Here is a 56,904-nt window from a genome sequence, read left to right as displayed (position 1 = left end):
TCGTCCTGTTCGCCGGCGGCAGTTACTTCGACTGGTTCCCGCTACGCGGACTGACCTCGAACAACTTCGACGAGCTGTCCACCACCGGCAAGATCCTCGATTACTTCTGGCATCTGGTGCTGCCGATTACCGCGCTGGTGATCGGCAACTTCGCCACCATGACCCTGCTGACCAAAAACAGCTTCCTCGACGAGATCAACAAGCAGTATGTGGTCACCGCCAAGGCCAAAGGCCTGAGCCGGCCGCGGGTGCTGTACGGGCATGTGTTCCGTAACGCCATGCTGCTGGTGATCGCCGGCTTCCCTTCGGCATTCATCGGCATCTTCTTCACAGGCTCCCTGCTGATCGAAGTGATCTTCTCCCTCGACGGCCTTGGCCTGATGAGTTTCGAAGCGGCGATCAACCGCGATTACCCGGTGGTCTTCGGCACCCTGTTCATCTTCACCCTGCTCGGGCTGGTGGTGAAACTGATCGGCGACCTGACCTACACCCTGGTCGATCCGCGCATCGACTTCGCCAGCCGGGAGAATTGACCAATGGCCCTGTCCCCGCTCAATCGACGGCGCTTCGAGCGCTTCAAGGCCAACCGCCGTGGCTGGTGGTCGCTGTGGCTGTTCCTGATCCTGTTTGGCCTGAGCCTTGGCGCCGAGCTGATCGCCAACGACAAACCGATTGCCGTGCGCTACGACGGCGAGTGGTACTTCCCGGCGTTCAAGCGCTACGCCGAGACCACCTTTGGTGGTGAGTTCCCGCTCGAAGCCAACTACAAGAGCCCGTACATCCGCGACCTACTGGAGAAGAAAGACAGCTTTGTGCTGTGGGCGCCAATCCCGTTCAGCTACCAGAGCATCAACTACGACTTGAAGGTGCCGGCGCCCGCGCCGCCCTCGGCAGACAACTGGCTGGGCACCGATGACCAGGGCCGCGATGTCATGGCGCGGGTGATCTACGGTTTCCGCGTTTCGGTATTGTTTGCCCTGACCCTGACCATCCTCAGCTCGATCATCGGCGTCATTGCCGGGGCTCTGCAGGGCTTTTATGGTGGCTGGGTCGACCTTGCCGGCCAGCGTTTCCTGGAAATCTGGTCAGGTTTGCCGGTGCTGTACCTGCTGATCATTCTCGCCAGCTTCGTCCAGCCCAATTTCTGGTGGCTGCTGGGGATCATGTTGCTGTTCTCATGGATGAGCCTGGTCGACGTGGTCCGTGCCGAGTTCCTCCGTGGGCGTAACCTCGAATATGTGCGCGCTGCCCGCGCGCTGGGCATGCGCAACGGCGCGATCATGTACCGGCACATTCTGCCCAACGCAATGATCTCGACCATGACCTTCATGCCGTTCATCCTCACCGGCGCCATCGGTACCCTGACCGCGCTGGACTTCCTTGGCTTTGGCCTGCCCGCTGGCTCACCGTCGTTGGGCGAGCTGGTCGCCCAGGGCAAATCCAACCTGCAGGCGCCATGGCTGGGCATCAGTGCCTTCGCCGTGCTGGCCGTGATGCTCAGCCTGTTGGTGTTTATCGGCGAATCCGCCCGCGACGCCTTCGACCCGAGGAAATGACATGAGCGAACCTAACCTGATCGAAGTCCGTGATCTTGCGGTCGAGTTCCTCAGCGGTGACCAGGTCAACCGCGTGGTCGATGGCATCAGTTTCGACATCCGCAAGGGCGAGACCCTGGCCCTGGTCGGCGAGAGCGGCTCGGGCAAGTCGGTCACTGCCCACTCGATCCTGCGCCTGCTGCCCTACCCGCTTGCCCGCCACCCCAGTGGCAGCATCGAGTACGACGGCAAGGACATGCTCAAGCTTGGCGAAAAGCCGATGCAGCGAATCCGTGGCAACCGCATCGCAATGATCTTCCAGGAACCGATGACCTCGCTCAACCCGCTGCACTGCATCGAGAAGCAGATCAACGAGATCCTTCTCCTGCACAAGGGTTTGACCGGCAAGCAGGCGACGGCGCGCACCCTGGAGTTGCTCGACCTGGTCGGCATCCCCGAGCCGCACAAGCGCCTCAAGGCGCTGCCGCATGAGTTGTCCGGCGGCCAGCGCCAGCGGGTGATGATTGCCATGGCCCTGGCCAATGAGCCAGAACTGCTGATTGCCGACGAGCCGACCACCGCGCTCGACGTCACCGTGCAGTTGAAAATTCTCGACCTGCTCAAGGAGCTGCAGGCACGCCTGGGCATGGCCCTGTTGCTGATCAGCCATGACCTCAACCTGGTACGGCGCATCGCCCACCGCGTGTGCGTGATGCAGCAAGGCAAGATCGTCGAGCAGGCCGAATGCACGACGCTGTTCACCGCCCCACAGCACCCCTACACGCAGATGCTGATCAACGCCGAACCCAGCGGCCAGCCTGCGGCCAACCCGCTCGGCGCGCCGCTGCTGGAGGTGGACGACCTGCGCGTCTGGTTCCCGATCAAGAAAGGCCTGCTGCGGCGCACGGTAGACCACGTCAAGGCAGTCGACGGGATCAATTTCAGCCTGCCCCAAGGGCAGACCCTGGGCATCGTTGGCGAAAGCGGCTCGGGCAAATCGACCTTGGGCCTGGCGATCCTGCGGCTGATCTCGAGCCAGGGCGACATCCGTTTTCACGGGCAGAACCTGCAGGGCATGAACCAGCAGGAGGTACGGCCGCTGCGGCGGGAAATGCAGGTGGTGTTCCAGGACCCGTTCGGCAGCCTCAGCCCGCGCATGAGTGTTGCCGATATCGTCGGCGAAGGCCTGCGCATTCACCGCATCGGCACCGCCCAGGAGCAAGAGGCAGCAATCATTGCCGCACTGCAGGAGGTGGGGCTCGACCCGGCCACCCGCCACCGCTACCCCCATGAGTTCTCCGGTGGTCAGCGCCAGCGTATCGCCATCGCTCGCGCGCTGGTGCTCAAACCGGCGTTGATCCTGCTCGACGAGCCGACCTCGGCGCTCGACCGCACCGTGCAGCGCCAGGTGGTGGAGCTGTTGCGTTCGTTGCAGCTCAAATACAACCTGACCTACCTGTTCATCAGTCATGATCTGGCGGTGGTCAAGGCGCTGAGTCATCAGCTGATGGTGATCAAACACGGGCAGGTGGTGGAACAAGGTGACGCGCGGGAGATCTTCCATGCGCCGCAGCATCCCTACACCCGGCAGCTGCTGGAAGCGGCGTTTCTTGAGGTAGAGCCGGTCGCCTGATGGCGTGCCGGCGCTACCGGTCACACCTTCACGGGTGGGACTGCCCGGCAATCTGCGATGAGAATCGACCGACCGCTGTCACCACTTCCTGCGCACCCGACTGAATTTCAGTGATGACATGGCCGGCCTGGCTGGCCAGCGCCAGGCCGATTTCAGCCTGATGCGTGCTTTCACCCATGCTGATCACTGCGGCCTCCACAAGGGCGTTGTTTTTCTGCACCACTTCCACGATTTCCTGAGTAGCGGCACTGGTGCGTCCGGCCAGCTTCCTCACTTCATCGGCCACCACGGCAAAGCCTCGGCCCTGTTCGCCCGCGCGCGCTGCCTCAATAGCCGCGTTCAGCGCCAGCAGGTTGGTCTGCTGGGCAATGCCGCCGATGGTGGAAACAATCGATGTGATCAACTGCGACTGCTGCCCCAGCGCCTCGACCCCGGCAGAGGCCGTGCAGACCTGCGCGACGATACGGTTCATGGTCTCGACAGTATCCTTGACGGCCACCGCCCCCCTTTTCGCCGAGTCATCAGTTTTGCGCGAAACGTCATAGGCAACCCCGGCGGCCGAGCTGACCTCCTGCTCATGCCTGACCTGCTCCGTGATGTCGATGGCGAATTTGACGATCTTGTATAGCTGGCCACGGGTGTCGCGCACCGGGTTGTAGGATGCCTCCAGCCAGAGTTCGCGCCCTGACTTGTCAAAGCGCAGGAAGCGCTCGGCGACGAACTGCCCCTCGTTGAGGCTGCGCCACAACTGTTGATAGGCAGGCGAATTGACATAGTTGGGCTCACAGAAAATACGGTGATGCTTGCCCACGATCTCTGCCAGCGAATAGTTCACCGTTCTCAAGAAGTTGTCGTTGGCTGCAACGATAGTACCGTCCAGCTCAAACTCGATGACCGCGGTCGAGCGGTACAGCGCCTCGATGAATTCATCGTTCTCACGCGCTTTATCGATGCTCGCGGTGACCTCGGTGCCGTAGGCCGACATATGGGTAACTGCACCCGCTGCTGACTTGACCGGGCACCAGGCCGCTCTCATCCAGACCATCCGACCATCGGCGGCGAGGTAGCGATACTCGTCACTGACGCCGCTGCCATTGCTCATGGCCTGCTGAAAGTTTTTGAAACAGGGCAGCTCTTTCACATAGCTGGGCGCGATGGTCCCCAGCGACTGGCCCAGCAACTGCGACGGGTCACGTCCAACCAACCGGGCGAAGTTGCGGTTGACCGCCGTGATCAGCATGTTTCGATCAACCGTGATTTCCAGCATCTGGTCGCTTCTGGCGGCCTGCGCGCGCTGCAGTGCGTCGAGTTCGTCTTGCAGGCGCTGCAGCTGATTTTTTAGCTTGGAGTTGAACATGGTGTTCTCGATGGAGTGAGCAACGCGGTCGATGGGGCAAAAATGTCGACGGTCCTCACGGCACAGCCATGAGCAAAACCGTCGTCCTTGTCAGGTCATCGGCACGCAGCAGCCCTTCTGCAGCCAGATTTCAAGTTCCGAAGGTGGCATCGGCTTTGCGTAAAAATAGCCCTGGCCTTGCTCACAGCCCCAGCCACGCAACAAATGGTGGTGCAGGTCGGTTTCGATACCTTCGGCCACCACCGTCAGGCGCAGGTCGCGCAACAGGCTGACCAGCCCGCGAATGATGTGCCACTCGTTATTGCCCGGCTGCAGGTTGGCCAGCAGCGAGCGATCAAGCTTGACGCTGGTGGCCGGAATTCTGCGCAGGTACACCCAGTTGCTGTAACCGCTGCCGAAGTCGTCAATGCCTATCGCTACCCCCAGCCTGCGGAACCGCTCAAGCTGTTCGTGGACCTGGTCAAAGTCAGTGACCAGGGCGCTCTCGGTGAACTCAAGCTCGATGCGACGTGGGTCCACGCCGAACTCGCCGAGCGTACGGCTCAGGTACTCGAACAGGTGGCCATCGGCGAGATCCAGCGCGGAGATGTTCAGTGACACGGTCATGTCCAGCCCTTCTTCACGCCAACGTGACACTTGTTGGCAAACGTGCCAGATCACCCACAGCGTAATCCCGCGAATGGAGGCCGTGGTTTCAGCCAGCGGAATGAATTCCGCAGGGCTGATCTCACCCATGGTCGGATGCTTCCAGCGCAATAAAGCCTCTACTGCCACACAGCGCCTACTGGCCAAGTCAACCCTAGGCTGGTAGACCAAACGCAATTGATCGGCCGCAGCCAGTGCCGGCTCCAGTGCATGGAGCAAAGCGGTACTGCGCCGCTGGCTGGTGTCGACCAGCGGATCGTAGACCAGCCAACGCTGCTCGCTAAGACGTGCCGCATCGGTCATGCTCGCCATTAACCGCAGGGTATCCAGCGATGCATCGGTCTCCACTCCCGGCTCCAGCACGCTCATGCCGACATCGGCGAACACCGGCACGTTGCCGCTGTGCAACGGCCCCCTCAGCGCCGCAACGATAGCGTCAAGCCTGGCCGGCAATGAGGCCATGTCATTGCATTCGATGAGGGTCAGAAAGCCCAGCGTGCTCGGGCGGTACAGGCGCGACCCCGGCGGCAGGGCTGCCAGCAAGGCCTCTTTCACGGCCAGCATGAACCTTGCGAAAAACTCGATGCCCAGTGCCTTCACCAGGCGGTCCATGCCGGCTGCTGAAATAGGCTCGATGAACACTGCGACCTGGCCAACGACGCTGGCGCAGTTGGCGAAGTCGGCTTCGAACCTGCGCCGGTTGGGCAAGCCGGTCATACTGTCGTAGAAATGCTGCTCATGGATCGACTGCAACCGCGATACGACAATCTGCGCCGCGCTGCGCAACAGCGCCTGGTCGCGCTCGGACAACGACGGACGTGCCGCCTGGTCAATGATGCACAGCCGCCCCAGATTCAACCCTGCCCTGATCTTCAGTGGTGCGCCCGCGTAGTAGCGAATGTAAGGATCACCCTGCACCAGCGGGTTATCGACAGTGCGCGCATCGGCCAGGGCGTCACAGATTTCCAGTACCGTGTCCTGCTCGAGTTCAAGAGCGCAAAACGACATCTCTCTGGGCGTGCGCTCGGCAGCCATGCCTACCCGCGCCTTGAATACCTGATAGTCGCGGTCGATGATGCTGACCAACGCGGTGGGCACACCGAAATGGGCACAGAGCATCACCACGACACTGTTCAGGACCGGGTCCGAGCCGCTGACCAAGCTGGACGTCAGCCGATCGACCTCGGCCAGACGCAACCGCTCATCGTGCATAATTGTCGAATCGCCCACGGTAACTCCTGTAGCACTATCCAAAACACTTACCTATGAGGCACATTGCCAGCTTAGTCAGCCCCAGCGCGTTAGGACAATCAAACCTCGCACCGACTGATCGCAAAAAAAACTATTGGACGGCCAGGAGCAACTAGCCTATCAGTCCGGGAAAGCGCCTAAAGCACTCCTTTAGCGCTATACACGCCCCGCTTCGCCGCCACTGTTCGGAGTAATTTTGACCCGTTTGCTGAGATGGACCGCCTACACGCTGCAGCGCTTGGAGCGCACGCAGATCTCCACCAGGACGCGCTACCTGGGTACCTTACTCGTGGTCGTGGCGTGCGCCTTAGCGCGAGCCCAACTGCCTGCTACAGCGTTGCCCTACCTGTTCTTCATCCCGGGACTGATGTTGATTGGCTTCTGGTTTGGCGCATGGCCAGCGGTACTGGGATGCATCCTCGCAGTGCTGACGGCACAGTACTTTTTCATCGGGCCAATCGGTTTCAGCGCTGACTGGAGCGACTGGGTCAACAGCCTGAGTTTTGGCCTGGTTACCTTGGGCATGGCAGTGGTGTGCGCATTGTTCAGGCGTAGCATCAGAGCGCTGGACCGTCTCAATCAAAACCTTGAGGACGAAGTCGAGCGGCGCACGGATGAACGCGATGACATCTGGAAACTGTCACCCGACCTGATCTGCACCTTGTCGGCGCAGGGTGAAGTGCTGGCGATGAACCCTGCCTGGCAGGCCGAGACCGGCTGGACCGAGCAGCAGCTCAAAGATGGCGCGTTCTACAGCTATATTTCGCCTGCGCAATTATCCGACGCCGTGCGCAACCTGCATGATCGGCAGATTGCCGAGCTGGACACGCAAAGCGTACGCAGCAAAGGTCAGCCTCTGCTGCTGAACTGGCGTATCACCGGCCGCCAGGGTCGGTTTTTTGCCGTGGCTCGCGACGTCACACTGTACCGCGAGCGCCAACTGGCCTTCGATCAAGTCCGTTCGCAACTGCAGCAGAGCCAGAAGATGGAGTCGCTGGGGCAATTGACCGGAGGCTTGGCCCATGACTTCAACAACCTGTTGACGATCATCACCGGCAGCCAGGACATGATCGAACAACGTATCGCTCAAGGCCGCCTGGCAGGCATCGAGCGCTATGTCACCCTCGCCCGGAACGCCACGCAACGAGCCAGTTCACTGACCCATCGGTTGTTGGCCTATGCCAGGAAACAGCCTTTGGTTGCTGCTAGCGTCGATCCGGCAGTGTTGATAAAGAACATGGAAGAGTTGATTGCGCGCACGTTGACGCCGCTGATCAACATCGAACTGCTCGCCCCTGGCGCACCCACGCTGTGCCACTGCGATGCCCACCAACTCGAGAACGCCCTGCTCAACCTGTGCATCAACGCGCGTGACGCAATGCCTCAAGGCGGCACGCTGCGGATCGAGGTCAGCACGCTGGCGGTGACCGACCCGGGCGCTCTGCATGTGCAAGCGGGTGACTATGTACGGATCTGCGTGGCAGACACCGGTATGGGCATGCCGGCGAGCATCGTCGAGCGCGCGCTGGAGCCGTTTTTCACCACCAAACCGCTCGGTTCCGGGACCGGTCTGGGGCTGTCGATGGTCGAGGACTTCGTACGCCAGGCCGGTGGGGCTGTTCGTATTGAGTCAGCGCTGGGCAAAGGCACCGCGGTGTGCCTGTTCCTGCCGGTTCACGAAGGCAGCGCTCCTGTAGCGAAAGACCAGCAGGCACTTCGGCAGCCAGCGGCAGCCAGCAGCAGTCGCGGTACGGCGATGGTCATCGACGATGAAGTTGCCATTCGTGAGCTGGTAGGTGAAGCCCTGCACGAGGCTGGTTTTGAAGTGGCTGAGATGCCCAGCGCTGATCAGGTCGTGCAGCGTATCGCCGAATTGCCTGATCTGAAACTGATCGTTACTGACCTGATCTTGCCCGGTGGCAGCAGTGGTCACAAAATCGCCGAAGCCGCCTGGGCAGTAAGGCCAACACTCAAGGTGCTGTTCATCTCAGGCTGCGTCGATACCGCGAACGGCAGCCCCGAGCGGCAGGAGCAGTCGCGGTTGCTGGCCAAACCGTTCACCATCGAGCAGCTCAGGGCCAGCGTTGAGCAGTTGCTCAACTCACCGGCTGGCGCTTAGCCTGTTCGCAGCTGTCGAGCCACTCGCTGCGGGTCAGCTCCCAGATCTCGGTCTGCATCGGCCCGCTCACATAGTCCCCATCGCGCGTGGCGACCAAGCGCATGCCCTCGTGTAGCGAAACCTTGCGTGAGGCGTGGTTGACGGCGGCCTTGGGCACTTGCATAAGCGGCCGTTTCAGGGTTTCGAACCAGTAGGCGTTGATCACCCTGCACGCTTCGCGCATGTAGCCGTGGCCCTGCCACTGCGGGGCAAGCCAGAAGCCGCGGTTGTTGCCAGGCTGGTCGTACAGGCTGATGCTGCCGATGCTGCTCGCAGGCTGACTGCGCGTGCGGATCATCCAGTGCCACTCCCGCCCCGCCGCTACGCCAGGCAGGGCGATATCGCGCACATAGACCAACCCGCCGTCATCGGGATACGGCCAAGGCACACGGCTGTCGAGGTAGCGCACTATTTCCCACTGGGCGAACAGCGTCTGTATATCGGCGGCATCCTCAAGGCGCAGGGGCGTGAGGATGAGGCGTTCGGTGTGTAGCGTTGGCGGGCAATCCATTACGTTTGCTCCAGGGCACAGCCGGTGCCGGCAGGCATGATTGTCTGCGCAGTGGTCGGCTGTGTCGAGCGATCGGCGCCTGGCTTTGCATGGGGCAGCCGGCACCAATCGCGCTCACCCGTGACAACATAGCGCATCAAGACACTTTTACAGGCCCAGCCAAATGCGGCTTAATGCGCGCCTACTTTTCTGGTAACGCCCATGCGTTCACGCCTGCACCCTTACCTCTTGCTACTCGCCTGTTGCGCAGTGTTGTTCAACCTGCTGGCGATGCCGCTCGACCGTGCCTTGCGTGAACCCGCTCTGGATGACTCGCTGATCTTCGCCAGCTTCTGCAGCCTGCATGGCGGGCAGAGTTTGCCTAAATCGGTTCTGGCGCAACTCAAGCTGGAGTTGCCAGACTTCTCCGGGCACGGCGAGATCAAGCCCCAGTCCGGTGATTGCTGCTGCGGCCATGCCGGTCAAGCGGCACTGCCAGGCACCTACTTCAAACACCTGTTCCCACGCTTCTGGCCAGATACCGTGCTGCTCGGCCAGCGCCCGGAGTTACCGCTGCCGCGCCAGCAGTGGCCGAATCTCACCCCACGCGCCCCGCCGCTGACCTGAATAGTCGCCAAGCAAATGATCGTGCGCGCGGACTGCGCTGCACGCTCGTCTCAGGCTTTTCTGTCAGGAACCTTTATTCATGCCTGCGTACCTTCGTACTGCACGTAGTGTCGTGCCCGTGCTTGCCGTTACCTGTGTCGCCACGCTCTGCCCACTGTCCCAAGCCATTGCTCAGGCTGTGCCTGCCGACAATTCCACCCTGACCCTCGGCGCCGTTACCGTCTCCGGCGCCAGCACCGGGCCGCTTGCGACCAGCAGTGTGCTCAGCTCAGTGGATATTCTTGGCGGCGACATTCTCGAGAAGATGCCCGTTGCCTACAGCTGGGAGCTGTTCAACCGTGCACCGGGCGTGATGCTCACCGGCTTCAACCAGGGCACCACCTCGGGCAAGCTGTCGTTTCGCGGCTTCAACGGTGAAGGTGAAGTCAACGCGGTAAAGCTGCTGATCGATGGCATCCCGAGCAATACCAATGACGGCAACATGCCTTTCATCGACTCGGTATTCCCGATGGACATCGACAGCATCGAGGTGGTGCGCGGCACCAGCGACCCGCGCTATGGCCTCAATAACATCGCCGGCAACGTCAATATCAACACCCGCAGCGGCGGCAACTACAACAAGGCGCGCCTGCGCTACGGCAGCTTCAACACCCGCGAAGTGCAGCTGGCCAAAGGCATCGAAACCAGTAACTGGACGCAGAACTACTTCTTCGCCCGCCAGCAGGTCGACGGTTACCGCGAGCATGCCGATACCGAGCGCTACAGCTTCAGCGGCAAGTGGTTCTATACCCCAGATGACGGCAGTTACCGCCTCGGCCTGAGCGCCCGCCACTACGAAGCCGACGCTCAGGAAGCAGGTTACTTGACTGAAGCCGATGCCCGCCAGCACCCGCGCATGAGCAACGACTTCAACGCCAGCGACAAAGGCACGCGGCGCATGAACCAGCTCAGCGTTCACTTCGACACCGACCTGACCGAGACCCTCGCCTGGTCGGCCAAGACCTACCTGAACACTTTCGATGATCGGCGCTGGACCCAGTACTGGCGCACCAGCGCGCAGCAAGAGCGCGATGCCTACGAAACCCAGTACGGCGCCCTCACCTCGCTGACCTGGCGGCCACAAGTAGACTGGCTGCACGGCTTTGCCCTGGAGGGCGGCAGTGACGTGCAAAAGCAGAACAACCGCAGCGAGCGCTATCGCACCGTACAGCGCGTACGCCAGTCACAGACCCGCGATCAAGACTTCGATTTCAACACGGTCGGCGCTTATGTGCAGGCCGAGATCGAACCGTTCGAGTCGCTGAAGATCGTGCCGGCGTATCGTGTCGACAAGATCAGCGGCGACTTCACCAACCAACTCACCGGACAAACCTCCGACATCAATGATTACGGGCTGATCAAGCAACCCAAGCTCAGTGTGGTCTATTCGCCCTGGCAGTACGCCAGCGTCTACGCCAACTGGGGCCGCACGTTCCAGGTCGGCAGCGGCGCTGCGGCCTACAAAGTGCCGCCGCGCAATGAAGACCTGCAACCGTCGATCAACGAAGGCTGGGAAACCGGCATCAAGTTCACCCCCGCCAGCTGGGTTGATGGCCGCGTCGCCTACTGGCGCCAGGACGCCACCGGCGAAGTCAGCCGCCGCCTCAACGACCCCAGCGGGGAGTCCGACAACGTCGGTGAAACCCGCCGCTGGGGTTACGACCTGCAGGTCAATCTGCACCCGGACGAGCGTACGGAGCTGTGGGCTTCGTATTCATGGCAATACTCGAAAATCCTCGAGCCGAGCAGCGCATTGCCACAGAGCAAAGGCAAGGAAATAGACCATGTTCCGCATCATTTGTGGAATACAGGTATCAGTTACCAGGCGACGCAGGCGTTGCAGTTGACGGCGTGGATGAATGGGCAGACCAACTACTATCTTGAGCGGGAAAATACTCAAGGTACGTATGGCGGTTATGTGTTGATGAATATCGGTGCGACTTACAAAGTCACGGAGACGTTGAGCGTTGACCTGCAGCTCAAAAACCTCACCGACCGTTATTACGAATATGCCTGGTATGACCCGGACGGGGCTAAAGACTCACTGCACTCGCCTGGTGATGGGCGGGCGTTGTATGCGGGGTTGACGGTCGATTTCTAGGCTGCACATCTGTGTCACCATTGAATCGGAGTGCTCGGGACCGCATGCAAATGCGGTTCACGAGTATCCACAACTCGCATTACTCAATCGCGATCAAGCGCCGAAGCGGTGTTGCAAGTACGAGCTTACGGCACCAACAACCGATACCCCACCCCAGGCTCAGTCACGATAAACCGTGGCGCAGTAGGGTCATCGCCCAGCTTCTGCCGCACATGCGCAACCACTATCCGCAGGTAGTGCGTATCGTCGACGTGGGTCGGCCCCCAGATATCCTTGAGCAGTTGCTGCTGGGTGATCACCCGACCGGGATGCCCAGCCAGTTGCGCCAACAATGCGTACTCTTTGCGGGTCAGCGCTATTTCGCTGCCATCGAGGGTCACGCGACGGTAGGCGAAGTCCACCCGCAGCGGCCCGAAGCTGGCGCTGGACTGGGCAGCGCCGCTCTGCGGTACCTGGCGCAACAGGGCGCGGATGCGGGCGAGGAACTCCTGAATGCCGAACGGTTTGGTGACGTAGTCGTTGGCGCCGCCATCCAGGGCATCGACTTTCTGCAACTCGCTGGCGCGCACCGACAGCACCATCACCGGCACGGAGCTCCACTCGCGCAATTCACGCAGCACCTGCTGGCCATCCATGTCCGGCAGGCCGAGGTCGAGCACGACCAAGTCGGGTTTTGCCAACGCCGCCTGGGCCAGGCCTTCGCTGCCGGTAGCGGCTTCGATGACCTTGTAGCCTTGCGAGCTCAGGCTGATACGCAGGAACTTGCGAATCTGCGGTTCGTCGTCGATGACCAGCAAGGTGGCGGTTTGGCTCATGAGTCCTGGCTTTCGGCGGTGGGCTGAGGGGGCAACGGCAAGCATAGAGTGATGCAGGTGCCGTGGCCATCGATGCCGTCAGCCACCTGGATGCTGCCGCCGTGGGCGCCGATCATGCCTTGGCAGATGGCAAGGCCGAGGCCGGTCCCCTGCCCACCACGGTCGCCGCGGGCGGCGGTGTAGAACATGTCGAAGATCTGCTCACGCTCGGCTTCGGGGATGCCGGGGCCCTGATCGCTGACGGCCAGGCACAGTTGCTCATCACGCACGTCGACCTGCAATTGCAGGCGGCCGTTGCTGGGCGAAAAGCGCGCGGCGTTTTCCAGTACGTTGACCAGCGCCTGTTCGATCAAGGCTGCATGCACGAACAGCAGCGGCAGCTCGCTCGGCACCTCGGTGCTGACCCGCAGCGGCGCCAGTACTACGCGCAGGCGCTGCAAGGCGCTGGCAACGATATCGGCGGGCGCCACCCAGTCACGCGCAAGCTTGAGACTGCCGTGACCGAGGCGGGTCATGTCGAGCAGGTTCTGGATGTAGCGGTCGAGGCGCTCGGCTTCGTCACGAGTACCCTCGAGCAATTCGCGGCGATCGTCGGGCGGGATGGCATCGCCCAGTGCGAGCAGGCTGTCGATGCTGCCGCGCATGGCGGTCAGCGGCGTGCGCAGATCGTGCGACACCGAGGCCAGCAAGGCGCTGCGCAGCTGTTCGGTTTCGCCGTGCAGGCGAGCAGCTTCGAGTTGTTCGCCAAGGCGCGCGCGGGCCAGGGCTTGCGCCAGCGGCTGGGCCAGCGCCATCAGCAGGCGTCGGCGCTGGGCAGTGAGGTTCGCGCCGTCGCGTGGGCGCACGCCGAGCAGCGCCAGCGGTTGCTCATCGACCACCAGCGGCCACCACCACCAGCGACCATTGGGCAAGGTGTCGCTGCCGTAGCCAGCGGCCTGGCCGTGCTGCCAGGCCCAGTCCGCGGCCGCGCGCTCGGTGTCGCTCAAACCTGGCAGCTGGCCGTTGGCGGCTTGTAGCAAGCCTTCGCCACCCCGCTCAAGCAGACACACGTGCAGGTCCTGCCAACCATCGAGGTGCTGGCTGGCGGCGCTGAATACCGCCTGGCGGTCGGTGGCGACGGTAAGCTTGCGTGACAGATCGAGCAGTTGGCTGGTCTGCGCCTGGGTCTCGCGCAGGGCCTGTAACTGGCGCCGCTGGCGCGCGGCGAGGTTGCCGGTGAGTGCGGCCATGAGCAGGAAGAACACCAGCGTCAGCACATCTTCTTCGCGCTGGATGCTCAGTGAAAAGTTGGGTGGGATGAACAGAAAGTCATAGCTGAGAAACGACAGCACCGCGCACGCCAGCGCCGGGCCGAGACTGCTGCGCACCGCTACCAGCAGCACGGCGGCGAGAAACACCAGCGAGATATTCGGCAACGCCAGCACGCTGGAGACCGCCCAGGCCAGGCCTGCGGCAAGCGCAGTGGCGAGCAGCGCCAGCAGATAGTGCCGCCAGACCCACACCCGTTTCGCCGCCGTGCGCGGTGCAGGTGGCTGCGCCTCGCGGTCGAGCACGTTGATCTCCAGGCCGTGGTTTTCGCGCAGCAGCCGTGCAGCGACACCGGCACCGAACAGACGCCGGTGCAGGCGGTCACGCGACTGCCCCACCAGCACCAGGCTGGCACGGCGCTCGGCGGCATGCTGAAGCAAGGTCCGCGCGACTTCGCCGGCGCGCAACAGCACCACCTCGCCGCCCAGCCGCTCAGCCAATTGCTGCGCGCTCTGTAGGCGCTGGCGGGCGGCTTCGTCGCGCAACCTGCCGTTGTCGACATGCACCAGGCTCCACGGCAGATGCCGGCGCTGGGCCACGCGGCAGGCATGGCGCACCAGCCGCTCGGCTTGCTGATCGCCGTCGACGCCGACCAGCAGGCGGCCGCGCAGCGCCGGTGCTTCCTGGCCAAGCTGACGGTAGCCATGAGCAAGGTCGGCATCCACCTGCGCGGCGGCGGTGTGCATGGCCAGCTCACGCAGGGCACTGAGGTTGGTCTGCGAGAAAAACGCATCGATGGCGGCGCGGGCCTGTTCGGGCACGTAGACCTTGCCTTCGCGCAGGCGCTGCAGCAGTTCGCGCGGTGGCAGGTCGATCAGCACCAGTTCGAAGGCTTCCTGCAGCACCCAGTCGGGCAGGGTTTCGCGGACCTGTACACCGGTGATGTCGCGAACCTTGTCGTTGAGGCTTTCCAGATGCTGCACGTTGACCGTGGTATAGACATCGATGCCGGCCGAGAGCAGCTCCTGCACGTCCTGCCAGCGCTTGGCATGGCGGCTGTTGGGGGCGTTGCTGTGGGCCAGTTCGTCGACCAGGGCCAGCTGGGGGCTGGCCTGCAGCAAGCCGTCGAGGTCCATTTCCTCAAGGGTGATGCCGTGGTATTGGCTGCGCAGCAGCGGCTGCTGGAGCAAGCCGCCGAGCAGCGCCTCGGTTTCGCTGCGGCCGTGGGTTTCGACCACCCCGGCCAGCACCTGCACGCCCTGGCGTTGCTGGGCGTGGGCGGCCTGGAGCATGGCGTAGGTCTTGCCCACGCCGGGCGCTGCACCGAGAAATACCTTGAGCCGGCCACGCCCGGCGCGCGGCAGGTTGGCCAACAGCGCGTCGGCGCGGGCAGAGTCACTCATGTTTCATCCTTCACAGTTGCGGTGATCGGCACAGCGGGCGAGGTGCTCCAGCGCCTGATTCAACGCCAGCACGTTGACCACCGGTGGGCCGATCAATGGCTGCAGGGTGGCCTCTTCGATCAGCCCTTGCAAGCGCTCGACCGGCAGTTTGCGCGCCGCCGCCACTCGGGGGATCTGATAGGCCAGCGCTTGCGGCGACAGATGCGGATCGAGGCCGCTGGCCGAGGTGGTCAGCAGGGCTTGCGGCACCGGCCCCAACTCGGCGCGATGTAGCGCGCCTGCCTCACCCTTGACCCGCTCGGCCAGGGCTGGATTGCTCGGCGCCAGATTGCTCGCGCCACTGGCCACGGTGGCATACGCCGCCGCCGAGGGACGTGAGTGGAACCAGCCATCGCCAGTGAACGGCTGGGCGATCAGCGCCGAGCCGCGCACCTGGCCCTGCTCGTCGCGCACCAGGCTGCCGTTGGCCTGCACGGGGAAGGCCACTTGCGCAACCGCCGTAACAGCCAGCGGATACAGCGTGCCGGTGATCACTGTCATCAATACAACCAGGCTCAGGGCCGGGCGAAGGTAAGTAGTCATGGCGGCCTCCTCAGACCAGATGCAGGGCATTGAGCAGCATGTCGATCAACTTGATCCCGGCAAACGGCACGATCAGGCCGCCGACACCGTAGATCAGCAAGTTGCGCCGTAGCAGGTGCGCGGCACTCGCCGCCTGCACCCTGACGCCACGCAGCGCCAAGGGGATCAATGCGACAATGATCAGCGCGTTGAACACGATCGCCGAAAGGATCGCGCTCTGCGGGCTGGCCAGTTGCATCAGGTTGAGCACGCCCAATTGCGGGTAGATCGCAGCAAACAGCGCCGGCAGGATGGCGAAGTACTTGGCGACGTCGTTGGCAATCGAGAAGGTGGTCAGCGCGCCACGGGTGACCAGCAGCTCCTTGCCAACCTGAACCACGTCGAGCAGCTTGGTCGGGTCGCTGTCGAGGTCGACCATGTTGGCCGCCTCACGCGCGGCTTGAGTACCGTCGTTCATGGCCATGCCGACATCGGCCTGGGCCAGCGCCGGCGCATCGTTGGCGCCGTCGCCGCACATGGCGACCAAACGGCCATCGTTCTGCTCCTGGCGAATGCGCGCCAGCTTCTTCTCCGGGGTGGCCTCGGCGAGTACATCATCGACACCGGCCTCGGCGGCGATGGCAGCCGCGGTCAGCGGGTTATCGCCCGTCACCATCACCGTGCGGATGCCGAGCTTGCGCAGTTCGGCGAAGCGCTCGCGGATACCCGGCTTGACCACGTCCTTGAGGTGGATCACGCCGAGCAGGCGCTGATCGACGCACACCAGCAGCGGCGTGCCGCCACTCTGGGCAATGCGCTCGACTTCCTTGGCCAGCGCCGATGGCATCTGCAAGCGCTCGATACCGACAAAGCCCAGCACCGCATCGACAGCGCCCTTGCGGTAGCGGCGCTGCTCGAAGTCGACACCCGACAGGCGCGTCTCGGCGCTGAACGCCACCGGGCTGAACTGATCGGCGGCCGGCTCGTTGAAGTCATGCAACTGGCGCAGGTACTCGACAATCGACTTGCCTTCGGCGGTGTCGTCGGCCAGCGACGCGAGCAAGGCGCCCTCGCCCAGCTCTTTGGCCGTGACCGCCGGCGCCGTGTGCAGCGCGCTGCAGCGGCGGTTGCCGAAGGTGATGGTGCCGGTCTTGTCGAGCATCAGCGTGTGCACGTCACCGGCCGCCTCGACTGCTCGACCGGAGCGTGCAATGACGTTGAGCCGCACCAGCCGGTCCATGCCGGCAATGCCGATCGCCGAAAGCAGGCCACCAATGGTGGTCGGGATCAGCGTCACCAGCAGCGCGGCGAGGAAGATCAGCGGCAGGCTGCCACCGGCGAAGCGGGCGAAGGGCTGCAAGGTCACCACTACGATCAAGAAGATCAGGGTGAGGCCGATCAGCAGGATATCGAGGGCGACCTCGTTTGGAGTCTTCTGCCGTTTGGCGCCTTCGACCAGCGCGATCATGCGGTCCAGGGTCGATTCGCCCGGGTTGCTGGTGATGCGGATCAGCAGCCAGTCGGAGACCAGCCGGGTATTGCCGGTGACAGCGGAGCGGTCGCCACCGGACTCGCGGATGACCGGCGCCGATTCGCCAGTGATGGCCGCTTCATTGACCGCCGCGATGCCTTCGAGCACCTCGCCGTCGCCGGGAATCAGCTCGCCGGCCACCACCTTGACGACATCGTCTTTGCGCAGCGCGCTGGCGGCCACTGTTTCGAAGCTGCCATCGGCACGCCGACGCTGCGCGTTGAGGCCCTGGCTGCCGGCCTTGAGGCTGTCGGCGCGTGCCTTGCCGCGGCCTTCAGCCAGTGCTTCGGCAAAGTTGGCAAACAGCACGGTGAACCACAGCCACAGCGCGATCTGGATTGCTACCGCGGTGCTGACACCGCTCTCTGGGACGAAACACAGCAGCGTGGTCAGCAGCGCCGTCAGCGCCACCACCAGCATCACCGGCGAACGCTTGAGCTGACGCGGATCAAGCTTGACCAGCGCCTGTACCAGGGCGGGCCGCCACAGCGCGGCGAAACGGGTCTGATCGGTGCCAGGGCGTGGCGCCTGGACTTGAGCAATAGGCATGTTCATGTTGATTCCTCAGAAACCCAGGCTCAGTTGTTCGGCAATCGGCCCCAGGGCCAGGCTTGGCAGGAAGGTCAGGCCGCCCATCAGCAGGATGATCACCAGCAGCAAACCGGTGAACAGCGGGCCGTGGGTGGGGAAGCTGTTCTGCCCTTGCGGTGCGCGGTTCTTCGCCGCCAGGCTGCCGGCCAGGGCCAGCACCGGCAGGATGTAGCCGAAGCGGCCAATGAGCATGGCCAGGGCGATCATGACGTTGTGGTACGCCGTGTTGGCGCCAAAGCCGGCGAACGCCGAGCCGTTGTTGGCGGTGCCCGAGGTGTAGGCGTAGAGCAGCTGACTAAAGCCGTGCGCGCCGGGGTTGCTGACCACACCGGCAGGGCCTGGCAGGCTGGCCGCGAGGGCGCCGAGCACCAGCACGCCAAGCGGCATCACCAGCAAGGTCGCCACCAGCAGTTGGACCTCCCGCGCTTGCAGCTTCTTGCCCAGGTATTCCGGCGTGCGGCCGATCATCAGCCCCGCCAGAAACACTGCAATCAAGACGAACAGGAGCATGCCGTAGAGGCCCGCACCAACGCCGCCGAAGATCACCTCGCCGACCATCATGTTGAGCATCGCAACCATCCCGGTCAGCGGGTTGAGGCTGTCGTGCATGGCGTTCACCGAGCCATTGGAAGCAGCGGTAGTGGTGACTGTCCAGAGCACCGAGCCGGTAGTGCCGAAGCGGCTCTCCTTGCCCTCCATCGGCGCCGACTGCTGCACCTGCTCACTGGTCAGCGCTGGATTGGGCTGGTACTCGGCCCACAGCGCAGTGGCGCCGCCGATCAGGAACAACGCCAGCATGCAGGCGAGAATCGCTCGGCTCTGGCGCAGGTCCTTGACGTAGTGGCCGAAGGTGAACACCAGCGCCACCGGAATCAGGATGATCGACGCCAGCTCGAAGAGGTTGCTCCAGGCCGTGGGGTTTTCGAACGGATGGGCCGAGTTGACACCGAAGAAGCCGCCGCCATTGGTGCCCAGTTGCTTGATCGCGATCTGGCTTGCGGCCGGCCCGAGCGGGATAGTCTGGTCAGCGCCTTGCAGGGTCACGGCATGGGCGTAATCGGCAAAGGTCTGGGGCACGCCCTGCCACACCAGCAACAGCGCCAGCAGCAGACACAGTGGCAACAGGCCGTAGAGGGTAGCGCGGGTCATGTCGACCCAGAAGTTGCCGACAGTTGCAGCCGAACGCCGGGCAATCCCACGGCACAATGCAACCAGCACGGCCAGGCCGGTCGCGGCGCTGACGAAGTTCTGCACGGTCAGGCCGAGCATCTGGCTCAGATAGCTGAGCGAGGCTTCGCCACTGTAGGCCTGCCAGTTGGTGTTGGTGACAAAGCTCACCGCCGTGTTGAATGCTAGAGACCAGTCCTGGCCCGGCAACTGTTGCGGATTGAGTGGCAGGTAACCCTGCAGCATCAACACGGCGAACAGCAGGACGAACCCGGCCAGATTGAACGTCAGCAGGGCCAGCGCGTACTGCTTCCAGCTGTGCTCCTGCTCGGCCTGAACCCCGGCCAGCCGGTAGCAGCCGCGCTCCAGCAGGCCGAGCGCCGGCGACAGCCATGTGCGCTGGCCTTCCATGACCTTGTAGTAGAAGCGCCCGAGCCAGGGCGCGGGCAGCAGGACGATGGCAAAAAACGCCAGCAGCAAGGCGAAGTCATAACTGTGCATGGCCGCTCCCTAGCTGTGGTCGGCGCGCAACAGCGCGACCAGCAGGTAAACCGCCAACGCCACTGCCAAGAGCAGTGACACGCCTTCAAGCATGTACATGAGCCAATCTCCCCGGAATGCGGCGTGGGCCGCTTTGCGAAGATTGTCCGGGGGATGTCCGTAAAGGAACGAGAGCGAGCGCTGGTCCAGCGCATAAAGAAAGCGTAAAGCCTGCTAGGGCTGCACGCTCGGCTGAGTGCTGCGGCTCCAGTCCAGCAACAGGCTGTAGGCCACGGCGAGCAGGGTCGGGCCGATGAACAAGCCGATGAAGCCAAACGCGATCAGGCCGCCGAATACCCCGAGCAGCACGATCACCAGCGGCAGGTTGCCGCCACGGCTGATCAGGTACGGTTTGAGCACGTTGTCCACGCCGCTGATGACGAAGGTGCCCCAGATACCGAGAAACACTGCCATGCCGTAGTGCCCCTGCCACACCAGCCATGCAGTGGCGGGCAGCCAAGCCAGTGGCGGCCCCATCGGAATCAGGCTGAGCATGAACGTCACCAAGCCAAGCACGATTGCCCCGGGTACGCCAGCGATGAGGAAACCAATCATCGCCAGCAGGCCTTGCGCCGCCGCCGTGCCGATCACCCCGTTGACTACGCGCTGCACGGTGCCGGCGACCAGTTCCAGGTAATACTCGGCGCGTTCGCCGATCAGCCGCTGCAGCAGGCGCAATACAAACGCCGCCAGCCGCGGGCCATCGCGGTAGAAGAAGAACACGAAGACCAGACTCAACGACAGCTCGAGTACGCCACCGCCAATCTGCGCGCTGCGCGCCAGCAGCCAGTTGCCGACCTGGCCGAAATACGGTTTGGCCGATGCCAGCAGCGCCGCGCCCTGCTGGTCGAGGGAGTTCCACCAGTTCAGCAGGCGCTCACCAACCAGCGGAATGCTGCCCAACCAGGCCGGTGCATCGGGCAGGCCATCGACCTGCACATCGCGGATAAACGCCGTGGCATCGCGAATATGGTCAGCCAGGTTGAAGCCGAGCCACACCAGTGGCAGCGCCACGATCAGAATCCACAGGGTGGTAAGCACCGCTGCAGCCAGGGTTTCGCGTCCGCCCAGCCAACGGGTGAGCAGGCGCATCAGCGGCCAGCTGGCAAACGCCAGGATTGCGCCCCACAGCAGCGCCGAGATGAACGGCGCCATTACCCACAGACCGGCGCCAAGCAGCGCCAACAGCAGAATCTGTACCAGCAGGCGATCATTGTTGGCCACAGGCGCACTCACTTAACGAATCAATTCCAGATGCAACCCCTCGGTCTCGGCAGTGCCGACCTCCAACCGTGCAGCGCGTACGCCCGCCTTGACCAGCTGCTCGCGCCAATCCTCGGCCTGCTTGCCACTCAGGCTGACCCGCAGGGTGCTGTCCAGGTTCAAGCTGCGCCCGAGCAGGGTCACCCAGGCCGGCAACGGTGCCGTCAGGTCAGGATAGTCAAGTTTGCCGGTGTCGTGCAGCTCGCGCATGACCGTGGCCGAGGTCGGCAACAGCTCGCCCAGCGGCGACTCGGCAACGAACTCTTCGACGTGCAGGTAAACCCGCTTGTTGCCGGCGGTGACGCTGTACAAGGCGACCAACGTATCGGCTTCTTCGGCCGAGCGGCGCAGCAGGATAAACGCCTGCTGCTCATCGCCGCCGTTGAGCCTGGCGTTCTTGAACACTTCATTGGCCCACAGGCTGGCTTCGCCACAGTCGCGCCTTTCACACCAGAACAGCGGATAACCGCCTTCCTCCTGCAGTGCTTCGCGGGCGCTTTTGAAGGCTTCGCGTGCAGTGCGCTCGGCGGGCAATTGGTAGGTCACAGAGCTCACCTGGCCGCGGCCTTCGACCTTGTCAAAACGCACTTTTCCGCTGATCTTGCGCAAAGGGGCAAGTGGGTAAACCCGCTCCTGCTCCAGCGCCGGGCGCTGATCGACTACCTTGGCGTCCAGCGGTACCGGCAGGCTGCCCGCCCACAACAGCGGGCTGGCAAGGCCCAGGCAGCCGGCAACCAGAATTCGAATACTCATCGGCCTCCCTTGCCGCTGGCGGCGTGGGTGGCGAGGGGGTAAATGTCAGGCATGTCCATGGTTGTCTCCCTGTTCAACCTGCCAAGCCTCGGCACTTGTCCCAGGCAAGTCAAGAAAACCCGCAGAAGCGATTGATACAGTCTGCGACAAGGGTCGCGCCCTGCTCGTCGTTCAGGTGCAAGTGATGACCGCCAGGCAGGCGCACCTGCTCGAAGGGTAGCTGCTCCAGCAGCGCGGTGTGGCGCGCGAGCATGCCATCGGCCGCAACCACCAGGCAGGTCGGGCATTCGATGCGCTGAACAAAGGCCATGGCCTGCGCCTCACTCAGGCGTGCCGGCGACGGCAGGGTCAAACGGCTGTCGCTGCGCCAGCTGTAGCCACCGGGTACCGGCATCAGGCCGCGTTGAGCCAACAGTTCGGCGGCTTCGCGGCTGACCGCGACCATGCCCTTCATACGCGCCTCGATGCCTTGTTCGAGGCTCGGATAGATCGACTTGCGCTTGCTGTCCAGGCGTAACTGCGCCTGCAGGGCCATGCCCAGCCGCTGCGCCGCATCCTGCTCGGTGCCGGTCGGCGGCAGCACGCCGTCGATCAGCAGCAGGCGGCTGACCCGCGCTGGCAGCGCCCCGGCCAGTTGCACCGAGATGATTGCACCCAGCGAATGGCCGAGCAGGCCGAAGCGCTGCCAGCCGAGCTGCTCGGCAACCCGCACGACATCGTGGGCATAATCGGCCAGCGCGTAGCTGGCACCCGCCGGGCGGTGCTGCGAATAACCATGGCCGGCCAGATCCAGCGCAACGATACGCAACCCGCGTAACAGCGGCGCCAGCCGGGCGAAGCTGTTGGCGTTGTCCAGCCAGCCGTGCAGCGCGATCACCGGCTCGCCATCCTCCGGGCCAAACAGATGTGCCGCCAATTCGATATGGCCCAGATTGAGCCGGATTTCCTCGACCTGCGCGCTCATGGCTGTCCCCAACGATCAAACAGTCCTTTGATCAAGCTGGCGGTATCAGCGGGGCGTTCCAGGGGGAACATATGCCCGCCCGGCACGCTATGGTATTCGCCCAGTGGCATGCCGCGCACAGCAAAGGCGTGATGGCGGCGGATCACCCGGCTGCGGTCACCGCGAACCATGGCCAGCGGCACCTGCAGTTGGCGCGCCGGTGCTGGACTCAAGTGCGGGATACTGCGATAGATGCTGATCTCGGTGGCAGGATCGAAGCGCAGGCGCAGACCACCGTCAACGGCTTCCAGACCATGCTCCAGATAGGCCTCTAGGCAGTCCGGGTCGAAATGACGGAACAGCGTCTTGCCGGTGAAGTAGCCCCGCGCACTGTCCCGATCAGTAAACACAGCGCGGCGGTTCAGGGTGCGCCCCGCCGGGGTAATGCGGTCGATGAAGCCAAAGCGTTTGGCCGTGCGCAGCAGCCACTGATCGGCGCGGGTCAACACTGGCGAATCGAGCATCACCACGCCGCGGTAATACTGCGGGCAACGCAGCGCCGCGTGCAGGTGCAATACCCCACCCAAGGAGTGGCCAACCCCCCACACCGGCTGTGGCTGCTGGGCCAGATGGTGGAGCAGTTCATCGACCAGATTGAGCCAGTTGTCATCCACCGGGAAGCGCGGGTCGTGGCCGTGCTGGAGCAGATGCTGGACCTGATAGTCCGGCGCGAGCGCAGCAAACAGCTTGCCGTAGGTGGCCGAGGGGAAGCCATTGGCATGGGCGAAGAAGATTTGCTGCGACATGGCCGCCTGCTCTCACGAAAAGATTGCCCATTGTCGGCAAGCGCAGCGGCGGCGGCAACGTCCGGATAGGTCATCGCCAAGGGCGTTCAGGTCATCGCCGGTTCAATCGAAGCTGGCCATCGACCGGCGCAGGCACGCCTGCATGTAGGCCAATTGATACTCGAGTGCCTCGCGAGCCTGGGCCTTGTCCGCTTCTTCGAGCTTGCAGCGGCGCAGCGCAAGGCAGCTGGTCTGCAGCAGATGCGCCATACGGATGCTCGCCTGTCGCAGTTGCTCAAGCTCATATTGGCCTTCGCACTTGCCCAGCAAGCGATTGAAGCTGGCATCTGCGCAGTCCTGCAGCAAGCGGTGCTCGGCAAAGTCCGGCACGCCTTGCTCGTTGAGTTTATCCAGCACCCGCTGTGGGCTCACCGAGCTCACCAATTCAAGACGTCGACTACTCATCCACTACTCCCTGTTACACCGTTCGACTTTCACGCGATCAACGCTAGCAATCAGCCGAACGCCCAGGCAACTGGCAAAAATGCCAGTTGCCGCAGGCTAGCCGGGATGACTCAAGGCTTTCAGTGACATCAATCCAGGCAACGGCCAGTCCCCTTCCAGCTCGGCCAGGCTGGCGGTGCTCATGGCTGCCGGCTGTTGCAGATGGCCGTGCTCAAGCACGCCGACCAGTGAGCCTACCAGCGGCTGGTGACTGACCAGCAAGACGTGTTCAAAGCCTAGTTGCTCAAGTTCGGCAATGGCTTCACCAACGCTGCTTTCTGGGGTGAGCCAAGGCACGGTGCGCAGCGGCTGGGCGAAATCGAGAGTTTCCTGCACCAATGCAGCGGTTTGCTGAGCACGCACGTACGGGCTCACCAGGATCGCCTGCAGTGGCTGCCCCAGCAGCCGCGCAGCGCTGTGCAGGACCTGCTCGCGGCCGTGGCTGGTCAAGCGCCGTTCGGCATCGCTGTTGGCGCGTGCCTCGGCTTCGCCGTGACGCAGGATCCACAGTTTCACAGCTTGGGCTCCTCATCACGCACCGGATGCGGCGCGGGCGCTACTACGTGTGGCGCCTCACCCTCGGGTGCGCGTGGGGTTGGCCAATCGGAAAACGGCCACGGCTTGCGATCGCTGTGAAAGGTGCCAAAGCGGCCGATCTGCGCCAGAAACTGGCTCAGGCTATCGCCAAAATTCATCAGGCTGGCGCTCGGCGCGCCGTACACCAGACGGTAGATCAGCTGCACCAGTACCAGGCCGGCCAGCAGCAATTCGGCCAACTGCCAGACCACCAGGAACACGAGCATCCACAGCACCCGCAGGATGATCGATTCGCGCTCCACGCGCTCGGGGGTATCGCTCATGTATTGCTCCTTGCTGTGCTCAGCGCTTAGTTGAAACCGCTGGTGGAAATGAAGTCGACGTCGGTTTTCGGTTCAGCGCGCATCAGGTGTTCGATGACCTGATTCAAGGTGCGCCCTTCGAACAGGATCGCGTGCAGCCCGGCTACCAGTGGCATGTACACCTGGGCATCATCGGCCTTGGCCTTGAGCACCTTGATGGTGTTCACGCCCTCGGCCACTTCGCCCAGCCGGCTGACCGCTTCTTCCAGCGACAAACCCTGGCCCAGCGCATGGCCGACCTGGTAGTTGCGGCTTTTCGGCGACGAGCAGGTGACGATCAGGTCACCGACCCCGGCAAGGCCGAGGAAGGTCATCGGGTTGGCGCCCAGGCTCACGGCAAACCGGGTCATCTCGGCCAGCGCGCGGGTGATCAGCATGCTCTTGGTGTTCTCACCCATGCCCAGCGCCACGGCCATACCGGCAATGATCGCGTAGACGTTTTTCAGTGCGCCGCCCAGTTCGACACCGAAGCGGTCGGCACTGGCATAGACGCGGAAGGTGCGCCCGTGCAGTACCTCTTGCACGCTCAGGCACAGCGCTTCGTCTTCGCTGGCGACCACCGTGGCGGTCAGTGCGTGTTCGGCGATTTCGCGCGCCAGGTTCGGCCCGGAAAGCACACCGATACGCGCCTCGGGGGCGATTTCTTCGAGAATCTGGCTCATCAGCTTGAAGCTCTGCGCCTCGATGCCTTTGGTCAGGCTCACCAGGCACTTGCCGCGCAGCAGCTCGGCATGCGGCGCCAGCACGCTGCGCAAGGCGCTGGATGGCAGCGCAACAAAAATCAGTTGTGCGGCTTGCAGGGTGGCCAGCAAGTCATTGACCGGCTCGACGCCGTCCTGCAAGCGGATACCTTTGAGGTAGCGCGGGTTTTCGCGGTTGACGCGCATCGCCTGCGCCTGCTCCGGATCGCGCATCCACTGGCGCACAGGGTTGCCGTTTTCGGCCAGCAGGTTGGCCACGGCGGTGCCGAAGCTGCCGCCTCCAAGAACTGCAACAGGTTGCTGTTCAGTCATATCCAGTCCGTTAAAGCCAAAGTTGAGTGGCGACGGGCGCATTATACGGGCCAGATGCGGCATAACCAGAGGCACGCAGTGTCAGCCTGTTACCCGCTCGACGGCGTAGCCAGCATGGATGGGGCAGCTGGAAAAACCTCTGCGGTCGGTTAACATGCGCGTTTCCTGCTGAAACAAGGCTGTAACGTGTTGTCCGGCACGCCGCCCTTCCCTCGCCTGCTGTTACTGACTGCCCTGCTTGGCGGACCAGCTGTGGCCGACGACCTGTTTATTGACAACCAGGACCTGCCGCAAGTTCTCACTGCCACCCGACTTAAACAATCTGCCGCCGGCGTCCCGGGCAGCATGACTGTGCTCGACAGCCAGTTGATCCGCGCCAGCGGCGCCCGCGACATCCCCGAGCTCTTGCGGCTGGTGCCGGGCATGATGATCGGCTACGGCGCCAGCAACCAGCCGACAGTGAACTACCACGGCAGCAACGTCAGCGAGGCGCGGCGCATGCAGGTACTGATCGACGGCCGCTCGGTGTACCGCGCAGGCCTGGCCACCGTCGACTGGAGCGATATCCCGGTAGCACTTGAGGATATTGAGCGGATCGAAGTGTTCCGCGGGCCAAACACAGTCAGTTATGGCGCCAATGCCCTGATGGCGGTGGTCAACATCCTCACCCGCAGCCCTGCCGACAGCCAGGGCACGCGCCTCAAGCTCACCCGCGGGGCGGATGGCATTACCGATTTCTATGCCAGCCAAGGCTTGAGCTGGGACGGCGGTGACTTGCGTCTGTCGTTGTCCGGACAGGAAGATGACGGCTTTGACCATGACCAGTACGGCGCTGACTACCGCGACAGCCGCCGGCTCAACCGGATCAACCTGAGTGTGCTGCAGCAGTTGGCGAGCAACCAGACGTTGGAGTGGCAACTGGCGGCCAAGGAAGGCAGCAATCAGCGGCCCTATAGCTACCAGCCGGTGTTCCCCTTCGTTACCGCCCGGGGTAACGACGCGGACGTAAAGGCCAAGGACTATGCCGGCTCGCTGCGCTGGAACATTGACCTCAATGCCCGACACAGCCTGTATGTGCAGGGTTCGGCGCAGCACTTCGACCGCCAGCAGGTGTGGCGTGCCTGTGATGCGGCGCTGTCGTTCAGCCCCGCGTTGACCCAACTGTGGCAACTCGACTCGAACTACGCCGAGCAGGTCGCCCGCAATATCGTCAACCCACCCGCCAACAGCAATCCTGCGTTGCAGGCCCTGCGCGATCAGGTCAAGACCCAGTGGGACAGTCAGGGCGGCAGCCAGGTGGTGTGTGGTGACGTCGACCAAAGCACCCGCGAAACCCGCTATGACCTGGAAATCCAGGACACTCTGAGCCTGACCGACAACCTGCGCCTGCTCAGCGGCGCGAACTTTCGCTATGACCAGGCCGACTCGCAGACCTATTTCAATGGCACCCTGAGCGACCAGACCTGGCGCCTGTTTGGCCAGCTGGAATGGCGCGCCGACGAGCACTGGATCATCCAGGGCGGAACCATGTTCGAGGACAGCCGCCTGTCTGGCAGTTCGCTGACGCCGCGCCTGGCGGTCAATTACCTGATCACTCCACGTCATGGCCTGCGCGCGGTGTATTCCGAAGCAGTGCGCTCACCCGACATGTTCGAGAACAACGTCAACTGGAGCTATACGGTCAATAACCTCAGCCCCTATCAGCCTGGCCTGGGCAGGGGCGAATACTTCGTCAAGACCCGCGGCCCGGGCGATCTCGATCAGGAGCGGATGCGCTCGCGTGAACTGGGCTACAACGGTAGCTTCAGCGACATCAGCCTGAACCTTGACCTGAAGCTGTTCTACGACGAAATCAGCGGCATGATCAGCGAGCCGCTGCGCAACAACCAGTACATCGCCAGCAACAGCAACAAGGCCCGTTTCAGCGGCAGTGAGCTGCAACTCGACTGGCGCCTTGGCCAGCGTGACCGGCTGCGCCTGACCTACGCCTATGTCGACGCCTGGGCCAGCAACCGCAACGACAGCGAAGCCAGTGCGCGCAACAGCGGCTCCGCCGGCTGGCTGCGCGACTGGGGCAATGGCTGGTCGAGTGCGCTGTTCTACTACGGCGATGACGCGCTCAACCAGTATCGCTATGAGCGGGTTGACCTGCGCCTGGCCAAGCGCTTGCGCATTCGCCGCAGCAACCTTGAGCTCGCCGCACTGTGGCAGCAGCGCCTGGACGATGAACCGGTCACCCTCGCGCAGAACCGCTACGACAGTCGCCAGCGCCTGAGCGTCAGCGCAGAGCTGGAGTTCTGATGGCACGCCTGCTTGGTCTGCTGTTGATCTGCCTGTGGCCGCTGGCGACGCTGTCGGCCAATGAGGTGCTGGTGGTCGGCGCCAGCGATCAGGCTGGAATGCGCAGCTTCGCCCAGGCACTGCAAGTTCGCCGTGGCAATGACCAGGTGCGCTTTCAGCCCGTCTCGAGCCTGCCACCACCCAGCCAACTGCCGCGTGACCTGCGCCTGATTCTGCTCGACCGCGCCGCGCTGCAATGGCGCATGAGCGAATCCGCCGGGCCGCGCGCCCTGCTCATGCGGGTCAGCCGCGTCGAGGCCGAGCAACAGCTGGGGACACATCGCCCGGGCTACCTGAGCCTGCTCTGGAGCGACCCGCCGCTGGCCCGGCAGTTGCGCCTGACCCGCTTGCTGATGCCGCAGGCACGGCGAATCGGCGTGCTCTATGGCCAGCACAGCCACTTCCTGCTCCATGAACTGCGCCAGGCGGCGCGGCCACTGGGCCTTGAGATCGTTGCTCAGCACTGGCCAGACCTGCGCGACAGCCGCCCGCTACAGCAAGTGCTGGCTGACAGCGACGTGCTGCTCGGTCTGGATGACCCTGATTTGTATAACGCCAAGACTGCGAAAAACGTCTTGCTCAGTAGCTACGGCCGGCAGATGGCGCTGATTGGCCCCAACGCCGGTTTTGTCCGCGCCGGCGCCCTGGCCAGCACCTTCAGCGATCAGGACGACTGGCTGGCCGTGCTTGACCAGTTGCTCGATCAGCCGCCCGCACGCTGGCCACGCAGTTTGTATCCCGCCCATTTTGGCGTCAGCGGCAACCAGCAGGTGGCGCGCGCACTGGGCCTCGAACCGATTGACCCGCAGGCCGCCGCACTGGCCCTGGCCGCAGGAGAGTCCACCCCATGAGCAAGCGCCTGAGCTGGGATATCCATACCCGCACCCAGATCATCAGCCTGGGGCCGGCACTATTGCTGACGCTGCTGCTGATCAGCTTCTTCACCTTCGTGCGCATTCAGGATTTGCGTCAGGAACTCAACCACACCGGGCAACTGATCGCCAATCAGCTGGCCCCGGCTTCCGAATACGGCGTTATCTCAGGCAACAACGAAGTACTCGACAGCCTGATGCGCGCCACCTTGAGCATCCCTCATGTGCGTTTCCTCGAGGTGCAGGACGGGCGCAACAATATTCTGGTGTATGTCGAACAAGCCGATGAGAGCGCCAACCGCGCGCAGCGGGTCGAGGTGTTCCAGGCACCGATCCGGCTGCAGCAGATCCGCCTGGACAGTGACTTCTTGCCACCTGCCAAAAGCACTTTGCCGGGCATCACCGATGACTACCTGGGCCGAGTGATCGTCGGCATGTCGGATGACGCCTTCAATCAGCGGCAACAGGAGATCGTGATCAAGGCCGGCATCCTCGCCCTGTTTGCCCTGCTCTTCACGTTCCTGTTGGCGCGACGCCTGGCACGCAGCCTGGCCGAGCCGATCAGCGACATGGGGCTTGCGGTCAAGGCGATTCAGCAAGGTACCTTCAATGCCCCGGTGCCGGTGGTCGATGACAGCGAACTGGGCAACCTGGCGCGGCATATCAACAACCTCGCCAGCGCCCTTGAGCAGGCCAGCCAGGAGCAGCGCCAAACCATCGCCCAACTGACCCAGGCGCGCGAGGAAGCCGAACAGGCCAACCGGGCCAAGTCGGACTTCCTGGCGATGATGAGCCACGAATTGCGCACACCGATGAACGGCGTGTTGGGCATGTTGCAGCTACTGGAAACCACTCAGATGACCGGCGAGCAGGCCGAGTACACCTCCGTTGCCAGTGAATCGACCGGGCACCTGCTCAAAGTCATCAATGACATCCTCGATTTCTCGCGTATCGAGCGCACCGAGCTTGAGCTGGAACACATCGAATTCAGCCTTGGCGAACTGATCACCAGCAGTGTGCAAGCCTTCCAGCACAGCGCCCAGCAGCGTGGCCTGGGCTTGCACCTGCATTTGCCCGCAGGCGCCGAGCACCTGCGCGTCTATGGCGACCCGACGCGGATTCGCCAAATCCTGCTCAACCTGATTGGCAATGCATTGAAATTTACCGAGCAAGGCAGGGTCGATATCGAACCGCGCTGGCAATTGGCCGATACGGGTGGCCTATGGTTCACCTGCGCGGTTCGCGACACCGGCATCGGCATCGACGACCAGCATCTGGAAAGCATGTTCGTAGCCTTCCAGCAGGCTGACAGTTCGATCTCGCGCCGCTACGGCGGCACCGGGCTGGGCTTGGCCATCGCGCGAACCCTGGCAGAGCGCATGGGCGGCCGCCTGCACGCACAGAGCCGCGCGGGGCGGGGCTCGACGTTTACCCTGGAAATACCGCTGACGCTTGCGGCCGCCAGCCACCCGGCCAGACAGCCGTGACTGGCGATAAATGTTAAAGTGCGGCAGTCTTAATGCTGGACAGGCGCGCCGCTGGGCCTGAAAATACCGGTTTCAGTGAACACCTGTACTCATTTACCAGGATCGCTGTGACTTTCACCACAACGCAATAGTCTATCTGTAGGCTGCCGCCTTGAGCTTGAAGCGCTTGGGGATGGCCGGGAAGATTCATCCCCTGCCGCATGGGGATTATTGAGGAGCTCGCATGACCAAACAAAACGCCTTTACTCGGGAAGACCTGCTGCGCTGCAGTCGCGGTGAGCTGTTCGGCCCAGGTAACGCGCAACTGCCCGCCCCCAACATGTTGATGGTTGATCGCATCACGCATATCAGCGAGGAAGGCGGCAAGTTCGGCAAGGGTGAATTGGTCGCTGAGCTGGATATCACTCCAGACCTGTGGTTCTTTGCCTGCCACTTCGAAGGTGATCCGGTCATGCCGGGCTGCCTGGGCCTTGATGCCATGTGGCAGTTGGTCGGCTTCTTCCTCGGCTGGCAAGGCTTGCCGGGTCGCGGTCGCGCACTGGGCTCTGGCGAAGTGAAATTCTTCGGCCAGGTATTGCCTACTGCGAAGAAAGTCACCTACAACATTCATATCAAGCGCGTCCTGAAAGGCAAGCTGAACATGGCCATCGCCGATGGCTCGGTCAGTGTCGACGGCCGCGAGATCTACACGGCCGAAGCCCTCCGGGTCGGCGTGTTCACCTCCACTGACAATTTCTAAGGGTTATTCGCATGCGCCGCGTCGTTATCACTGGTCTGGGCATCGTATCGTGCCTGGGCAATGACAAAGAGACCGTCACCGAAAACCTGCGCAAGAGCCGTCCGGGCATTCGTTTCAACCCGGAATACAAGGAAATGGGGCTGCGCAGCCAGGTTTCCGGTTCCATCGACCTGAACCTCGAAGAACTGATCGACCGCAAGGTGTTCCGCTTCGTCGGTCACGCCGCTGCCTACGCCTACCTGGCGATGCAGGACGCGATCAAGGACTCGGGGCTGAGCGAAGAGCAGGTTTCCAACCCACGCACCGGCCTGGTAGCAGGCTCCGGCGGCGCATCGACCCTGAACCAGATGGAAGCGCTGGACACCCTGCGCGAGAAAGGCGTCAAGCGCGTCGGTCCGTACCGGGTTACCCGCACCATGGGCAGCACCGTTTCCGCGTGCCTGGCCACGCCGTTCAAGATCAAGGGCATCAACTACTCGATCTCGTCGGCCTGCGCCACCAGTGCACACTGCATCGGTACCGCTCTGGAGCAGATCCAGTGGGGCAAGCAGGACATCGTCTTCGCCGGTGGCGGTGAAGAAGAGCACTGGAGCCAGTCGTTCCTGTTCGATGCCATGGGCGCCCTGTCGACCAAGCGCAACGAAACCCCTGAGCTGGCTTCGCGCGCCTACGACGCTGACCGTGACGGTTTCGTCATCGCTGGCGGCGGCGGTATGGTCGTGGTCGAGGAGCTGGAACACGCCCTCGCCCGTGGCGCCAAGATCTATGCTGAAATCGTCGGCTACGGTGCAACTTCCGACGGTTACGACATGGTCGCGCCAAGCGGCGAAGGCGCCATCCGCTGCATGCAGCAGGCGCTGTCGACCGTTGATACACCAATCGACTACCTCAACACTCACGGCACCTCGACTCCGGTCGGCGACGTTGCCGAGATGAAAGGTGTGCGTGAAGTGTTCAAGGACAAGGCACCGAAGATCAGCTCGACCAAGAGCCTGTCCGGCCACTCGCTGGGCGCCGCTGGCGTGCACGAGGCGATCTACTGCCTGCTGATGATGGAAAACAACTTCATCGCCGGCTCCGCCAACATCGATGAGCTGGACCCTGAAGTTGCTGACCTGCCAATCCAGCGTGAAACCATCGAAAACGCGAAGATCGACACCGTCATGAGCAACAGCTTCGGCTTCGGCGGCACCAACGCCACCCTGGTGCTCAAGCGCTGGGAAGGCAAGTAAGGCCTGACTGCTGAACTGAAAACGCCCCGACTGGTTCGGGGCGTTTTTGTTTCTGGCATTTGAAGGGTTCAGCGCCGCTCAATGGCCCTTGGGCAGCACCGCCAGGAAGTTGTCCCGCGCCACCTTGTGCGCCACCTCTTCGCTCAAAGCATCCAGGAATGGATCGAAGCCATGCAGCTCCTTGCCCAGGCTGTCGAACCGACCAACCACATCCGAACCCAGCATGAACCGGTCAGGGTACTGCTCGACCAACTCGACCCAGGCCGTGCGCGGCTTGCCTGCCTCGTCGAGCAGATACGGTTCGAGCACACTCCAGGACAGGTCGATGTACAGGTTGGGATAGTCTTTCAACAGACGCGTCACTACCGGCAAGAGAAAGTCCATCTGCGTCTGATGCCGATGAATCTCCATGCTGGTACCGGCATGCGCCCAGATGAAGCGGGTGTGCGGATGATTGCGCAGCGGCTCTTCCAGCTCGGCCAGGTACAGCGGGTTGCGCTCGCGCTTGGAGGTGATGTTGGAGTGGATCAGCACAGGCAGATCACGCTCTGCGGCCAGGTGATAAATCCGCGTCATGGCCTCGTTGTTGGCCCTTGGCGTATCGCCGCTGGTCAGCGCAGTCAGGTCGTCGTGGCGGGTGAATACCTCGCCAATCCCTTGCCACATCCCCGGATACAGCTCGAGCATGCGCTCGATGTGGCTGGCTGCGTTCTTGTCGACCGGGTTGAAGCCGGTCAGGAATGGATGGAAGCGCTTGCGTTGCTCGGCCGGTAGCTTCTCCAGTGCGGCCGCCACATAAACGTCGGTGGCGCTGTACCAGTAGGCATCGGCATCATCGCCGGCGTAGTAGCGCGGGCGTTTGGGTTCGTCCTCGTGCCACTTCTTCGCCACTGACACTCCGGAAATCATCGACTGATCGATACCAGCCTTGTCCATCGCCGCAAGCAGTGCCGGCATACCCTCGGACTCCTGGAAGAAGTCGACGTAGTGCAGATGGGCATCGCTGTAGCGATAGTCACGCGCCTGCGCAGCGTGGCACAGCAGGCCCGAAACCAGTACCGCAGCCAGTGCTCTGGCAATCATGGCAGTTTCCTTGAGCTTATTCGAACAGAGTAGACCTGCGCCCGATGGCGGCGGTTCAGCAATAGCTGGCAAGCCGCTATGCTTGCAGCCTCAGCCCTGTGTCTGGAGCCTTGCATGAGCCGCCCGTTGATTATCCGCCCACGCGCCGAAACCATCTCAGGCCAGCCCATTCTGCGGCCGCTACCTTCGGCGCAGTGCCGCAGCGTCGGCCCGTTCGTGTTCTTCGATCATATGCTCGCAACTGACTACGCTGCGGGCAGCGGCGTGGATATTCACCAACATCCCCACATCGGCCTGGCGACCCTGACCTATCTGTTCGAAGGCGAACTGCTGCACAAGGACAGCCTTGGCTCTGATCAACGTGTGCGGCCTGGCGAGGTCAGCTGGATGAGTGCCGGCCGCGGCGTGGCTCATGTCGAGCGCACGCCGGCCGAGCTGGTCGCAAGCGGTTCACGGCTGCACGGGCTGCAGGTGTGGCTGGCGGCGCCGCGTGAACACGAGCAGGCACTGCCCAATTACAGCCATCACCCCGCTGCGAGCTTGCCGGTCAGCGACAGCCTGGGCGTGCGTATCTGTTTGATTGCCGGTCAGGGCTTTTGCCTAGAATCGCCGGTGCCGGTGCTTTCCCCTACCCTGTCCGCGCACATCGCAATGCAACCGGCAACCAGCCTGCTGATTCCCACTGAACATACCCAGCGTGGGCTGTATCTGCTGGAGGGCGAGGTGTTGCTCAATGATGAACCGGTCGAGTCGCATAGCTTGCTGGTGCTGCCAGAAGGCGAGGAACTGACGCTGTACGCGCAAGGTGAATGCCAGCTGGCACTGATCGGCGGCGCGCCGCTGGATGGGCCGCGGCGGATGGACTGGAACTTTGTTGCCAGTGACCCGGCACTGATCGAACAGGCACGGGCCAACTGGGCTGCCGGGCAATGGCCAGTGGTGGCCGGAGAAACCCAGCGGATCGAGTTACCCCGCTAGCGGAGCAGGATCCGGTTTGAACACTTCTTCGAGCAGATTGTGCATGGCCTTGAACGCGCGCTGCGAGGTGCGCCAGTCAAACTGCATCTTGCCCGGTACGTTCGCCGCCGGATCGGTGAACGAGTGCACCGCGCCGCCGTAGCTGACCAACTGCCAATCGACCTTGGCCGCGTTCATTTCCTGCTCAAAGGCAGGCAGCTGCTCGCGGGGTACCAGTGGATCGCTGGCGCCGTGCAGCACCAGTACCGAACCTTTGATGTTGCCGGCATCAGTGCTGTCAGGTGTGTCGAGGGTGCCGTGGAACGAGACAGTGGCTTTCAGATCAGCGCCACTGCGGGCCAGCTCCAGTGCACAGCAACCACCAAAACAGAAGCCGAACGCCGCCACCTTGCCCGGCGCCAGCACCGCCTTGGACTGCCCCAGCAACTGGGCCAGGGCGGCGTGCATGCGCTGGCGCAGCTCACCACGATCGTTTTTCAGCGGCATCATGGCGGCGCCCGCTTCATCTGCATTGGTCGGCCGCACCAACTGCCCATAGAGGTCGGCGATCAGCACCACATAGCCTTTCTCGGCGACTTCCCTGGCAATGCGCTCGGCACCTTCGCCGATGCCCATCCAGTTCGGCGCCATCAGCAGAGCAGGTTTTGCTTCTGCGCCTGGGGCGTATACCAAGCGGCTCTCGTAAGCCTTGCCGGCGTGGTGGTAGACCAACGATTCGACGATTGCTTTGCTCATCAAGGTTCTCCTAGTCCTGGCACAAAAGACCGTAATAAAAAAGCCCGCCGAAGCGGGCTTATTCAGCGCTTATCTCAAGCAGACAGCTCGACCAGCAGCTTGTTCAGGCGACGCACATACGCCGCCGGGTCCTTGAGACTATCACCAGCGGCCAAGGCCGCCTGATCGAACAGAATGTGCGAAAGCTCGCCGAAGCGGTCTTCGCTCTGCTCGTGATCCAGCTTCTCGATCAGCGGGTGAGCCGGGTTAAATTCGAAGATCGGCTTCGAATCCGGCACCTTCTGCCCGCTGGCCTCGAGGATCTGCCGCATCTGCAAGCCCAGGTCCTGCTCACCGATGGCCAGAATGGCTGGCGAATCGGTCAGGCGATGCGAGACACGCACCTCGGCGACACTGTCACCCAGGGCAGCTTTCAGACGCTCGACCAGGCCTTCTTTTTCCTTGGCGACTTCTTCCTGGGCTTTCTTGTCTTCTTCCGAATCCAGCTTGCCCAGGTCAAGGTCACCGCGGGCAACATCGACGAAGCTCTTGCCGTCGAAGTCGCTCAGGTAGCTCATCAGCCACTCGTCGATACGATCGGTCAGCAGCAGCACTTCGATGCCTTTCTTGCGGAAGACTTCCAGGTGCGGGCTGTTCTTGACCTGCGCGTAGGTTTCGCCGGTGAGGTAGTAGATCTTGTCCTGGCCTTCTTTGGCGCGGGCCAGGTAGTCAGCCAGCGACACGCTCTGCTCGCCGCTGTCGTCGTGGGTCGAAGCGAAGCGCAGCAGGCCGGCGATCTTCTCTTTGTTAGCGAAGTCTTCTGCCGGGCCTTCCTTGAGGACCTGACCGAAGTTTTTCCAGAAGCCCTTGTACTGCTCGGGTTCGTTCTTCGCCAGCTTCTCGAGCATGTCCAGCACGCGCTTGGTCAGCGCAGTTTTCATCGAGTCGATGATTGGATCTTTCTGCAGGATTTCGCGCGAAACGTTCAGCGACAGGTCATTGGAGTCGACCACGCCCTTGATAAAGCGCAGGTACAGCGGCAGGAACGACTCAGCCTGGTCCATGATGAAAACACGCTGCACGTACAGCTTCAGACCACGCGGCGCTTCGCGCTGGTACAGGTCGAACGGCGCGCGGGCCGGGACGTACAGCAGCGAGTTGTATTCGAGCTTGCCTTCGACCTTGTTGTGGCTCCAGGCCAGCGGGTTTTCGAAGTCATGGCCGATGTGCTTGTAGAACTCCTGGTATTCCTCGTCCTTGACCTCGGTACGCGGACGGGTCCACAGGGCGCTGGCGCGGTTGACGGTTTCCCATTCCTGCGCAGGTGCGGCTTCGCCTTCAGCGGCTTCGGCCTGCTCTTTAGGCAACTGGATTGGCAGGGCAATGTGGTCGGAGTACTTCTTCACCACGTTACGCAGGCGCCAGCCGTCAGCAAACTCCTGTTCTTCCTTCTTCAGGTGCAGAACGATGCGTGTGCCGCGTTGTGGCTTGTCGATGGTGGCGACTTCGAATTCGCCCTCACCTTTCGACGACCAGTGCACGCCTTCAGCAGCTGGCTGGCCAGCACGACGGCTGTAGACGTCGACCTGGTCGGCAACGATGAACGCCGAATAGAAGCCCACGCCGAACTGACCGATCAGGTGCGAATCCTTTTTCTGGTCGCCGCTGAGGTTTTTCATGAAGTCGGCAGTGCCGGACTTGGCGATGGTGCCCAGGTGCGCAATGACATCTTCACGGCTCATGCCGATGCCGTTGTCTTCCAGGGTCACAGTACCGGCCTCGGCGTCGAAGCTGACGCGGATCTTCAGGTCGGCGTCGCCCTCGAGCAGCTCTGGCTTGGCCAGGGCTTCGAAACGCAGCTTGTCAGCGGCGTCGGAGGCGTTGGAAATAAGCTCGCGAAGGAAAATTTCCTTGTTCGAGTACAGCGAGTGGATCATGAGGTGCAGCAGCTGCTTTACCTCGGTCTGGAAGCCCAGGGTTTCTTTTTGTGTCTCCACACTCATGGTCTTCAAAACTCCGATCTGATGGCAATGGTCGCCCGGCAGGCCGCGGTGGCCGGCGTTTACGGCGGGATGTCCAACAGATGGGGGCATGGCAAACTATTTCAAGGGCGTTTCCGGTTCGATCTTGAAATGAGCCCGGGCCATGGCGATCGGCAGGTTGCGATCATCCTGCCAGGCACTGATCGCGACATTGGTCACGCGCCGCCCCTGGCGCCAGAGCTGGCAGCTGGCGTAGGTGTCGCGCAGATAACCGGCACGCAGGTAGTCGATGGAGAAATCGATGATTTTCGGAATGCTCGCGCTGTCGCTGTAGACCAGCAGATAAAGCGCCGCCGACAATTCCATGAAGCCTGCGATGACGCCACCATGAATGGCCGGCAACAGCGGGTTGCCGACATTGTCGGCGCTGGCTGGCAAGCGGAACAACAGCTGCTCGCCCTGGCGCTCGCACTCGATACCGATGAGCCCCGCATACGGAATCAAAGACAGCAGTGGTGCGTAATCACCCACAGCGTGGGCCTGGTTGAGCCGCTGGCGAACGTCTGCGGGAATCATCAGCCCTGCCCTCCATCGAGCTTGCCAGCAAAGCGGATACCACCCCTGGCCTGCTGCCCCAGGCGCATGAAAGTCCCCACCACCTGGCAAATAGGCTGCTCGGGGTCATCCTGATAGGCCATGCCACGGGTGAAAATCACATCGCGGGTGACGCGATAACAGTGGGCGTGGCCGTAGATGTCCTTGCCGGCCTCGGCGGGGTGCATATAGTCGATGCGCAGGTCCAGGGTCGGGCACACTTCGAACTGCGCCAACGAACACAACGTGGCCATGCCGCAGGTGGTGTCCATCAAGGTGGTCAGCGCGCCGCCATGGACTGCACCAGTCTGTGGATTGCCAACCAATAGCGGCGACCAGGGCAGCAGCAGGGTCATGCCGCCAGCATCAGCTTGATGCACGCGCATGTTCAATAACTGGCAGTGCCGCAGTGCCGACAGGAAGCGTTCAGCCATGGCGGTCAGAGTCGAATCGGTCACCATTTAGCCCTCGGCGGCGTGACAGCACAAACGCGTTGAAAATTCCATATTGGACGCGCACTTATATATCTGTAATCTCTGTGGAACTAATTTCGCGCACTTGAACTCGAAGGATCAAGTAAGTTATTCCACCCAAGGAGAGACACCCCATGCGTAAACCTTTTGCTTTTGCTCTGATGCTGGCTGCTGCCATGGGCCTGGCTGCTTGCGACAAGGCAAGCGAAAACAAGGCCCAGGATGCACAGGAACACGCTGAGCAAGCCCAGGAAAAAGTTGGCGAAGCTCAGGATAAGATGAACGAAGCTGCCAAGGAAAACGCCGAAGCTGCCAAAGACCAGGCTGAAGCGCAGCAAAAAGCCGCTGAAGAAGCTGCTGACAAAGGCGAGCCGGCCCCGACTGCACCAGTCAAGCCGTAATCGCAGCACAAAAAAAACCCGACATTGTCGGGTTTTTTTATGCCTGAAGTTTAACGATTAACCGTTTCAGTCAACACTGCGGCCGGCTCTTTCGGCGCGTCACCAGGGACACTTTCAGTCGGCGTGAACACCATCACTTCCAATACATCGGAGTGGAACTCGCGGCGATAAAGAATCAGCACTACGCCCAAGCTGACGACCATGAATAGCCACGGGTTGATGAACCAGGTCAACATGGCCATGCCGAAGTAATAGGCGCGCAAGCCGAAGTTGAACTGGTTGGCCGCAAGTGACAGTACCCGTGCCGCCCGCGCAGCAAATGCCTTGCGCTCAAGTTCGTTGACCAGGCGCTCACCGATCATCGGCGCCGAGCCCACCAGCACCGCTGCAAAGTTGTACTGGCGCATGCACCAGCTGAAGGTGAAAAAGGCATAGACGAATACCGCCGCCAGGCCCAACAGCTTGACCTCCGACATGCCCTGCGAAGCCACCTGCACATACGGCAGGTCGGCCAGCAGCGATACGGCGCGGTCCGACGCCCCCAGCACCGTGAGGATACCGGCAAGGATGATCAACGTGCTGGAGGCGAAGAACGAGGCATTGCGCTCAAGGTTGCCGATCACACTGGCATCGGCAATGCGGTTGTCGCGCAGCAGCATGCGCCGCATCCAGTCTTCCCGATAGAGGTGCAGAACGCTGGCCAGGCAGGCCGTATCGCGGCCCTTCCAGATTGCATAGCGGGTGTAACCACCCCAGCACAGGGCAAACCAGCAGACTGCCAACAGATTGCTCAGGTTGCTTTGGATAAAGCTCATGCAGGTTCTCGACCGTTCAGGTGCACAAAAGGATATCGGTTTCGACGCCCGAATGTGGCAAAAGACACGCGCTGCCTCACAAAGGCCCACCGCCAGGGCCTAAAAAACCCCGCGGCCTCACGGACACGGGGTTTTGTCATTCAGCTGCAGCAAACGCGCAATTGGCTTGTGGCCAGCGCTCGACACAAGCTGTCAGTGCATCAAGCCAACGCTTCGCGCGGCTTGCCCAGCATGCGGTCGCAAATGACTGCCACACCGAGCGTGACCACAGACGGCACCAGCCAGGCCAGGCCCTGCTCGCTCAGCGGCAGGTGTGCCACGGCATCCGGCAAGATATGAGCAAGCGGCGTGCCCTTGATCGCGTCAACTACACCGAACAGCAACGAGACGGCCATCACTGGGCCCATGATACGCACCGGCGAGTTCCAGATCTCTTTGCAGAAACTCAGCGCCACCAGCACGATGCACGGCGGATAAATTGCCGTCAGCAACGGGATCGAGAACATGATCAGCTTGGTCAGGCCAAGGTTCGAGACCACCAGCGAGAAGCCAGCCAAGATCACCACCAGCGTGCGGTATGACAGCGGCAGAATCTGGCTGAAGTACTCGGCGCAGGCGCAGGTCAGGCCAACCGCAGTTACCAGGCAGGCCAAGGCGATCAACACCGCCAGGAAGCCGCTACCGAGTGAGCCAAAGGTGTGTTGCACATAGGCATGCAGCACGGCCGCGCCGTTGGTGGCGTCAGCGGCGATGTCATGGCTGCCGGCACCGAGGCGGAACAGGCTGATGTACACCAGTGCCAGCCCTAACCCGGCGATCAAGCCGGCGATGATTGCATAGCGGGTGATCAGCTTTGGCGACTCGACCCCACGCGAGCGGATCGCGTTGACGATGACGATACCGAAGACCAGCGCACCGAGGGTGTCCATGGTCAGGTAGCCATTGATGAAGCCTTGCGAGAACGGCGCGGCAACGTAAGCCGGCTGTGCTTCGCCGATGGTACCGGCTGGCAGCGCGAACGCGGCGATACCCAGGGCTGCCAGGGCGAGGATCTTCAGCGGTGCAAGGAAGCGGCCCACTGTATCCAGCAGCTTGCCGGGGTACATGGACACTGCCAGCACGATGATGAAGTACACCAGGCTGTAGATGAACAATGCCAGCGGGCTTTCACCGGTCAACGGCGCTACGCCCACTTCGAACGACACCGTCGCCGTGCGCGGGGTGGCGAACAGCGGGCCAACCGACAGGTAGCAGACCGCCGCCAGCAGGCCGCCGAAGAACTTGCCGATCGGGCTGCTCAACGCGTCCATGCCGCCGCCGACCTTGGCCAGGGCGACCACAGTGATAACCGGCAGGCCAACTGCAGTGACGAGGAAGCCCAGGGCTGCCATCCACACATGCGGGCCTGACTGCAAGCCCACGATCGGCGGGAAGATGATGTTGCCGGCACCGACGAACAGCGCGAACGTCATAAAGCCAAGCGCCAGAATATCCTGGCCTTTGAGAACTTTCATTTAAGGAAATACCACACTACTGAAATCGGGATTTAGAGAGGGATTTCCCCTTGGATGAGGGAAATATGGGACCGTCCGGGTGGGACAGACCTTTTTGACATACCCGCACCCTTTTGGGGCGCCGACACGAAAGTGGGCGACAGTGTAACCAAGTTGCACCCCGACTGCACGGCTGGCGGTCGAGGTGTCTCGCCAATGCAATTGGCTGTCGCGGTTATGAACGACAGGCACGGCGAGCCGACTTGCAGTGCTGCCGAAAACGACAAAGGCCACCCGAAGGTGGCCTCTGTGCGCGTGGGGAGTCTAGCGTATTACTTCTTGGCTTCCCAGCCAGTCAGCTCGGCCAGGGCCTTGCCGATGTCGGCCAGCGAACGCACGGTTTTAACACCCGCGTCCTGCAGCGCTGCGAACTTCTCGTCTGCAGTGCCTTTGCCGCCAGAGATGATTGCACCCGCGTGACCCATACGCTTGCCCGCAGGAGCGGTAACACCAGCGATGTAGGAAACGACCGGCTTGGTCACATTGGCTTTGATGTAGGCAGCGGCTTCTTCTTCAGCCGAACCGCCGATCTCGCCGATCATGACGATCGCTTCGGTCTGCGGGTCTTCCTGGAACAGCTTCAGGATGTCGATGAAGTTCGAGCCTGGGATCGGGTCACCGCCGATGCCGACGCAGGTCGACTGGCCGAAGCCGGCGTCGGTGGTCTGCTTGACAGCTTCGTAGGTCAGGGTGCCGGAACGCGACACAATACCAACCTTGCCTGGCAAGTGGATGTGACCTGGCATGATGCCGATCTTGCACTCGCCCGGAGTGATCACGCCTGGGCAGTTAGGGCCGATCAGGGTAACACCCAGTTCGTCGCACTTGACCTTGGCATCCAGCATGTCCAGGGTAGGAATGCCTTCGGTGATGCAGACGATCAGCTTGATGCCGCCCAGGGCAGCTTCAAGGATCGAGTCCTTGCAGAAAGGAGCTGGAACGTAGATGACCGAAGCGTCAGCGCCGGTAGCTTCTACAGCTTCTTTCACAGTGTTGAACACTGGCAGGCCCAGGTGAGTGGTGCCGCCTTTGCCCGGAGTCACGCCGCCAACCATCTTGGTGCCGTAGGCGATGGCTTGTTCGGAGTGGAAAGTGCCCTGCGAGCCGGTGAAGCCCTGGCAGATGACTTTGGTGTCTTTATTGATCAGGACGCTCATTACTTGCCCTCCGCAGCTTTGACAACTTGTTGAGCAGCGTCGGTCAGGCTGGTTGCAGCAATGATGTTCAAACCGCTTTCTGCCAGTACTTTAGCGCCGAGCTCGGCATTGTTGCCTTCCAGACGGACGACAACCGGTACCTTGACGCCGACTTCTTTCACAGCGCCGATGATGCCTTCGGCAATCATGTCGCAGCGAACGATGCCGCCGAAGATGTTGACCAGTACGGCCGCGACATTGCTGTCGGACAGGATGATCTTGAAGGCTTCGGTCACGCGCTCTTTGGTAGCACCACCACCTACGTCGAGGAAGTTGGCTGGCTTGCCGCCATGCAGGTTGACGATGTCCATGGTGCCCATGGCCAGGCCAGCACCGTTGACCATGCAACCGATGTTGCCTTCCAGCGCTACGTAGTTCAGCTCGAAGCTGGCAGCGTGGGCTTCACGAGGATCGTCCTGGGACGGGTCGTGGAAGGTCTTCAGCTTAGGCTGACGGTACATTGCGTTGGCATCGATGTTGATTTTGGCATCGAGACAATGCAGGTCGCCGTCGGCCTTGATGACCAGCGGGTTGACTTCCAGCAGGGCCAGGTCGTGTTCTTTGAACAGCTTGGCCAGGCCTACGAAAATCTTGGCGAACTGTGCAACTTGCTTGCCTTCCAGACCCAGCTGGAACGCCAGTTCACGACCCTGGAATGGCTGAGCGCCAACCAGTGGATCGATAGTAGCCTTGATGATCTTCTCAGGAGTTTCGTGAGCGACTTTCTCGATGTCCACGCCACCTTCGGTGGACGCCATGAACACGATACGACGGCTCGAACGATCGACTACAGCGCCCAGATACAGCTCTTTGGCGATGTCAGTGCAGGACTCGACCAGGATCTTGGTCACTGGCTGACCGTTGGCGTCAGTCTGGTAAGTCACCAGACGCTTGCCCAACCACTGTGCAGCGAACGCCTTGGCGTCTTCTTTGCTGCGAACCAGCTTGACGCCGCCCGCTTTACCGCGACCACCTGCGTGAACCTGGGCTTTTACAACCCACTCGGAACCGCCGATCTTGTCGCAGGCTTCTGCTGCTGCTTCAGGGGTGTCGACTGCGAAACCCTTGGAAACTGGCAGGCCGTATTCAGCGAACAGCTGCTTACCCTGATACTCGTGAAGATTCATGCTTTATACCGTCTTCGTTAGGTACTGCGCTTCGGCGCTGCGCCAACAATGGCGCCGCACCACCTGTGACCGTTAAACCTTCGGGTGGTCCCGAAGGTCCGGTCCGGCGGACGTTCCGCGGTGAGTCATGCACGCAGGACTCACGACGGGCGACCCGCCGTGGTTTCTTATAATTAACGCTTCTTGCGGTTGGCGACGTGGATGGCACCGCCATTCACAGCCAGAGCGGCTTCATGCAGCGCTTCGGACAGAGTCGGATGGCTGAACACCATCATGCCGATGTCTTCGGCGCTGGTGCCGAATTCCATTGCGATTGCGCCCTGCTGAACCAGTTCGGCAGCCGATGGGCCAATCACGTGCACACCCAGAACGCGGTCGGTCTTGGCATCGGCGATGACCTTGACGAAACCACCGGTGTCGTTGGCAGCCATCGCACGGCCGCTGGCCGCGAACGGGAAGGTGCCCACGTTAACCTCTACGCCTTCAGCCTTCAAGGCTTGTTCGGTCTTGCCGACCCAAGCGATTTCCGGGTGGGTGTAGATAACCGATGGGATCAGGTCGTAGTTCATCTGAGCCTTGTGGCCCTTGATGCGCTCGACAACCATGATGCCCTCTTCCGAGGCCTTGTGCGCCAGCATCATGCCACGCACCACGTCACCGATGGCGTACACGCCCGGCACGCTGGTCGCGCAGTAGTCATCGACGAAGATGTAGCCACGCTCGTCGATGTCGACGCCGCTGTCGGCCGACAGCAGTTCAGTGGTCACTGGACGACGGCCGACCGCAACGATCAGCTTGTCGAAGGTGATCTTCTGCTCGCCGTTGGCATCGGTGTAAGTCACTTCGACTTCGTTGCCGTTGACTTGCGAGCCGGTCACGCGAGCGCCCAGCTTGATGTCCAGGCCTTGCTTGGTCAGGGTCTTCTGGGCTTCCTTGGCAACTGCAGTGTCGGCAGCCATCAGGAAGGTATCCAGCGCTTCCAGAACGGTCACCTGAGCACCCAGACGCGACCATACCGAACCCAGTTCCAGGCCGATCACGCCAGCGCCGATCACGCCCAGACGCTGCGGAACGGTCTGGAACTCCAGGGCACCGGTGGAGTCGACGATGACGTTCTGGTCGACCGGAGCCGGCGGAATGTCGATCGGACGCGAGCCGGAGGCCAGGATCACGTTTTCGGCTTCGATGATTTCGGTGGTGCCGTCAGCCTTGGTGACTTCGACTTTCTTGCCAGCCAGCAGTTTGCCGTGGCCCTGGATCGAAGTAACACCGTTGGCCTTGAACAGGGTGGCAACACCGCTGGTCAGGTTCTTGACGATGCCAGCCTTGCGGCCAACCATTGCAGCAACGTCCATCTTCACTTCGCCAGTGGAGATACCGTGAACGTTGAAGCTCTCTTTGGCTTCCTTGTACTTCCAGGAGCTGTCCAGCAGCGCCTTGGAAGGAATGCAACCGACGTTCAGGCAGGTACCGCCCAAGGCCAGTTTGCCTTCGGCGTCGGTGTACTTCTCGATGCAGGCGGTGCTCAAGCCAAGCTGAGCGGCCTTGATCGCGGCAACATAGCCGCCAGGGCCCGCACCAATCACTACCACGTCGAATTTCTGGGTCATAAAAGATTCCTTTTCAGCTACAAGCTGCAAGCCTCAAGCGGCAAGCGACGGGCTCGCACGGGAGCCGGCCGGTTGCCGCTTGCAGCTGCGTGTTAGATGTCCAGCAGCAGACGAGCCGGGTCTTCCAGCAGGTTCTTGATGGTGACCAGGAAGGTTACCGCTTCCTTGCCATCGATCAGACGGTGATCGTAGGACAGCGCCAGGTACATCATCGGGCGAATGGCAACCTGGCCATTGACCGCCATCGGACGCTGGATGATGTTGTGCATGCCCAGAATAGCCGCCTGCGGCGGGTTCACGATCGGGGTCGACATCATCGAGCCGAATGTACCACCGTTGGTGATGGTGAAGGTACCGCCGGTCATGTCTTCGATGCCCAGCTTGCCGTCACGTGCCTTCTTGCCGAAGGTGGCGATGCCGTTCTCGATTTCCGCCAGGCTCATCTGCTCGGCGTTGCGCAGTACCGGAACCACCAGGCCACGGTCGCTGGAGACGGCAACGCCGACGTCAGCAAAGCCGTGGTAGACGATGTCGGTGCCGTCGATCGAGGCGTTGACTGCCGGGTAGCGCTTGAGCGCTTCGGTGGCGGCCTTGACGAAGAACGACATGAAGCCCAGGCGTACGCCATTGTGGGACTTCTCGAACAGGTCCTTGTACTTCGAACGCAGGGCCATGACTTCGGTCATGTCGACTTCGTTGAAGGTGGTCAGCATGGCCATGTTCGACTGGGCTTCGACCAGACGCTCGGCGATCTTGGCGCGCAGACGGGTCATCGGCACACGCTTCTCGGTACGGTCGCCAGCGGCGGTCAGTACTGGAGCGGCAGCAGCAGCGGCAGGCTTGGCAGCAGGAGCCGCGGCAGGCGCGGACTTCTTGTTGGCAACAGCAGCAACCACGTCTTCCTTGGTGATACGACCGCCTTTGCCAGTGCCGGCAACGGTAGCCAGATCGATACCGCCTTCTTCAGCCAGCTTGCGCGCGGCCGGTGCAGCGATCGGGTCGTCTTCAGCAGCGTCGGCAGCAGCGGCCGGCGCAGCGCCGCCAGCAGCAGGCGCGGCAGCAGGTGCAGCGGCAGCAGCGCCGCCTTCAACGATCGAACCCAGCAGTTCGTCGGAGAGAACGGTGTCGCCCTCGCCCTTGACGATCGGGCCGAGTACGCCGTCGGCAGTGGCGAGCACTTCCAGGACGACTTTGTCGGTCTCGATGTCGACGATCAGCTCGTCACGCTTGACGGCGTCGCCCGGCTGTTTGTGCCAGGTGGCAACGGTGCCGTCGGCAACCGATTCCGGGAAGGTTGGGGCTTTGATCTCGATAGCCATTAGCAGTGTTTCCTTAAATTCGGTTTCAGGTGCGCGAAAGCATTAAACAGTGAAGGCGTCTTGCAGCAGTTTTTCCTGCTGTTCGGCGTGCTTCGATGCGTAACCACAGGCAGGCGCGGCAGAAGCGTCGCGGCCGGCGTATTCCAGGACCAGTGCCTTGTTGTGGCGGCCCAGGATACGGCGCATATGGTGCTGGCTGCTGTACCAGGCGCCTTGGTTCATTGGCTCTTCCTGGCACCAGACGGCCGCCTTGAGGTTGCTGTACGGCGCCAGGATTTCGACCAGGTCGTCTTCCGGGAACGGATACAGCTGCTCGATACGCACGATGGCAATATCTTCGCGGCCTTCGGCACGGCGTTTTTCCAGCAGGTCGTAGTAGACCTTGCCACTGCACAGGATCAGGCGTTCGACCTTGGCCGGATCGAGGCTGTCGATTTCCGGGATCACGGTCTGGAACGAGCCCTCTGCCAGGTCTTCCAAGGTCGACACGGCCAGCTTGTGGCGCAGCAGCGACTTCGGCGTCAGGACCACCAGCGGCTTGCGCAGCGGGCGGATCACCTGGCGACGCAGCAGGTGGTAGATCTGTGCCGGGGTGGTCGGTACGCACACCTGGATGTTGTGCTCGGCGCACAGCTGCAGGTAACGCTCCAGACGCGCCGAGGAGTGCTCAGGACCCTGGCCTTCGTAGCCGTGCGGCAGCAGCATGGTCAGACCGCACAGACGGCCCCACTTGTGCTCGCCACTGGTGATGAACTGGTCGATCACCACTTGCGCACCGTTGGCGAAGTCGCCGAACTGGGCTTCCCAGATCACCAGCGCGTTTGGCTGAGTGGTCGAGTAACCGTATTCGAACGCCAGCACTGCTTCCTCGGACAGGAACGAATCGTACAGGTCGAAACGTGGCTGGCCCGGGTACAGGTTCTGCAACGGGATATAGGTGCTGGCGTCCTTCTGGTTGTGCAACACCGCGTGGCGGTGCGAGAAGGTGCCGCGGCCGATATCCTGACCAGTCATGCGGATCGGGTGACCTTCGAAGGCCAACGTGGCGTACGCCATGGTTTCGGCATAGCCCCAGTTGATCGGCAAGCCACCGGCCTGCATCTTCTGGCGATCTTCGTAGATCTTCGACACCTGACGCTGCACGACGAAGCCTTCCGGCATCTCCAGCAGTTTGGCCGACAGGTCCTGCAAGGTCTTGAGGTCGAAACGGGTGTCGTGACGCGCGGTCCAGGCATGGCCCAGGTATGGACGCCAGTCGACGAACAGCTCGCGGTTCGGCTCCTTGACCAGGCTCTTGACCACATGCAGACCGTTGTCCAGCGCGTTGCGGTATTCGTCGATCTTGGCCTGAGCACGCTCGGCGTCGACACGACCGGCCTGGATCAGCGACTCGGCGTACAGCTCACGGGTGGTGCGCTGCTTGCTGATCTGCTGATACATCAGTGGCTGGGTGCCGTTAGGCTCGTCCGCTTCGTTGTGGCCGCGGCGACGGTAGCAGACCAGGTCAACCACCACGTCACGCTTGAACTGCATGCGGTAATCGATGGCCAGCTGAGTCACGAACAGCACAGCTTCCGGGTCATCACCGTTGACGTGCAGGATCGGCGCCTGAATCATCTTGGCGACGTCGGTGCAGTACTCGGTGGAACGCGAGTCGAGCGGGTTGCTGATGGTGAAACCAACCTGGTTGTTGATCACGATGTGCACGGTACCGCCGGTCTTGAAACCGCGGGTCTGCGACATCTGGAAGGTTTCCAGCACCACACCCTGGCCAGCGAACGCAGCATCACCGTGAATCGAGATCGGCAGTACCTTGTCGCCAACGCTGTCGTTGCGACGGTCCTGACGGGCGCGCACCGAACCCTCCACCACTGGCGAGACGATTTCCAGGTGGGACGGGTTGAACGCCATGGCCAGGTGAACTTCACCACCCGGGGTCATCACGTTCGACGAGAAGCCTTGGTGATACTTAACGTCACCCGAGCCCAGCTCGTTCATCTTCTTGCCTTCGAACTCGTCGAACAGCTCGCGCGGGTTCTTGCCGAAGGTATTGACCAGCACGTTCAGACGGCCACGGTGGGCCATGCCAATCACGACTTCCTTGGTGCCGTAGGAGCCCGAGCGCTGGATCATTTCGTCCAGCATCGGGATCAGGCTCTCGCCACCTTCCAGACCGAAGCGCTTGGTACCTGGATACTTGGTGCCCAGATACTTCTCGAGGCCTTCACCTGCGGTGACACGCTCAAGCAGATGCGCCTGCACATCAGCGGAAAACTCCGGACGCCCACGCACGCTTTCGAGACGCTGCTGGAACCAGCTGCGCTGCTCGGAATCGACGATGTGGGTGAACTCGGCGCCGATGGTGCGACAATATGTCTTCTCCAGCGCATCGTGAATTTCGCGTAGGCTCGCTTCCTCTTTGCCGATGAACAGGTCGCCGGCACGGAAGGTCGTATCAAGATCGGCATTGGTCAAGCCGTAGTGATTGATCGACAGGTCTACGGGCGCAGGGCGCTGCCACAACCCCAACGGGTCGAGCTTGGCAGCCTGATGGCCGCGCATACGATAGGCCTGGATCAGTCGCAGAACTTCAACCTGCTTCTTCTCGTGTTCACTGCTCACGCTCCCGGCGGAAACCGGTTGAGCGCGGCGCTGGTTCTTTGCCAGCAGTACGAAATGGTCGCGGATTGTCGAGTGCGATACATCGGTAGCGGTGCTGCCGTCGGCGGGCAACTTCTGGAAGTAGGTGCGCCACTCTTCTGGCACAGCGTTAGGGTCGTGCAGGTAGAGTTCGTAGAGCTCTTCCACATATGCAGCGTTACCACCTGAAAGGTGGGCGCTTTCCCACATGCGCTGCATCACGCTTTCTTGCATGCTTGGTCACCCTCGTTCGGGGACGAATCGGCAAGTACCTCAATACGCATGAGAAAGCCCGAGAACAGCGACCAATCACGCCACCGAGGATCCTGCAGATTTTCCGGGTACCAGCCCGGAAGCCCCTGCTGGTCTCAAATCTTCATAGGTAATGGGCGTGGGCCTTGTCGACCCCTGCCCGGGTTTCACCTCCGCGCGGGCTCACCACCCGCGCTTCAGTGTCTTGCACTTGCAACAGCTGTGTATCAGGTGCCGCTTTGCAGCAGCATGTTACGTACGTGACCGATTGCCTTGGTCGGATTCAGACCTTTAGGGCAAACGTTTACGCAGTTCATGATCCCGCGGCAGCGGAATACGCTGAACGGGTCATCCAGGGACGCCAGGCGCTCCTGAGTTTTCGTGTCGCGGCTGTCGGCCAGGAAGCGATAGGCCTGCAGCAGTGCAGCTGGACCGAGGAACTTGTCCGGGTTCCACCAGAACGACGGGCAGGAAGTCGAGCAGCAAGCGCACAGGATGCACTCGTACAGACCATCCAGCTTCTCGCGCTCTTCTGGCGATTGCAGGCGTTCGATAGCCGGAGCTGGCGAATCGTTCTGCAGGAATGGCTTCACCTTCTCGTACTGCTTGTAGAAGATGCTCATATCGACGACCAGGTCACGGATAACTGGCAGGCCCGGCAACGGACGCACGACCAATTTGTTACCTTTTACTACGGCAGACAGCGGCGTGATGCACGCCAGGCCGTTCTTGCCATTGATGTTCATGCCGTCGGAACCACAGACGCCTTCACGGCAGGAGCGACGATAAGAGAAACCCTCGTCCTGCTCCTTGATCAGTGCCAACACGTCCAGCACCATCAGGTCCTTGCCACCGGTGTCGACTTCGAAAATCTGAGTTTTCGGCGCCGAGTCGGTGTCCGGGTTGTAGCGATATACTTCGACTTTCAACATAGCGGCCACCCCTTAGTAAGTCCGGATTTTTGGTTCAAACGCCGGTACGGTCTTCGGTGCGAAATTGACTGCGCGCTTGGCAACCCGCTTCTCACCTGGGAAGAACAGGGTGTGGCACAGCCAGTTTTCGTCGTCACGATCTTCGAAGTCTTCACGGGCGTGAGCACCGCGCGACTCTTTGCGCACTTCTGCGGCGATCGCAGTAGCTTCGGCAACTTCCAGCAGGTTCTGCAGCTCCAGCGCTTCGATCCGCGCGGTGTTGAAGGCCTGGGACTTGTCGTTGATCTTGACGTTGGCAATACGCTCGCGCAGCTGAGCCAGCTGCTCGATGCCCTTCTGCATGTATTCGCCGGTGCGGAACACGCCGAAGTAGTTCTGCATGCAGCTTTGCAGCTCGCGACGCAGGGTAGCCACGTCTTCGCCATCGGTGCGCTGATTGAGCTTGTTCAAGCGGCTCAGGGCGACTTCGATGTCGGTGTCGCTGGCGTCGGTGTAGGTGATGCCGTCGGACAGCGCTTTTTCCAGGTGCAGACCAGCAGCACGGCCGAACACCACCAGGTCGAGCAGCGAGTTGCCACCCAGGCGGTTGGCGCCGTGAACCGATACGCAGGCCACTTCACCCACGGCGAACAAGCCCGGGATGATCTGGTCGACGCCGTCGGCGTCCTGGGTCATGGCCTGACCATGAATGTTGGTGGCAACGCCGCCCATCATGTAGTGGCAGGTTGGTACGACCGGCACCGGCGCGACCACTGGGTCGACGTGGGCGAAGGTCTTGGACAGCTCGCAGATACCTGGCAGACGGCTGTGCAGCACTTCTTCGCCGAGGTGGTCGAGCTTGAGCATCACGTGATCGCCATTCGGACCACAGCCGTTACCGGCGATGATTTCCTTGACCATCGAGCGGGCCACAACGTCACGACCAGCAAGGTCCTTGGCGTTAGGCGCATAGCGCTCCATGAAACGCTCGCCGTGCTTGTTGATCAGGTAACCGCCTTCACCGCGGCAACCTTCGGTGACCAGTACACCAGCGCCGGCGATGCCGGTCGGGTGGAACTGCCACATCTCGATGTCCTGGACCGGAACGCCTGCACGCAGGGCCATGCCGATACCGTCACCGGTGTTGATCAGGGCATTGGTGGTCGATGCGTAGATACGGCCCGCACCGCCAGTCGCCAGTACAGTGGCCTTGGCCTTGATGTACAGGGTTTCGCCGGTTTCGATGCAGATCGCGATCACACCAACGAAGGCGCCGTCCTGGTTCTTCACCAGATCGACTGCGTAGTACTCGTTGAGGAACGTGGTGCCGGCTTTCAGGTTACCCTGGTACAGAGTGTGCAGCAGCGCGTGACCGGTACGGTCGGAAGCTGCGCAAGTACGCGCCGCCTGGCCGCCCTTACCGAAGTCCTTGGACTGGCCGCCGAACGGACGCTGATAGATACGGCCAGTTTCGGTACGCGAGAACGGCAGACCCATGTGGTCCAGCTCGAACACCGCAGCCGGGCCTTCCTGACACATGTATTCGATAGCGTCCTGGTCACCAATATAGTCCGACCCCTTGACGGTGTCGTACATGTGCCAGCGCCAATCGTCGTTCGGGTCAGCCGAGGCGATTGCACAGGTGATGCCGCCCTGGGCGGATACAGTGTGCGAACGGGTCGGGAAGACCTTGGTGATCACGGCAGTCTTGTGACCGCCCTGTGCCAGCTGCAGCGCAGCGCGCATGCCGGCACCGCCACCACCAACAATGATGGCGTCGAATGAAATCGTTGGAATCATAGCCATGAATCAGATACCCCAGAGAATCTGCACACCCCAGACGAAGTAAGCGAACATCGCAACGCCGCATACCGCCTGGAACAGGAAACGAATCGCAGTCGCCGACTTGCCCAGCGCCATTGGCGTCAGGTAGTCAGTGGCGATGGTCCACATGCCGACCCAGGCGTGAGCGCCGAGGGCCACCAGGGCCAACAGACTGAAGATTCGCATCGCATTGTTGGAGAACAGAGCGTGCCACTGGGCAAACTCGATACCCGGGTGGGCAACGAGGTAGCCGATCAGGAAGATGAAGTAAGCCGCGAGAACGACCGCAGATACGCGCTGCGCCATCCAGTCATAGAGGCCCGAACGCGAGAGGTTCGTGACGTTAGTTACCATATCCAAACTCCTGCCAGCACGATCACCACTACGGAAACAGCGATGATGATTTTCGAGCCCAGTCTTCCGCCTTCCAGTGTCTCACCGATGCCCATGTCCATGATCAAATGGCGCACGCCGGCAACCAGGTGATACAGCAAGGCAGAGAGGAGACCCCACGCCACGAACTTGGCCAGCGGACTGGTCAAGCACGCCTTCACCTCGCCGAAACCTTCCTCCGAACCCAGGGATTTGCTCAATGCGTAAAGCATGATCGCCAAGCCCAGGAAGAGAATGATGCCGGAGACACGGTGCAGGAATGACGTAATACCGGTAATGGGGAGTTTGATGGTCCTTAGGTCTAGGTTTACAGGTCGTTGGCTTTTCACGGCTTTTTTCACACTGAAGAGCCCCAAGCTAACAGGGCAAAGTTGTTGGTAAGTGTACTGGTCAGGTACCCACCACCCAGGGAACGGCGACCCCCAGCAATCGGGCTTGCAAGCCCTTGGCGGTCGGCTGCCGAGTATAGACAGTTAGGCTGCTTATGACAACGTGATGGGCTAGCCCAAATAGCGCATTGCCTTTAGCGAACAAAAGGCGTAAACGGGCGCCAATTTCTTGAAAAATCAGGCCTTAGGGGGTGATTCAACCCACCTTTAGGCAAATTGACATCTGAATTTATCCCTCTATAGTGGTGCGGGCCCTGCGTGGGGGGTCTGTCTGATGATTTCAAGCATTAATAGGAGGCCACATGGCTGACAAAAAAGCGCAGTTGGTCATCGAGGGCGCAGCCCCCGTCGAGCTGCCCATTTTAACCGGCACCGTTGGTCCCGATGTAATCGACGTCCGCGGGTTGGGGGCTTCTGGTCACTTCACCTTCGACCCAGGTTTCATGGCGACTGCCTCGTGCGAGTCGAAGATCACCTACATTGACGGCGACCAGGGTATTCTGCTGCACCGCGGCTACCCGATCGAGCAACTCGCCGAGCAATCGGACTACCTCGAAACCTGCTACCTGCTGCTCAACGGCGAACTGCCGAATGCCGAGCAGAAGGCGCAGTTCGTCAGCACCGTCAAGAACCACACCATGGTTCACGAGCAGCTGAAGTCGTTCTTCAACGGTTTCCGCCGCGACGCTCACCCGATGGCGGTGATGTGCGGTGTGGTCGGCGCCCTTTCGGCGTTCTACCACGACTCCCTGGATATCAATAACCCGCAACACCGCGAAATCTCCGCGGTGCGCCTGGTCGCGAAAATGCCGACCCTGGCCGCGATGGTTTACAAGTACTCCATGGGCCAGCCGATGATGTACCCGCGCAACGACCTGTCGTACGCGGAAAACTTCCTGCACATGATGTTCAACACCCCGTGCGAGATCAAACCGATCAGCCCGGTGCTGGCCAAGGCAATGGACCGGATCTTCATCCTCCATGCCGACCACGAGCAGAACGCTTCGACCTCTACCGTACGTCTGGCCGGCTCGTCGGGTGCCAACCCGTTCGCCTGTATCGCAGCCGGCATCGCCGCACTATGGGGCCCGGCACACGGCGGCGCCAACGAAGCCGTACTGACCATGCTCGATGAAATCGGCGATGTTTCCAACATCGACACCTTCATCGCCAAGGCCAAGGACAAGAACGATCCGTTCAAGTTGATGGGCTTCGGTCACCGCGTCTACAAGAACCGTGACCCACGCGCCACCGTGATGAAGCAGACCTGCGACGAAGTCCTGCGCGAGCTGGGCATCAAGGACGACCCGCAACTGCAACTGGCCATGCGCCTTGAAGAGATCGCTCTGACCGATCCTTACTTCATCGAGCGCTCGCTGTATCCGAACGTCGACTTCTACTCGGGGATCATCCTCAAGGCGATCGGCATTCCGACCAGCATGTTCACCGTGATCTTTGCCCTGGCACGTACTGTCGGCTGGATCTCGCACTGGAAAGAAATGCTCTCCAGCCCGTACAAGATTGGCCGTCCACGTCAGCTGTACACCGGTGAGCCGCAGCGCGACATCGTCAACCTGACGGATCGCAAGTAAGCATCGCTGGTTAAATGCTGAATGCGTAAAAAAGGCTGCCCTCGGGCAGCCTTTTTTGCATTTGCCGATCAGGGCTTCTCGGCGCGCTCGCGTAGCGCCTGCAGGGTATTGAAAGGTGCATCGACAACGAACTTGTTGGCCAGCCAGGACGGCACGCTGCCACCTGGCTCGGTATGCACCTGGTAGGTCACTTCAGTGCTGTCACCTTTGGGCACCAGTTTCCAGAAGCCTTCGACCTTGGCCACCCGCACATAACCTTTTTCTGCCGGCAGATAATCGGGCTTTTCTTCCAGCGTGCGCAGCAGGCTGCCGTCTGCTTGCTGGGTGGTGGTAACCAGCATCACCGAGTCACGCGGGGTGACCAGCGGCGGCGTATTGAAGCGGCTGTAGGTCCAGGTTTGATCACCTTCGTGCTTGAGCAGCTTCTGCGACTCGCACTCATGGATCCAGGCACAGGCCCCGGCAACATCCTCCTGCAGCGCTTTGACCTTGGCCAACGGCGCCTTGATCACCGTCACGCCGCGGTAGGCCTTGTACTGCGACCCTGGCACCTCGCTGAGCGACACGGTGATGCCGTCCTTGTCCTTGGCCACCTGCCAGTTTTCTGCCCAGGCAGCCGGGGCCAACAGCACACCCATGCCACACAGCAGTGCAATACGCTTGAACGATCTCATCATGCTTATCCTTGTTGTCGAAGATACCGTGTCACGCCGCCGTCATCTGCTCCAGCCAGCCAAGAAGCCTGATTGCCTCGTCACTGTCGCTGCCACACACCTCGACATCGGCCTTGAAGCCACCACACACTGCGGGGCGCTCCGGCCTGCCGAACAGCTCACAGAGATTGCTCGGCGTCAGGTGCAGGCAGCGCTCACCGGCCGGCTTGCCGTGCGGCATGCGCGGCATCGGCGAGCTGATCGAAGGGGCGATGCAGCAGGCACCGCAACCCTCTCGGCATTTCATCAATTCTAGGCTCCTGGAACAAAACGGGACGAACGTCCCTGATAGTAACGACTCAAACACACGTTTGAAATTGCTGGCCAGATGAAATCTGTCGTGACCCGGCAGTCAGTTGCAGCTACTGACGGAACTGGAAGTCGATGGCAGCACCTTCGACTTCACGCCGGCTGTCATTGCGCAACTGCAGCTGCATCTCGTTGTTGATCAAGCGTCCGTTGAGCTGGAAGGGGCTGTCATCCGCTGGCGGGTTTTCAGGAAACATCGACGGCAGTAGAGGCTTGCGTCGCTGCGACTGCGACTGCGACTGCGACTGCGACTGCGACTGCGACAACGTATCCACCTCCGGCTCAAGCTTGTCGACAAGGTGCGCAGGCAAGCTGAGGTCGAGCTTGGCCTTGGGTACCGGTTTGGCCACAGCCTTGCTGACTGCCTTGCGCTTGTTTCTCGCCACTGGCTTGGCCTTGGCCTTCTTGCGCACCGCAGCCTTCGCCGGGGGCGTGCTCGCCTTGCCAGCGGTGGCCTTGCTGGCCGCCTTGGCCGGGGCAGCGACGGGCGCTGTGGACGCAGCCTGCAGCGCACCGCTGGAGAAACACAGCGGAGCCAGGCAACACAACAGGGCAAAACAGCGAAGCGCTTTCATGAACTCCATAAACACCGCTGAATGACAGGACTATGCTGGCGGTTCCGCCTGAGTCTGGCAAGACTAGAACAGTGAACTGGCCGACTCTTTGCACAATTGATGGGCCAGCAGGCCAAGCGTGATCACGGCGCGCTCGGCTTCCTTGTTCCACGGGATGCCGCAGTTGAGCCGAATACAGTGGTTGAACTGCTCGGTATTACTGAAGATCAGCCCAGGCGCAATACTGATGCCCTGCTCCAGCGCCCGCACATGCAGCTCCTGAGTGTTGACCCGCCCAGGCAGGCTCACCCAGAGGATGAAGCCGCCGGTTGGCCGGGTCATTTGCGTACCCTCGGGGAAGTGCTGCTGCACCGCCAGCTGATAGGCGCTGAGGTTCTTGCGGTATTCCTGGCGAATGAAACGCAGGTGGCGGTCATAACCGCCATTTTCCAGGTAGGCGGAAACTCCCATCTGGGTCACGCTGCAAGCCGAGTGAGTTGTGAAGGTCTGCAAGCGCTGGATCTCGGCCTGATAACGGCCGGCAATCATCCAGCCCACCCGTACGCCGGGCGACAAGGTCTTGGAAAAGCTCGAGCAGTAGATCACCCGATCCAGCCGGTCGTAGGCCTTGAGGGCCTTGGTGCGGCCTTGTTCGAACATCAGCTCGCCGTAGATATCATCCTCGACAATCTGGATGTCGAAGTCTGATGCCAGCCGCAGCAGCTGCTTCTGGCGCTCTTCCGGGATGGTGCCACCGAGCGGGTTGCTCAACCGCGCGGTCAGTACCAGCGCCTTGATAGACCACTGATTGGCCGCCAGCTGCAATGCCTCCAGGCTGATGCCGTTGGCAGGGTCGCTGGGGATCTCGATGACTTTCAGCCCAAGCAGGTCTGCCAGTTGCAGCAGGCCGTAATAGGTCGGCGACTCGGCCGCGATCAGGTCGCCCGGCCGGGTCAGCAC

The 56,904-nt window shown here is 61.8% G+C and carries 49 protein-coding genes and 3 pseudogenes (2 of these 52 cut by a window edge); 14 read left to right on the top strand and 38 right to left on the bottom strand.

The features are described 5' to 3' along the window. The 3 genes in view from ACQZ2L_RS18075 to ACQZ2L_RS18065 are tightly spaced (at most 3 nt apart) and all read left to right on the top strand, a layout consistent with a single transcriptional unit that may run on beyond the window. Nucleotides 1-533: the 3' end of a microcin C ABC transporter permease YejB gene (locus ACQZ2L_RS18075; RefSeq protein WP_430327220.1), read on the top strand. The gene continues 541 nt to the left of window position 1, outside the view; only the last 533 of its 1,074 coding nucleotides appear in the window; its start codon lies beyond the left edge, outside the window; it ends in the stop codon at nt 531-533. Between the two features lie 3 nt (nt 534-536). Then, a complete protein-coding gene (locus ACQZ2L_RS18070) occupies nt 537-1,556 on the top strand; it encodes an ABC transporter permease (protein ID WP_430327219.1) in 1,020 nt (339 codons plus the stop codon). Nucleotide 1,557: 1 nt separating this feature from the next. Next, complete coding sequence (locus ACQZ2L_RS18065; protein WP_430327218.1) at nt 1,558-3,168, top strand: ABC transporter ATP-binding protein; 1,611 nt, start codon at nt 1,558-1,560, stop codon at nt 3,166-3,168. Nucleotides 3,169-3,196: 28 nt separating this feature from the next. Here the strand turns inward: ACQZ2L_RS18065 and ACQZ2L_RS18060 are convergent. The 3 genes and pseudogenes from ACQZ2L_RS18060 to ACQZ2L_RS18050 all read right to left on the bottom strand — a co-directional run. After that, nucleotides 3,197-3,649, bottom strand: a pseudogene (locus ACQZ2L_RS18060) (methyl-accepting chemotaxis protein); the annotation flags it as partial. A gap of 99 nt (nt 3,650-3,748) precedes the next feature. Next, a pseudogene (locus tag ACQZ2L_RS18055) lies at nt 3,749-4,435 on the bottom strand (PAS domain-containing protein); the annotation flags it as partial. 180 nt (nt 4,436-4,615) lie between these two features. Then, nucleotides 4,616-6,400, bottom strand: coding sequence for a putative bifunctional diguanylate cyclase/phosphodiesterase (locus ACQZ2L_RS18050; protein WP_430327217.1), 1,785 nt, complete (start codon nt 6,398-6,400; stop codon nt 4,616-4,618). A gap of 217 nt (nt 6,401-6,617) precedes the next feature. Here ACQZ2L_RS18050 and ACQZ2L_RS18045 point away from each other — a divergent pair, with 217 nt between their 5' ends. After that, complete coding sequence (locus ACQZ2L_RS18045; RefSeq protein ID WP_430327216.1) at nt 6,618-8,540, top strand: ATP-binding protein; 1,923 nt, start codon at nt 6,618-6,620, stop codon at nt 8,538-8,540. On the opposite strand, the gene ACQZ2L_RS18040 is transcribed toward ACQZ2L_RS18045, so the two are convergent. Next, on the bottom strand, nt 8,518-9,090 hold the full coding sequence (locus ACQZ2L_RS18040) for a GNAT family N-acetyltransferase (RefSeq protein WP_430327215.1): 573 nt from the start codon (nt 9,088-9,090) through the stop codon (nt 8,518-8,520). The two genes, ACQZ2L_RS18045 and ACQZ2L_RS18040, sit on opposite strands and share 23 nt — an antisense overlap. Before the next feature lie 201 nt (nt 9,091-9,291). Between ACQZ2L_RS18040 and ACQZ2L_RS18035 the strand changes: the two genes are divergently transcribed. Then, nucleotides 9,292-9,696: a DUF2946 family protein gene (locus tag ACQZ2L_RS18035; RefSeq protein ID WP_430327214.1), complete on the top strand. Its 405-nt coding sequence runs from the start codon at nt 9,292-9,294 to the stop codon at nt 9,694-9,696. A gap of 79 nt (nt 9,697-9,775) precedes the next feature. Further along, nucleotides 9,776-11,836, top strand: coding sequence for a TonB-dependent receptor (locus ACQZ2L_RS18030; RefSeq protein ID WP_430327213.1), 2,061 nt, complete (start codon nt 9,776-9,778; stop codon nt 11,834-11,836). Nucleotides 11,837-11,961: 125 nt separating this feature from the next. Here ACQZ2L_RS18030 and ACQZ2L_RS18025 read toward each other — a convergent pair whose 3' ends face one another. From ACQZ2L_RS18025 to ACQZ2L_RS17960, 14 genes are all read right to left on the bottom strand, one after another. Continuing rightward, nucleotides 11,962-12,651 carry a response regulator gene (locus tag ACQZ2L_RS18025; RefSeq protein ID WP_430327212.1) on the bottom strand — a complete coding sequence of 230 codons (690 nt, stop codon included), beginning with the start codon at nt 12,649-12,651 and terminating at the stop codon, nt 11,962-11,964. Next, a complete protein-coding gene (locus ACQZ2L_RS18020; protein ID WP_430327211.1) occupies nt 12,648-15,302 on the bottom strand; it encodes a DUF4118 domain-containing protein in 2,655 nt (884 codons plus the stop codon). The genes ACQZ2L_RS18025 and ACQZ2L_RS18020 overlap by 4 nt, the downstream gene beginning before the upstream one ends. A gap of 3 nt (nt 15,303-15,305) precedes the next feature. Beyond that, nucleotides 15,306-15,884: a potassium-transporting ATPase subunit KdpC gene (kdpC, locus tag ACQZ2L_RS18015; protein ID WP_430327210.1), complete on the bottom strand. Its 579-nt coding sequence runs from the start codon at nt 15,882-15,884 to the stop codon at nt 15,306-15,308. 10 nt (nt 15,885-15,894) lie between these two features. Beyond that, on the bottom strand, nt 15,895-17,949 hold the full coding sequence (gene kdpB / locus ACQZ2L_RS18010; protein WP_430327209.1) for a potassium-transporting ATPase subunit KdpB: 2,055 nt from the start codon (nt 17,947-17,949) through the stop codon (nt 15,895-15,897). 9 nt (nt 17,950-17,958) lie between these two features. Next, the gene (gene kdpA, locus ACQZ2L_RS18005; RefSeq protein ID WP_430327208.1) at nt 17,959-19,653 is read right to left on the bottom strand and encodes a potassium-transporting ATPase subunit KdpA; all 1,695 of its coding nucleotides are present in this window, start codon (nt 19,651-19,653) and stop codon (nt 17,959-17,961) included. 9 nt (nt 19,654-19,662) lie between these two features. Beyond that, entirely contained in the window at nt 19,663-19,752 is a 90-nt protein-coding gene (kdpF, locus tag ACQZ2L_RS18000) for a K(+)-transporting ATPase subunit F (protein WP_101318193.1), read from the bottom strand. A 114-nt stretch (nt 19,753-19,866) separates the two neighbouring features. Further along, nucleotides 19,867-20,916 carry an AI-2E family transporter gene (locus ACQZ2L_RS17995; protein ID WP_430327257.1) on the bottom strand — a complete coding sequence of 350 codons (1,050 nt, stop codon included), beginning with the start codon at nt 20,914-20,916 and terminating at the stop codon, nt 19,867-19,869. 12 nt (nt 20,917-20,928) lie between these two features. Continuing rightward, nucleotides 20,929-21,708: a DUF4892 domain-containing protein gene (locus tag ACQZ2L_RS17990; RefSeq protein ID WP_430327207.1), complete on the bottom strand. Its 780-nt coding sequence runs from the start codon at nt 21,706-21,708 to the stop codon at nt 20,929-20,931. Nucleotides 21,709-21,817: 109 nt separating this feature from the next. Then, nucleotides 21,818-22,672, bottom strand: coding sequence for an alpha/beta hydrolase (locus ACQZ2L_RS17985; RefSeq protein WP_430327206.1), 855 nt, complete (start codon nt 22,670-22,672; stop codon nt 21,818-21,820). Continuing rightward, nucleotides 22,669-23,457: an alpha/beta fold hydrolase gene (locus ACQZ2L_RS17980; RefSeq protein ID WP_430327205.1), complete on the bottom strand. Its 789-nt coding sequence runs from the start codon at nt 23,455-23,457 to the stop codon at nt 22,669-22,671. The genes ACQZ2L_RS17985 and ACQZ2L_RS17980 overlap by 4 nt, the downstream gene beginning before the upstream one ends. A gap of 102 nt (nt 23,458-23,559) precedes the next feature. Beyond that, nucleotides 23,560-23,901 (bottom strand): hypothetical protein, encoded by a 342-nt coding sequence (locus ACQZ2L_RS17975; protein ID WP_430327204.1) that lies wholly within the window; start codon nt 23,899-23,901, stop codon nt 23,560-23,562. A gap of 96 nt (nt 23,902-23,997) precedes the next feature. Beyond that, the gene (gene sixA / locus ACQZ2L_RS17970) at nt 23,998-24,456 is read right to left on the bottom strand and encodes a phosphohistidine phosphatase SixA (protein WP_430327203.1); all 459 of its coding nucleotides are present in this window, start codon (nt 24,454-24,456) and stop codon (nt 23,998-24,000) included. Beyond that, on the bottom strand, nt 24,453-24,800 hold the full coding sequence (locus tag ACQZ2L_RS17965; RefSeq protein ID WP_186698779.1) for a DUF4389 domain-containing protein: 348 nt from the start codon (nt 24,798-24,800) through the stop codon (nt 24,453-24,455). Before ACQZ2L_RS17965 ends, sixA begins: the two co-directional genes overlap by 4 nt. Before the next feature lie 26 nt (nt 24,801-24,826). Next, nucleotides 24,827-25,852, bottom strand: a complete 1,026-nt coding sequence (locus tag ACQZ2L_RS17960; protein ID WP_430327202.1) for an NAD(P)H-dependent glycerol-3-phosphate dehydrogenase — start codon at nt 25,850-25,852, stop codon at nt 24,827-24,829. A gap of 186 nt (nt 25,853-26,038) precedes the next feature. Here ACQZ2L_RS17960 and ACQZ2L_RS17955 point away from each other — a divergent pair, with 186 nt between their 5' ends. From ACQZ2L_RS17955 to fabB, 5 genes and pseudogenes are all read left to right on the top strand, one after another. After that, nucleotides 26,039-28,153, top strand: a complete 2,115-nt coding sequence (locus ACQZ2L_RS17955) for a TonB-dependent receptor plug domain-containing protein (RefSeq protein ID WP_430327201.1) — start codon at nt 26,039-26,041, stop codon at nt 28,151-28,153. Next, on the top strand, nt 28,153-29,043 hold the full coding sequence (locus ACQZ2L_RS17950; RefSeq protein ID WP_430327200.1) for an ABC transporter substrate-binding protein: 891 nt from the start codon (nt 28,153-28,155) through the stop codon (nt 29,041-29,043). The genes ACQZ2L_RS17955 and ACQZ2L_RS17950 overlap by 1 nt, the downstream gene beginning before the upstream one ends. Beyond that, a pseudogene (locus ACQZ2L_RS17945) lies at nt 29,040-30,548 on the top strand (ATP-binding protein); the annotation flags it as partial. The gene ACQZ2L_RS17950 and the pseudogene ACQZ2L_RS17945, both read left to right, overlap by 4 nt. A gap of 226 nt (nt 30,549-30,774) precedes the next feature. After that, a complete protein-coding gene (gene fabA / locus ACQZ2L_RS17940; RefSeq protein ID WP_101318173.1) occupies nt 30,775-31,290 on the top strand; it encodes a 3-hydroxyacyl-[acyl-carrier-protein] dehydratase FabA in 516 nt (171 codons plus the stop codon). Between the two features lie 11 nt (nt 31,291-31,301). Further along, the gene (gene fabB, locus ACQZ2L_RS17935) at nt 31,302-32,522 is read left to right on the top strand and encodes a beta-ketoacyl-ACP synthase I (RefSeq protein ID WP_101318171.1); all 1,221 of its coding nucleotides are present in this window, start codon (nt 31,302-31,304) and stop codon (nt 32,520-32,522) included. A gap of 78 nt (nt 32,523-32,600) precedes the next feature. On the opposite strand, the gene ACQZ2L_RS17930 is transcribed toward fabB, so the two are convergent. Beyond that, a complete protein-coding gene (locus tag ACQZ2L_RS17930; RefSeq protein WP_430327199.1) occupies nt 32,601-33,605 on the bottom strand; it encodes an amidohydrolase family protein in 1,005 nt (334 codons plus the stop codon). A gap of 114 nt (nt 33,606-33,719) precedes the next feature. Here ACQZ2L_RS17930 and ACQZ2L_RS17925 point away from each other — a divergent pair, with 114 nt between their 5' ends. Further along, nucleotides 33,720-34,583 (top strand): pirin family protein, encoded by an 864-nt coding sequence (locus tag ACQZ2L_RS17925; protein ID WP_430327198.1) that lies wholly within the window; start codon nt 33,720-33,722, stop codon nt 34,581-34,583. Here ACQZ2L_RS17925 and ACQZ2L_RS17920 read toward each other — a convergent pair. From ACQZ2L_RS17920 to ACQZ2L_RS17905, 4 genes are all read right to left on the bottom strand, one after another. Then, nucleotides 34,572-35,318, bottom strand: a complete 747-nt coding sequence (locus ACQZ2L_RS17920) for a dienelactone hydrolase family protein (protein ID WP_430327197.1) — start codon at nt 35,316-35,318, stop codon at nt 34,572-34,574. The genes ACQZ2L_RS17925 and ACQZ2L_RS17920 overlap by 12 nt on opposite strands. A 74-nt stretch (nt 35,319-35,392) precedes the next feature. Next, nucleotides 35,393-37,300 (bottom strand): molecular chaperone HtpG, encoded by a 1,908-nt coding sequence (htpG, locus tag ACQZ2L_RS17915; RefSeq protein WP_101318162.1) that lies wholly within the window; start codon nt 37,298-37,300, stop codon nt 35,393-35,395. A gap of 96 nt (nt 37,301-37,396) precedes the next feature. Continuing rightward, nucleotides 37,397-37,855 carry a PaaI family thioesterase gene (locus ACQZ2L_RS17910; protein WP_430327196.1) on the bottom strand — a complete coding sequence of 153 codons (459 nt, stop codon included), beginning with the start codon at nt 37,853-37,855 and terminating at the stop codon, nt 37,397-37,399. Continuing rightward, nucleotides 37,855-38,331: a PaaI family thioesterase gene (locus ACQZ2L_RS17905; RefSeq protein ID WP_430327195.1), complete on the bottom strand. Its 477-nt coding sequence runs from the start codon at nt 38,329-38,331 to the stop codon at nt 37,855-37,857. Before ACQZ2L_RS17905 ends, ACQZ2L_RS17910 begins: the two co-directional genes overlap by 1 nt. A gap of 149 nt (nt 38,332-38,480) precedes the next feature. Here ACQZ2L_RS17905 and ACQZ2L_RS17900 point away from each other — a divergent pair, with 149 nt between their 5' ends. Further along, on the top strand, nt 38,481-38,747 hold the full coding sequence (locus tag ACQZ2L_RS17900) for a hypothetical protein (protein WP_430327194.1): 267 nt from the start codon (nt 38,481-38,483) through the stop codon (nt 38,745-38,747). Between the two features lie 50 nt (nt 38,748-38,797). On the opposite strand, the gene ACQZ2L_RS17895 is transcribed toward ACQZ2L_RS17900, so the two are convergent. From ACQZ2L_RS17895 to sdhC, 11 genes are all read right to left on the bottom strand, one after another. Further along, entirely contained in the window at nt 38,798-39,562 is a 765-nt protein-coding gene (locus ACQZ2L_RS17895) for a DUF599 domain-containing protein (RefSeq protein ID WP_430327193.1), read from the bottom strand. Nucleotides 39,563-39,762: 200 nt separating this feature from the next. Next, complete coding sequence (gene brnQ, locus ACQZ2L_RS17890; RefSeq protein WP_430327192.1) at nt 39,763-41,076, bottom strand: branched-chain amino acid transport system II carrier protein; 1,314 nt, start codon at nt 41,074-41,076, stop codon at nt 39,763-39,765. Between the two features lie 311 nt (nt 41,077-41,387). After that, a complete protein-coding gene (gene sucD / locus ACQZ2L_RS17885) occupies nt 41,388-42,272 on the bottom strand; it encodes a succinate--CoA ligase subunit alpha (protein ID WP_101318141.1) in 885 nt (294 codons plus the stop codon). Further along, nucleotides 42,272-43,438: an ADP-forming succinate--CoA ligase subunit beta gene (gene sucC / locus ACQZ2L_RS17880; RefSeq protein ID WP_008091914.1), complete on the bottom strand. Its 1,167-nt coding sequence runs from the start codon at nt 43,436-43,438 to the stop codon at nt 42,272-42,274. Before sucC ends, sucD begins: the two co-directional genes overlap by 1 nt. A gap of 173 nt (nt 43,439-43,611) precedes the next feature. Beyond that, a complete protein-coding gene (gene lpdA, locus ACQZ2L_RS17875) occupies nt 43,612-45,048 on the bottom strand; it encodes a dihydrolipoyl dehydrogenase (RefSeq protein WP_101318139.1) in 1,437 nt (478 codons plus the stop codon). 92 nt (nt 45,049-45,140) lie between these two features. Next, nucleotides 45,141-46,367 carry a 2-oxoglutarate dehydrogenase complex dihydrolipoyllysine-residue succinyltransferase gene (gene odhB / locus ACQZ2L_RS17870; protein WP_430327191.1) on the bottom strand — a complete coding sequence of 409 codons (1,227 nt, stop codon included), beginning with the start codon at nt 46,365-46,367 and terminating at the stop codon, nt 45,141-45,143. 42 nt (nt 46,368-46,409) lie between these two features. Beyond that, nucleotides 46,410-49,241, bottom strand: a complete 2,832-nt coding sequence (locus tag ACQZ2L_RS17865) for a 2-oxoglutarate dehydrogenase E1 component (protein ID WP_430327190.1) — start codon at nt 49,239-49,241, stop codon at nt 46,410-46,412. Between the two features lie 245 nt (nt 49,242-49,486). Next, nucleotides 49,487-50,191: a succinate dehydrogenase iron-sulfur subunit gene (locus ACQZ2L_RS17860; protein WP_101318133.1), complete on the bottom strand. Its 705-nt coding sequence runs from the start codon at nt 50,189-50,191 to the stop codon at nt 49,487-49,489. Between the two features lie 12 nt (nt 50,192-50,203). Then, a complete protein-coding gene (sdhA, locus tag ACQZ2L_RS17855) occupies nt 50,204-51,976 on the bottom strand; it encodes a succinate dehydrogenase flavoprotein subunit (RefSeq protein ID WP_103436748.1) in 1,773 nt (590 codons plus the stop codon). A 3-nt stretch (nt 51,977-51,979) separates the two neighbouring features. Continuing rightward, nucleotides 51,980-52,348, bottom strand: a complete 369-nt coding sequence (gene sdhD, locus ACQZ2L_RS17850; RefSeq protein WP_101318128.1) for a succinate dehydrogenase, hydrophobic membrane anchor protein — start codon at nt 52,346-52,348, stop codon at nt 51,980-51,982. After that, nucleotides 52,342-52,728 (bottom strand): succinate dehydrogenase, cytochrome b556 subunit, encoded by a 387-nt coding sequence (sdhC, locus tag ACQZ2L_RS17845; RefSeq protein WP_430327189.1) that lies wholly within the window; start codon nt 52,726-52,728, stop codon nt 52,342-52,344. Before sdhC ends, sdhD begins: the two co-directional genes overlap by 7 nt. A gap of 350 nt (nt 52,729-53,078) precedes the next feature. Here sdhC and gltA point away from each other — a divergent pair, with 350 nt between their 5' ends. Beyond that, complete coding sequence (gltA, locus tag ACQZ2L_RS17840; RefSeq protein WP_430327188.1) at nt 53,079-54,368, top strand: citrate synthase; 1,290 nt, start codon at nt 53,079-53,081, stop codon at nt 54,366-54,368. 68 nt (nt 54,369-54,436) lie between these two features. Here the strand turns inward: gltA and ACQZ2L_RS17835 are convergent, their stop codons facing one another. The 4 genes from ACQZ2L_RS17835 to ACQZ2L_RS17820 form a co-directional block, all read right to left on the bottom strand. After that, on the bottom strand, nt 54,437-55,042 hold the full coding sequence (locus ACQZ2L_RS17835) for an START domain-containing protein (protein ID WP_430327256.1): 606 nt from the start codon (nt 55,040-55,042) through the stop codon (nt 54,437-54,439). Between the two features lie 31 nt (nt 55,043-55,073). After that, nucleotides 55,074-55,328: a YkgJ family cysteine cluster protein gene (locus tag ACQZ2L_RS17830; protein ID WP_101318120.1), complete on the bottom strand. Its 255-nt coding sequence runs from the start codon at nt 55,326-55,328 to the stop codon at nt 55,074-55,076. Nucleotides 55,329-55,443: 115 nt separating this feature from the next. Beyond that, a complete protein-coding gene (locus ACQZ2L_RS17825) occupies nt 55,444-55,965 on the bottom strand; it encodes a hypothetical protein (RefSeq protein ID WP_430327187.1) in 522 nt (173 codons plus the stop codon). Between the two features lie 63 nt (nt 55,966-56,028). Further along, nucleotides 56,029-56,904: the 3' portion of a PLP-dependent aminotransferase family protein gene (locus ACQZ2L_RS17820; protein WP_430327186.1), read on the bottom strand. Its footprint extends 567 nt past the window's final position; 876 of the gene's 1,443 nt are visible here — the last part of the coding sequence; its start codon lies beyond the right edge, outside the window; the stop codon is at nt 56,029-56,031.

The organism is Pseudomonas shirazensis, from assembly GCF_050496565.1.
Lineage (GTDB): Bacteria > Pseudomonadota > Gammaproteobacteria > Pseudomonadales > Pseudomonadaceae > Aquipseudomonas > Aquipseudomonas shirazensis_A.
This window is presented reverse-complemented; position numbering and strand designations above follow the sequence as displayed.

Bases quoted from the DNA above. Each gene is read 5' to 3' on its own strand.
- ACQZ2L_RS18070 (WP_430327219.1), top strand. From the start codon at position 537: ATGGCCCTGTCCCCGCTCAATCGACGGCGCTTCGAGCGCTTCAAGGCC.
- ACQZ2L_RS18065 (WP_430327218.1), top strand. From the start codon at position 1,558: ATGAGCGAACCTAACCTGATCGAAGTCCGTGATCTTGCGGTCGAGTTC.
- ACQZ2L_RS18040 (WP_430327215.1), bottom strand. From the start codon at position 9,090: ATGGATTGCCCGCCAACGCTACACACCGAACGCCTCATCCTCACGCCC.
- ACQZ2L_RS18035 (WP_430327214.1), top strand. From the start codon at position 9,292: ATGCGTTCACGCCTGCACCCTTACCTCTTGCTACTCGCCTGTTGCGCA.
- ACQZ2L_RS18030 (WP_430327213.1), top strand. From the start codon at position 9,776: ATGCCTGCGTACCTTCGTACTGCACGTAGTGTCGTGCCCGTGCTTGCC.
- ACQZ2L_RS18025 (WP_430327212.1), bottom strand. From the start codon at position 12,651: ATGAGCCAAACCGCCACCTTGCTGGTCATCGACGACGAACCGCAGATT.
- ACQZ2L_RS18020 (WP_430327211.1), bottom strand. From the start codon at position 15,302: ATGAGTGACTCTGCCCGCGCCGACGCGCTGTTGGCCAACCTGCCGCGC.
- kdpC (WP_430327210.1), bottom strand. From the start codon at position 15,884: ATGACTACTTACCTTCGCCCGGCCCTGAGCCTGGTTGTATTGATGACA.
- kdpB (WP_430327209.1), bottom strand. From the start codon at position 17,949: ATGAACATGCCTATTGCTCAAGTCCAGGCGCCACGCCCTGGCACCGAT.
- kdpA (WP_430327208.1), bottom strand. From the start codon at position 19,653: ATGCACAGTTATGACTTCGCCTTGCTGCTGGCGTTTTTTGCCATCGTC.
- kdpF (WP_101318193.1), bottom strand. From the start codon at position 19,752: ATGTACATGCTTGAAGGCGTGTCACTGCTCTTGGCAGTGGCGTTGGCG.
- ACQZ2L_RS17990 (WP_430327207.1), bottom strand. From the start codon at position 21,708: ATGAGTATTCGAATTCTGGTTGCCGGCTGCCTGGGCCTTGCCAGCCCG.
- ACQZ2L_RS17985 (WP_430327206.1), bottom strand. From the start codon at position 22,672: ATGAGCGCGCAGGTCGAGGAAATCCGGCTCAATCTGGGCCATATCGAA.
- ACQZ2L_RS17980 (WP_430327205.1), bottom strand. From the start codon at position 23,457: ATGTCGCAGCAAATCTTCTTCGCCCATGCCAATGGCTTCCCCTCGGCC.
- ACQZ2L_RS17975 (WP_430327204.1), bottom strand. From the start codon at position 23,901: ATGAGTAGTCGACGTCTTGAATTGGTGAGCTCGGTGAGCCCACAGCGG.
- ACQZ2L_RS17965 (WP_186698779.1), bottom strand. From the start codon at position 24,800: ATGAGCGATACCCCCGAGCGCGTGGAGCGCGAATCGATCATCCTGCGG.
- ACQZ2L_RS17960 (WP_430327202.1), bottom strand. From the start codon at position 25,852: ATGACTGAACAGCAACCTGTTGCAGTTCTTGGAGGCGGCAGCTTCGGC.
- ACQZ2L_RS17950 (WP_430327200.1), top strand. From the start codon at position 28,153: ATGGCACGCCTGCTTGGTCTGCTGTTGATCTGCCTGTGGCCGCTGGCG.
- fabA (WP_101318173.1), top strand. From the start codon at position 30,775: ATGACCAAACAAAACGCCTTTACTCGGGAAGACCTGCTGCGCTGCAGT.
- fabB (WP_101318171.1), top strand. From the start codon at position 31,302: ATGCGCCGCGTCGTTATCACTGGTCTGGGCATCGTATCGTGCCTGGGC.
- ACQZ2L_RS17930 (WP_430327199.1), bottom strand. From the start codon at position 33,605: ATGATTGCCAGAGCACTGGCTGCGGTACTGGTTTCGGGCCTGCTGTGC.
- ACQZ2L_RS17925 (WP_430327198.1), top strand. From the start codon at position 33,720: ATGAGCCGCCCGTTGATTATCCGCCCACGCGCCGAAACCATCTCAGGC.
- ACQZ2L_RS17920 (WP_430327197.1), bottom strand. From the start codon at position 35,318: ATGAGCAAAGCAATCGTCGAATCGTTGGTCTACCACCACGCCGGCAAG.
- htpG (WP_101318162.1), bottom strand. From the start codon at position 37,300: ATGAGTGTGGAGACACAAAAAGAAACCCTGGGCTTCCAGACCGAGGTA.
- ACQZ2L_RS17910 (WP_430327196.1), bottom strand. From the start codon at position 37,855: ATGATTCCCGCAGACGTTCGCCAGCGGCTCAACCAGGCCCACGCTGTG.
- ACQZ2L_RS17900 (WP_430327194.1), top strand. From the start codon at position 38,481: ATGCGTAAACCTTTTGCTTTTGCTCTGATGCTGGCTGCTGCCATGGGC.
- ACQZ2L_RS17895 (WP_430327193.1), bottom strand. From the start codon at position 39,562: ATGAGCTTTATCCAAAGCAACCTGAGCAATCTGTTGGCAGTCTGCTGG.
- brnQ (WP_430327192.1), bottom strand. From the start codon at position 41,076: ATGAAAGTTCTCAAAGGCCAGGATATTCTGGCGCTTGGCTTTATGACG.
- sucD (WP_101318141.1), bottom strand. From the start codon at position 42,272: ATGAGCGTCCTGATCAATAAAGACACCAAAGTCATCTGCCAGGGCTTC.
- sucC (WP_008091914.1), bottom strand. From the start codon at position 43,438: ATGAATCTTCACGAGTATCAGGGTAAGCAGCTGTTCGCTGAATACGGC.
- lpdA (WP_101318139.1), bottom strand. From the start codon at position 45,048: ATGACCCAGAAATTCGACGTGGTAGTGATTGGTGCGGGCCCTGGCGGC.
- odhB (WP_430327191.1), bottom strand. From the start codon at position 46,367: ATGGCTATCGAGATCAAAGCCCCAACCTTCCCGGAATCGGTTGCCGAC.
- ACQZ2L_RS17865 (WP_430327190.1), bottom strand. From the start codon at position 49,241: ATGCAAGAAAGCGTGATGCAGCGCATGTGGGAAAGCGCCCACCTTTCA.
- ACQZ2L_RS17860 (WP_101318133.1), bottom strand. From the start codon at position 50,191: ATGTTGAAAGTCGAAGTATATCGCTACAACCCGGACACCGACTCGGCG.
- sdhA (WP_103436748.1), bottom strand. From the start codon at position 51,976: ATGGCTATGATTCCAACGATTTCATTCGACGCCATCATTGTTGGTGGT.
- sdhD (WP_101318128.1), bottom strand. From the start codon at position 52,348: ATGGTAACTAACGTCACGAACCTCTCGCGTTCGGGCCTCTATGACTGG.
- gltA (WP_430327188.1), top strand. From the start codon at position 53,079: ATGGCTGACAAAAAAGCGCAGTTGGTCATCGAGGGCGCAGCCCCCGTC.
- ACQZ2L_RS17835 (WP_430327256.1), bottom strand. From the start codon at position 55,042: ATGAGATCGTTCAAGCGTATTGCACTGCTGTGTGGCATGGGTGTGCTG.
- ACQZ2L_RS17830 (WP_101318120.1), bottom strand. From the start codon at position 55,328: ATGAAATGCCGAGAGGGTTGCGGTGCCTGCTGCATCGCCCCTTCGATC.
- ACQZ2L_RS17825 (WP_430327187.1), bottom strand. From the start codon at position 55,965: ATGAAAGCGCTTCGCTGTTTTGCCCTGTTGTGTTGCCTGGCTCCGCTG.